The organism is Paenibacillus sp. P22 (assembly GCF_000469945.2).
Classification (GTDB): Bacteria; Bacillota; Bacilli; order Paenibacillales; family Paenibacillaceae; genus Paenibacillus_O; species Paenibacillus_O humicus.
This window is the reverse complement of the sequence record NZ_CBRA020000012.1, coordinates 1-40650: the sequence shown is the minus strand read 5'-3', so window position 1 is coordinate 40650 and position 40650 is coordinate 1. Positions and strand designations below refer to the sequence as shown.

General features: G+C 59.1%; 38 protein-coding genes, 1 pseudogene and 1 riboswitch. Of the genes and pseudogenes, 23 read left to right on the top strand and 16 right to left on the bottom strand.

Annotated features, from left to right (window positions below):
- The 10 genes and pseudogenes from BN871_RS28180 to BN871_RS03885 form a co-directional block, all read left to right on the top strand.
- Window positions 1-194, top strand: a pseudogene (locus tag BN871_RS28180) (helicase DnaB); the annotation flags it as partial.
- A 63-nt stretch (window positions 195-257) separates the two neighbouring features.
- Window positions 258-1238 carry a primosomal protein DnaI gene (dnaI, locus tag BN871_RS03930; protein WP_021878071.1) on the top strand — a complete coding sequence of 327 codons (981 nt, stop codon included), beginning with the start codon at window positions 258-260 and terminating at the stop codon, window positions 1236-1238.
- Window positions 1239-1539: 301 nt separating this feature from the next.
- Window positions 1540-3606, top strand: coding sequence for an Ig-like domain-containing protein (locus tag BN871_RS03925; protein ID WP_048744699.1), 2067 nt, complete (start codon window positions 1540-1542; stop codon window positions 3604-3606).
- Window positions 3607-3765: 159 nt separating this feature from the next.
- Window positions 3766-4095 carry a helix-turn-helix transcriptional regulator gene (locus tag BN871_RS03920; RefSeq protein WP_048744697.1) on the top strand — a complete coding sequence of 110 codons (330 nt, stop codon included), beginning with the start codon at window positions 3766-3768 and terminating at the stop codon, window positions 4093-4095.
- Window positions 4092-4514: an SRPBCC domain-containing protein gene (locus BN871_RS03915; protein WP_021878068.1), complete on the top strand. Its 423-nt coding sequence runs from the start codon at window positions 4092-4094 to the stop codon at window positions 4512-4514. The genes BN871_RS03920 and BN871_RS03915 overlap by 4 nt, the downstream gene beginning before the upstream one ends.
- A 228-nt stretch (window positions 4515-4742) precedes the next feature.
- A complete protein-coding gene (locus BN871_RS03910; RefSeq protein WP_048744695.1) occupies window positions 4743-6998 on the top strand; it encodes an excinuclease ABC subunit UvrA in 2256 nt (751 codons plus the stop codon).
- A 410-nt stretch (window positions 6999-7408) separates the two neighbouring features.
- The gene (locus tag BN871_RS03900) at window positions 7409-8524 is read left to right on the top strand and encodes a sulfate ABC transporter substrate-binding protein (protein ID WP_048744693.1); all 1116 of its coding nucleotides are present in this window, start codon (window positions 7409-7411) and stop codon (window positions 8522-8524) included.
- A gap of 32 nt (window positions 8525-8556) precedes the next feature.
- Window positions 8557-9390, top strand: coding sequence for a sulfate ABC transporter permease subunit CysT (cysT, locus tag BN871_RS03895; protein WP_021878064.1), 834 nt, complete (start codon window positions 8557-8559; stop codon window positions 9388-9390).
- Between the two features lie 12 nt (window positions 9391-9402).
- On the top strand, window positions 9403-10287 hold the full coding sequence (gene cysW / locus BN871_RS03890; protein WP_021878063.1) for a sulfate ABC transporter permease subunit CysW: 885 nt from the start codon (window positions 9403-9405) through the stop codon (window positions 10285-10287).
- A 3-nt stretch (window positions 10288-10290) separates the two neighbouring features.
- Window positions 10291-10479: a YezD family protein gene (locus BN871_RS03885; RefSeq protein WP_021878062.1), complete on the top strand. Its 189-nt coding sequence runs from the start codon at window positions 10291-10293 to the stop codon at window positions 10477-10479.
- Window positions 10480-10838: 359 nt separating this feature from the next.
- Here the strand turns inward: BN871_RS03885 and BN871_RS27410 are convergent, their stop codons facing one another.
- Window positions 10839-10991: a hypothetical protein gene (locus BN871_RS27410; protein WP_021878061.1), complete on the bottom strand. Its 153-nt coding sequence runs from the start codon at window positions 10989-10991 to the stop codon at window positions 10839-10841.
- A 256-nt stretch (window positions 10992-11247) separates the two neighbouring features.
- On the opposite strand from BN871_RS27410, the gene uvrC reads away from it, so the two are divergent.
- The gene (gene uvrC, locus BN871_RS03880) at window positions 11248-13218 is read left to right on the top strand and encodes an excinuclease ABC subunit UvrC (protein WP_048744690.1); all 1971 of its coding nucleotides are present in this window, start codon (window positions 11248-11250) and stop codon (window positions 13216-13218) included.
- Window positions 13219-13465: 247 nt separating this feature from the next.
- Window positions 13466-13984, top strand: a complete 519-nt coding sequence (locus BN871_RS03875; protein ID WP_048744689.1) for a VanZ family protein — start codon at window positions 13466-13468, stop codon at window positions 13982-13984.
- Between the two features lie 67 nt (window positions 13985-14051).
- On the opposite strand, the gene BN871_RS03870 is transcribed toward BN871_RS03875, so the two are convergent.
- Window positions 14052-15695 carry a CPBP family intramembrane glutamic endopeptidase gene (locus tag BN871_RS03870; RefSeq protein ID WP_021878058.1) on the bottom strand — a complete coding sequence of 548 codons (1644 nt, stop codon included), beginning with the start codon at window positions 15693-15695 and terminating at the stop codon, window positions 14052-14054.
- 237 nt (window positions 15696-15932) lie between these two features.
- Window positions 15933-16100, top strand: a riboswitch (cyclic di-AMP (ydaO/yuaA leader).
- Window positions 16101-16218: 118 nt separating this feature from the next.
- Between BN871_RS03870 and BN871_RS03865 the strand changes: the two genes are divergently transcribed.
- Window positions 16219-17571, top strand: a complete 1353-nt coding sequence (locus BN871_RS03865; protein ID WP_048744688.1) for a TrkH family potassium uptake protein — start codon at window positions 16219-16221, stop codon at window positions 17569-17571.
- A 21-nt stretch (window positions 17572-17592) separates the two neighbouring features.
- A complete protein-coding gene (locus BN871_RS03860) occupies window positions 17593-18270 on the top strand; it encodes a TrkA family potassium uptake protein (protein ID WP_021878056.1) in 678 nt (225 codons plus the stop codon).
- A gap of 92 nt (window positions 18271-18362) precedes the next feature.
- Here the strand turns inward: BN871_RS03860 and BN871_RS03855 are convergent, their stop codons facing one another.
- The gene (locus BN871_RS03855) at window positions 18363-19337 is read right to left on the bottom strand and encodes a LysR family transcriptional regulator (RefSeq protein ID WP_048744687.1); all 975 of its coding nucleotides are present in this window, start codon (window positions 19335-19337) and stop codon (window positions 18363-18365) included.
- Between the two features lie 334 nt (window positions 19338-19671).
- On the opposite strand from BN871_RS03855, the gene BN871_RS03850 reads away from it, so the two are divergent.
- Genes BN871_RS03850 through sdhB form a run of 3 tightly spaced genes read left to right on the top strand, consistent with a single transcriptional unit; the run spans window position 19672 to window position 22903 of the window.
- Window positions 19672-20337, top strand: coding sequence for a succinate dehydrogenase cytochrome b558 subunit (locus BN871_RS03850; RefSeq protein WP_048744686.1), 666 nt, complete (start codon window positions 19672-19674; stop codon window positions 20335-20337).
- 28 nt (window positions 20338-20365) lie between these two features.
- The gene (gene sdhA, locus BN871_RS03845) at window positions 20366-22114 is read left to right on the top strand and encodes a succinate dehydrogenase flavoprotein subunit (protein WP_048744685.1); all 1749 of its coding nucleotides are present in this window, start codon (window positions 20366-20368) and stop codon (window positions 22112-22114) included.
- 18 nt (window positions 22115-22132) lie between these two features.
- The gene (sdhB, locus tag BN871_RS03840; RefSeq protein ID WP_021878053.1) at window positions 22133-22903 is read left to right on the top strand and encodes a succinate dehydrogenase iron-sulfur subunit; all 771 of its coding nucleotides are present in this window, start codon (window positions 22133-22135) and stop codon (window positions 22901-22903) included.
- A gap of 217 nt (window positions 22904-23120) precedes the next feature.
- Here sdhB and BN871_RS03835 read toward each other — a convergent pair whose 3' ends face one another.
- The 3 genes from BN871_RS03835 to BN871_RS03825 form a co-directional block, all read right to left on the bottom strand.
- Window positions 23121-23615 (bottom strand): glutathione peroxidase, encoded by a 495-nt coding sequence (locus tag BN871_RS03835; RefSeq protein ID WP_048744683.1) that lies wholly within the window; start codon window positions 23613-23615, stop codon window positions 23121-23123.
- A gap of 172 nt (window positions 23616-23787) precedes the next feature.
- Window positions 23788-24699 carry a hypothetical protein gene (locus BN871_RS03830; RefSeq protein WP_048744681.1) on the bottom strand — a complete coding sequence of 304 codons (912 nt, stop codon included), beginning with the start codon at window positions 24697-24699 and terminating at the stop codon, window positions 23788-23790.
- A 150-nt stretch (window positions 24700-24849) separates the two neighbouring features.
- Entirely contained in the window at window positions 24850-25158 is a 309-nt protein-coding gene (locus BN871_RS03825) for a helix-turn-helix domain-containing protein (protein WP_048744678.1), read from the bottom strand.
- Between the two features lie 172 nt (window positions 25159-25330).
- Between BN871_RS03825 and BN871_RS03820 the strand changes: the two genes are divergently transcribed.
- Both BN871_RS03820 and BN871_RS03815 read left to right on the top strand, forming a co-directional pair.
- Window positions 25331-25729 (top strand): DoxX family protein, encoded by a 399-nt coding sequence (locus tag BN871_RS03820; protein WP_048744676.1) that lies wholly within the window; start codon window positions 25331-25333, stop codon window positions 25727-25729.
- 221 nt (window positions 25730-25950) lie between these two features.
- On the top strand, window positions 25951-26772 hold the full coding sequence (locus BN871_RS03815; protein ID WP_021878049.1) for a DUF695 domain-containing protein: 822 nt from the start codon (window positions 25951-25953) through the stop codon (window positions 26770-26772).
- 33 nt (window positions 26773-26805) lie between these two features.
- Here BN871_RS03815 and BN871_RS03810 read toward each other — a convergent pair whose 3' ends face one another.
- The 4 genes from BN871_RS03810 to BN871_RS03795 all read right to left on the bottom strand — a co-directional run bounded on the left by BN871_RS03810 (window position 26806) and on the right by BN871_RS03795 (window position 30726).
- Window positions 26806-27702: an EamA family transporter gene (locus BN871_RS03810; RefSeq protein ID WP_232312796.1), complete on the bottom strand. Its 897-nt coding sequence runs from the start codon at window positions 27700-27702 to the stop codon at window positions 26806-26808.
- Window positions 27703-27975: 273 nt separating this feature from the next.
- Window positions 27976-28554 (bottom strand): hypothetical protein, encoded by a 579-nt coding sequence (locus tag BN871_RS03805; RefSeq protein ID WP_021878047.1) that lies wholly within the window; start codon window positions 28552-28554, stop codon window positions 27976-27978.
- A gap of 408 nt (window positions 28555-28962) precedes the next feature.
- The gene (locus tag BN871_RS03800) at window positions 28963-29772 is read right to left on the bottom strand and encodes a histidinol-phosphatase (protein WP_021878046.1); all 810 of its coding nucleotides are present in this window, start codon (window positions 29770-29772) and stop codon (window positions 28963-28965) included.
- Between the two features lie 51 nt (window positions 29773-29823).
- On the bottom strand, window positions 29824-30726 hold the full coding sequence (locus BN871_RS03795) for a LysR family transcriptional regulator (RefSeq protein ID WP_048744672.1): 903 nt from the start codon (window positions 30724-30726) through the stop codon (window positions 29824-29826).
- Between the two features lie 200 nt (window positions 30727-30926).
- On the opposite strand from BN871_RS03795, the gene BN871_RS03790 reads away from it, so the two are divergent.
- Window positions 30927-32246 (top strand): MFS transporter, encoded by a 1320-nt coding sequence (locus BN871_RS03790; protein ID WP_048744670.1) that lies wholly within the window; start codon window positions 30927-30929, stop codon window positions 32244-32246.
- 130 nt (window positions 32247-32376) lie between these two features.
- Here BN871_RS03790 and corA read toward each other — a convergent pair whose 3' ends face one another.
- Together corA and BN871_RS28815 are read right to left on the bottom strand one after the other, a co-directional pair.
- Window positions 32377-33312, bottom strand: a complete 936-nt coding sequence (corA, locus tag BN871_RS03785; protein WP_048744668.1) for a magnesium/cobalt transporter CorA — start codon at window positions 33310-33312, stop codon at window positions 32377-32379.
- A gap of 608 nt (window positions 33313-33920) precedes the next feature.
- Complete coding sequence (locus BN871_RS28815; RefSeq protein ID WP_048744666.1) at window positions 33921-34376, bottom strand: S-layer homology domain-containing protein; 456 nt, start codon at window positions 34374-34376, stop codon at window positions 33921-33923.
- Between the two features lie 67 nt (window positions 34377-34443).
- Here BN871_RS28815 and BN871_RS28810 point away from each other — a divergent pair, with 67 nt between their 5' ends.
- The 3 genes from BN871_RS28810 to BN871_RS03765 all read left to right on the top strand — a co-directional run bounded on the left by BN871_RS28810 (window position 34444) and on the right by BN871_RS03765 (window position 37209).
- Complete coding sequence (locus BN871_RS28810) at window positions 34444-34860, top strand: hypothetical protein (RefSeq protein WP_048744664.1); 417 nt, start codon at window positions 34444-34446, stop codon at window positions 34858-34860.
- 162 nt (window positions 34861-35022) lie between these two features.
- Window positions 35023-35523 carry a DinB family protein gene (locus tag BN871_RS03770; RefSeq protein ID WP_021879872.1) on the top strand — a complete coding sequence of 167 codons (501 nt, stop codon included), beginning with the start codon at window positions 35023-35025 and terminating at the stop codon, window positions 35521-35523.
- A 348-nt stretch (window positions 35524-35871) separates the two neighbouring features.
- Window positions 35872-37209: an MFS transporter gene (locus BN871_RS03765; RefSeq protein WP_048744661.1), complete on the top strand. Its 1338-nt coding sequence runs from the start codon at window positions 35872-35874 to the stop codon at window positions 37207-37209.
- A gap of 112 nt (window positions 37210-37321) precedes the next feature.
- Here BN871_RS03765 and BN871_RS03760 read toward each other — a convergent pair whose 3' ends face one another.
- The 4 genes from BN871_RS03760 to BN871_RS03745 all read right to left on the bottom strand — a co-directional run.
- Window positions 37322-38197, bottom strand: a complete 876-nt coding sequence (locus BN871_RS03760) for a hypothetical protein (protein WP_021882043.1) — start codon at window positions 38195-38197, stop codon at window positions 37322-37324.
- Window positions 38198-38500: 303 nt separating this feature from the next.
- Window positions 38501-39112 (bottom strand): DUF975 family protein, encoded by a 612-nt coding sequence (locus BN871_RS03755; protein WP_048744658.1) that lies wholly within the window; start codon window positions 39110-39112, stop codon window positions 38501-38503.
- 129 nt (window positions 39113-39241) lie between these two features.
- Complete coding sequence (locus BN871_RS03750) at window positions 39242-40075, bottom strand: hypothetical protein (protein ID WP_048744656.1); 834 nt, start codon at window positions 40073-40075, stop codon at window positions 39242-39244.
- Window positions 40076-40159: 84 nt separating this feature from the next.
- The coding region (locus tag BN871_RS03745; RefSeq protein WP_048744654.1) for a TRM11 family methyltransferase at window positions 40160-40650 on the bottom strand (491 nt) is incomplete at its 5' end.

Sequence of the window (40650 nt, the reverse complement as noted above, 5' to 3'; positions counted from 1 at the left end):
CACCGGGCAGGGGGCAGGCTGCTTCCCAGCCGCGGAGCGCCCCGGCTGCCGGCGGCAGAGGCGGCTACCGCCGGACGGGAGCGTCGCGCAAGCCGGTGCTGCCGGTCGTGGGGGATGACGCCGCCGCTCCGGAGGTATCGCCGGAGGAGCTGGAAGAGATTTTGCAGCTTGCGCGCAAGCTGGACGGCAAGTAGAATTTGAGCCCATCGGGCTTTTTGGATAAACGGCCAGCATGAGAAAGAAAGGAGGAGGCAGCTATGGAATCCCTGAAGGATTTGCTCAAGACGATGCCGGGAGGAGCCCAGATTCGGGCCCGGGCCCAAAAGCAGCTGCAGGAGCTGCTGGACGATCCGGGCGTCCGCAAGCTGCGGGAGCAGCATCCCGATATTGACGAAGGCGTGGTGCGGCGCAATTCCAATCTGGTCTATCAATACGTCAAGGAGCATCGCAACTGCTCGGCCTGCCCGGGACTGGACGAATGCCCCAACGACTTCCAGGGCCATTATACGCTGCTGTCCGCGGACGGCTCCAGCGGCGAAACCCGCCTGATCGACCGGAAGACAGCCTGCCGCAAGTTCATCGCCCGCCGCAACGAGGAGCTGATCCGCAGCCGCATCCGCAGCTTCTACGTCAGCGACAAGGTGCTGGCCAAAGCGTATTCCTTCGAAGACATCGCGAGGAAGGACTCGGCCCGCCTGCCGGCGGTCAAGCAGATTCTTCAATATATCGACCGGACCAAAGAGCAGGGCCTGCAGACGGACGGACTGTACTTGACCGGCCAGTTCGGAACGGGCAAGACGTTCCTGATGGGCTATATGATGGGAGAGCTGGCGAAGCTCGGCTACTCGGGCGTCATTGTCTACATGCCGGATTTCGTCGAGGATCTCAAGGCGATGTTCGGCGAGCCGGGCCGTCTCAAGGAGACGATCGATCTGATGAAGGAAGCCGATATTCTGATCTTCGACGACATCGGCGCCGAGAACCTGAGCCCGTGGGTTCGGGATCATGTCATGGGCTCGATTCTGAACTACCGGATGGAGCGCAAGCCGACCTTCTATACCTCGAACCACGCTCTCGACGATTTGGAGCAGCATTTCAGCTTCACGAGCAAGGACGGGGAGGAATACCACAAGGGCCGCCGGATCATGGACAGGATCCGCCCGTTCGTGGAGGTCATCATGGTCAAGGGAAGCAACAAGCGCGGATCCCGGGGAGCTAATCCGGGAGCGGAAACCTGAACATCTCAAGCCATAACGTCCCGATCGAGACTTCCGTCTCGCATCGGGGCTTTTTTTTTCGTTTTCTTCCCCTGCTTGACCGATTCTAACCAGCTTGCCCATGACGCTTTGCCGGAACAAGCCCGCGGCGAATTACCGGAAGTTTGCTCGAAACGTGACTTGTTTTGGATGAGACCGCCTTCGACAGAAACATTTCCTCCATAGTGCCGTTAAAGAGGGTACATTCGCTGGCCCCGCATCCGCGATGCGGTTTTTTCTTCTTCCGCGGTTCCGGCAGAAAACCCTTAGGAGGACTGCAAAGATGAGGAAAATCGCTCTGGCATTGCTCGCGCTATCGTTGCTGCTTGGATTAGCCGTCCCAGCCGCGGGAGCGGCGACGCTCACGACGGAGGAGAAGTTCCAAGTGCTGAAGCGGCAAGGTATTATGACCGGTTTCGAGGACGGATCGTCTCGCCTGAACGAACCCATGTCCCGCGAACAGTTTGCTTCCGTGCTCTATAAGCTTCTCGAATTGCCTCATTCCAGTTCCACAGTCGGCTTCGCGGATGTTCTGAAGACACGCTGGTCGTTCACAGCGGTCCAAGCGGTGCGAAGCGCAGGCATCATGGTCGGCAAAGGAAATAATCGATTCGAGCCGACCGCCGCGGTGAAGGTCGAAGAGCTGGCTGTCGTGCTGCTGAAGGTCAACAGCATCCCTGCCGATCCGAAGTCCGGATTCGTTGGCAAAGCATCGGCCTGGGCGAAGGATGCGGTCGGAACCTCTCTTAACAAAGGCTGGATCGCCCCGAGGAACGACTACACGGTCAACGCTACGCGAGGTGTGCTCGTGGAGGCTGTCTACGCGGTCTATGCGGGCTGGGCCAGTGCGCTCGACGTGAAGTCGGTCGAAGGACTGAGCGTCCAGTCGGTGCGGGTGAATCTGAAGGCGAAGGCCGACTCGGCGGATATCGGACAATTCTCCCTGAGGGACGATCTCGGCAACGTCGTGCCGATCCTTCTCGCGACGGTCGGAGGAGACGGGATGTCGGTATTGCTTACAACAGGCTACCAAATCGAAAACCGCAAGCATACCTTAACCATCGAGAGCAAGGCGTGGGCGTACACTTCGGCGAGATCGGACATGGTGAAGCCGACGATAACTGCGTTCGACCGGTCAACAGCCCGCAGCTATGTCCTGACGTTCTCAGAGCAAGTTGACACCAAGACGGCAACGAGTCCCGCGAACTACTTGTTCTCCGGCGGATTGAAGATAACGACGCTGCAGCTCTCTTCGGACAAGAGGCAGGTCACGTTCTCCACGTCGGATCAGTCGGACAACACTCGGTACTGGCTGACCGTCAAGAACGTCAAGGATCTCGCCGGCAACGTCATGGACACGCGATCGGATTTGTCTATCGTAGGCAACGACGACACGACAAAGCCGGCGATCATCGATTCGGAATTTAAGGTGAATGCGGATGCTTCTTTGACCGTCAAATTCAGCGAGAAGGTGAATCGGGACATTGCCGTGCAGACCGGACGGTACAGCATCGACGGCTTGGCGATCGTATCAGCGAGTCTGGACAACGAGGGGCGCACCGTCACGCTTCGGACATCGGCCCAACAAGACAAGACCGTGTACAGCCTTGCCGTATCCGGCATTCCCGACCTGGCTGGCAACATGATGGATAAGAAATCCGGCCTTCTGTTCGGGGGCATCTCCAATCCGATCCTGCCGGTGAAGCTTCAGAGCATAGCCGCGGTTAACGAGAACACCCTGGAGATCGCGTTCGACAGAGATATCAAGGACGCAGACGTCGGTTCCTTAGCAGCAACGATTCTCAAGGATAACGGTGCCAACGTCTCGATGTCCGGCTGGAGCAAATATGTCGTCCGCAAGCCGGGAACGAAAAGGATCGTTGCGGTCCAATTCCGCACGGGAACCGATTCGAATCCGAGCTTGTTCGATCCTGGCCACGTATACACGGCGAGGGTAACAGGCGTGTCGTCGCTCATCTCGCGGGACGGCGCGAACGAATCCGCGTTCGCGGGAACCATAGCCGCCAACGAGGCTCCTTATGCGAAACAGGTGATTGTCTTGAACCGAACGACGATTAAGGTCGTATTCAGCGAACCGGTGAAAAACGTGAACGAGCCGTATTTCGTGATGAAGGAACAGGGAGGAGATGCTGTCGGCATCTCCCATGACGAATTGAACAACACGGGCGCGGTTGTCACCGAGGTGACGCTGAAGCTGTCCAAGGATATGACGCCGGGCCAGGTCTATGTTCTCACGTTCAAACCGGGCATAACCGATGCGGCAGGCTTCAACGGATGGAAGACGAAAAACGGCAATGAGGACATCAGCCTTCTGTTCACAGGTGTTTAATTTTCCAGCACTCATTGACGGCTGCCGAAAGAATGGACCGTTCTCACCGGAGAAGTACAACCTCTTTTATTGACGAGACACCTAATGGTGTCTTATAATTGAAATGTCACCAATTGGTGTCCGGTTATCGGTTCAATTGAATACGTAGGAGAGGGTGTTGTGAGCGAGAACAGCCCGCTGCGGGATGTATATGACGCGATTGCGGACCCGACCAGGCGTAGGCTGATCCGTCTGCTGGCAGAGGCGGATGAGATGCCGCTTCATGAATTGACGGCTCAGTTCGAGATGGGCCGCACAGCCGTATCCAAGCATTTGAGCATTCTCAAGGAAGCTGGACTCGTGCGCGACCGCAAGGTCGGCAGGGAAACGCGGTTCAGGCTGCATGCCGCTCCGCTAAGAGAAATTCAAGATTGGGTCGCTTTCTACAGCAAGTTCTGGAGCGCGAATATGTCGCGCCTGAGTCGACTATTAGAGGAGGAAGAAGAATGAGTTTAACCTTATCCTTGGATTTCCAGTATACGGCGTCGATCGAGAAGCTTTGGTCCGCCATAACCGATTCCGGCAAGCTTGCCAAGTGGGTCGTCGATATTCACAACGGCCAGCCGATGGAAAATGATTTCAAGCCCGTCGTAGGACACCGTTTCCAGTTCCGCACCCAGCCGTCCGAATGGTGGGATGGAATCATCGATGGCGAAGTGCTTGTCGTGGAAGAGCCCGACAAGCTGTCCTATACCTGGGCAAGCGGCGCAGAGAAGCACACGGTTACGTGGACGCTGCAGGATTTGGGGGACGGAAAGGTCAACCTGCATCTCGAACAAGTCGGATTCACAAATGCCCAAGGACTCGAAGGCGCTAAATACGGCTGGAGCAAATGGTGCGGAGAGCTTGAGAAGGTGTTGGCGCTATAGGCAATTTCATTCCGTATGGCGGGAGCTTACCCGTCCTGAATGCTGTACGATGGGGTTCGACAGGGGAACCTGCTCAACCCGAAACAGACCTAAACCGTGCATGCAACCTGCAGCCGGTTTAGGTCTGTTCGGATCATCGGACAAGCTCTTGCCGTTTCTTTTTTGTACGCATGAATTCATCCGGAAATGCCGGAAGGAAAGAATAGAAAAATCGGGAGGCGTCAAGCCATGAGCGAATCGAATCAGGAGTACATCGTCATCTCGGGTGCGAGGGAAAACAATCTCAAGGGCGTATCCTTGCGCATTCCCAAGCGGAAGATTACGATCTTCACCGGAGTATCCGGATCCGGCAAGTCCTCGATCGTTTTCGATACCATCGCCGCAGAATCCCAGCGTCTGCTGAATGAAAACTTCAGCATGTTCGTCCGCAGCTTCCTGCCGCGTTTTCCGCAGCCGGACGCAGACGCGATCGAGAACCTCAGCATGGCCGTCATCGTGGATCAGAAGCGGCTGGGCGGCGGCTCCCATTCCACGATGGGCACGATCACCGATATCTCTCCCATTCTCCGCCTTCTATTCTCCCGCGTGGGACAGCCCTATGTTGGAAAAGCGAACATGTTCTCCTTCAATGACCCGCAAGGCATGTGTCCCGAGTGCAACGGGCTCGGCCGCAGCCTGTGCGTCGACCTGAGCAAGGCGGTGGACATGTCGAAGTCGCTGAATGAAGGGGCCGTCATGCTTCCCGGCTATGCGGTGAACAGCTGGGATTGGAATATGATCGTCCAGTCGCGGCCCTTCGATACCGACAAGAAGCTGAGCGAATATAACGATGAGGACCTGGAGCAGTTGTTGTACGGCAAAGCCAGGAAAGTGAAGATGGATTTTGCGGGCAAGGCGACGAACATTACGGTGGAAGGCGTCATCGAGAAGTTCACGAACAAATACATCAAGCAGGATGTGAAGACGAAGTCGGAGCGCACCCAGCAGACTGTCGCGCCTTACATCACCGAGGGCGCCTGTTCCAGCTGCCACGGCGCGAGGCTCAGCCGGGCCGCGCTCAACTGCCGAATCAATGGATACAACATCGCGGAGCTGTCTTCCATCGAGGTCGGCCGTCTCATCGCCGTCATTCGGGAGATCGACGATCCGGCCGCCGCGCCGGTAATCAAGTCGCTGTCGGATCGGCTGCAGCATCTGGTCGATATCGGGCTCGACTATTTGACGCTGGACCGGGAGACGGATACGCTGTCCGGCGGCGAGTCGCAGCGCGTCAAGATGGTGAAGCATCTGAGCGGCAGCCTGGTGGATGTCACCTACATCTTCGATGAGCCCAGCGTCGGCTTGCATCCCCGTGATGTGCACCGGCTGAACGGGCTGCTTCAGAAGCTTCGCGACAAGGGCAATACCGTGCTGGTCGTCGAGCATGATCCCGATGTCATCAAGGTGGCGGATCATATTGTCGACGTCGGGCCTTATGCCGGCAGCCGCGGCGGCTCCATCGTGTATGAAGGAAGCTTCCAACAGCTGCTGGAGTCCGGCACGCTGACAGGCACCCATATGAAGCGCCCGCTCCAGCTGAAGAGCGATTGCAGGCAGCCGACCGGCAAGCTTCACATCAAGGAAGCCACGCTGCACAACCTGCGGAGCTTGAGCGTGGATATTCCAGCCGGGGTGCTGACCGTCGTTGCGGGTGTCGCCGGCTCGGGCAAGAGCACGCTGATCAACGAAGTGTTCCTCGGCCAGCATCCGGATGCGATCGTCATCGACCAATCGGCGATAGGGGTGTCGACGCGCTCGAATCCCGCGACCTACACAGGCATCATGGACGATGTGCGCAAGGCGTTCGCTTCCGCGAACAAGGTGGGCCCGAGCTTGTTCAGCTTCAACTCCAAGGGGGCCTGCGAGAACTGCCAAGGGCTGGGAGTCGTGTACACCGACCTCGGCTACCTCGACAGCGTGAAGCTGCCCTGCGAAGTCTGCGGAGGCAGAAGGTTCAAGGAAGAGGTGCTCACGTACAAGCTGAACGGCAAGTCGATCGCAGAAGTTCTGGAGATGACGGTGGAGCAGGCATTGGATTTCTTTAAGCTAAAAGAAGTTGCGCGCAAGCTCCAGGCGATGAGCGATGTAGGGCTGAACTATGTTACGCTCGGCCAGCCGCTCAGCACGCTCTCGGGCGGAGAATGCCAGCGCATCAAGCTCGCAAGCGAGCTGCACAAGCAGGGCAGCATCTACGTGATGGACGAGCCGACGACCGGCCTTCATATGTCCGATATCGGTCATCTGCTGGAGATCATGAACCGTCTCGTGGATGCCGGCAACACCGTCATCGTCATCGAGCACAACCTCGAGGTGATCAGCCAAGCGGATTGGATCATCGATATGGGACCGGACGGAGGCAGCAAAGGCGGCCGGATCGTGTTCGAGGGCACGCCGGCGCAGATCGTCCGGGCGGAGCAGTCGATCACGGGAAAATACTTGAGGTAAGCAGCAGAACAGAGCATGTGAAAACGGGTTGAGCCCGCAACCGGCGGAGAGCTGGACTGGCGGGAACGACATGAATGGCGGCAAAGGCAAGGGCAGCTGAGGGGCTAATCTCAGCTGCCCTTTTCCATTCAAGCGGCGCCATGGGGATGAATATGAACCTGCCCGCATCCGGTAGAGATGCCTTCGAGGCGTCTAGACTTTCCGGAACGCGGATCAACATGAGCACCGCATGGGAACGGTATCAGCGGCAGTTATGGACGCTATAAGGGTTATTGAAAAATCCGTTGACACCAATGGGAATAGGCTGGTATTATTTGATCCATAAACCAACTAAACAACTAGGAATTATCTCACTTGTTACCGGACCACCGGAACAGGCGGACTTATCTTCCATGAAGGGGTGCTCGTCCATGACAAAGAAAAAGCTTCGCACGCTGCCTCTCCTGTTGCTCTCGGCTTCTCTCGCCTTCACCCTTACCGCCTGCGGCTCCGGCAACAACAGCAAGAATGGAAATGCAGCGTCCGGCAATGCCGGAGGCGCGGCCAACGCCGCAGCCAATGACGGCGGCGCCAAGGCAGAGCCTAAAGGGCCTGTCGAGCTGCTCAACGTATCCTACGATCCTACCCGCGAGCTGTATGTGGCGTATAATGCGGCATTCGCGAAATACTGGAAAGACAAGACAGGCCAGGAAGTAACGGTGAAGCAGTCGCATGGCGGCTCCGGCAAGCAGTCGCTCTCCGTCATCGGCGGCCTCAAGGCCGATGTCGTCACTTTGGCGCTCGGCTACGATATCGACGCCATCGCCGAAAAAGGGCTGATCAACAAGGATTGGAGCTCGAAGTACGAGGACAACAGCGCTCCATACACGTCCACGATCGTCTTCCTCGTCCGCAAGGGCAATCCGAAGGGCATCAAGGACTGGAACGATCTCGTGAAGCCGGGCGTGGAGGTCATTACGCCGAATCCGAAAACATCCGGCGGCGCCCGCTGGAACTATTTGGCGGCATGGGGCTACGCCTCCAAGCAGGACGGCGGCGACGAAGCCAAAACGAAGGATTTCATGAAGCAGCTGTTCAAGAACGTTCCGGTGCTCGACTCCGGCGCGCGCGGCGCGACGACGACGTTCACGGAGCGCGGCATCGGCGATGTCCTGCTTGCGTGGGAGAACGAGGCTTTCCTTTCCCAGAAGGAGCTCGGGGACAAATTCGAGATCGTCTATCCTTCGATCAGCGTGCTGGCGGAGCCTCCGGTAGCCGTCGTCGACAAGGTCGTGGACCAGAAGGGCACCCGCGAGGTCGCCGAGGAATATCTGAAGTATCTGTACAGCGACGAAGGCCAGAAGATCGCCGCCGACAATTTCTACCGTCCGATCAACAAGAGTATCGCGGAGCAGTACAAGGACAAATTCAAGGAGCTTGACCTGCTCCAGATCGACAAGGACTTCGGCGGCTGGGCCGAAGCGCAGAAGAAGCATTTCGCCGACGGCGGAACGTTTGACGAAATTTACACGCCGGGATCCAAGTAAAAGGTTCTGGACGATACAGGAGCTGACTTCACATGAAAGGTTCCCGCACTCGGAGCATTTTACCCGGATTCGGATTGTCGATGGGCATCACCGTGTTCTACCTTTGCATCATCGTGCTGATTCCGCTGTCTTGCGTCCTGCTCAAGACGGCGGAGCTCAGCTGGGGAGAGTTCTGGTCGACGGTGACCGCTCCCCGCGTCATGGCTTCCTACCGCATCAGCCTGCTGACTTCGCTGGCGGCGGCGGTCATCAACGTCGTGTTCGGCTTCATCGTCGCATGGGTGCTGGTACGCTATTCGTTTCCGGGCCGCAAGTTCCTGGACAGCCTCGTCGACCTGCCGTTCGCGCTTCCGACCGCAGTCGCCGGCATCGCCCTGACGGCCATCTACGCGCCTAACGGCTGGGTCGGAAAATGGCTGGAGCCGCTTGGCATCAAGGTGGCCTTCACGCCGCTCGGCATTACGATCGCCTTGATCTTCATTGGTTTGCCCTTCATCGTCCGGACTGTCCAGCCCGTATTGGAGGATCTGGACGCAGAGGTCGAGGAGGCGGCCGTCATGCTTGGAGCCGGAAGATGGCGCACGATTCTGCGCATCGTGCTGCCGGAGCTGACGCCGGCGCTCCTGACCGGCTTCGCGCTTGCGTTCGCCCGGGGCATCGGCGAATACGGCTCCGTCGTCTTCATCTCCGGCAACATGCCGATGCGCACGGAGATTACTCCGCTGCTGATCATGACGAAGCTGGAGTCGTTCGAGCTGGAGCAGGCGACGGCGATCGCTCTTGTGCTGCTCGTCATCTCGTTCGCCATGCTGCTTCTCATCAATTACATCCAGTGGCGGGCCGGCAGGCGCGCGCTGTCGCGATAGGAGGATTGCCCTGTGGCCGGTACCGTAACTTCCCGATTGTCCACCAAGGCCGTTGTCCGGGCGAAGCCCGTAAGCGAGCCGAGTGCCGTCAAATGGCTGCTCATCGGCATCGCCTTCGTCTTTCTTGCGCTGATCGTCCTGCTGCCTTTGCTCACCGTCTTCATTGAAGGAATGAAGCGGGGCTGGGATGTTTATATCAGCGCCTTGACTGATCCCGACGCCGTGTCTGCCCTCAAGCTGACGCTGCTCGTAGCCGTTATCGCGGTACCCTTGAACGCCGTCTTCGGCGTGGCTGCCGCCTGGCTCGTAACCAAGTTCAGCTTCCGCGGCAAAAACCTGCTCGTGACGCTGATCGACCTGCCGTTCTCGGTGTCGCCCGTCATCGCGGGCTTCATTTTCCTGCTGCTCTTCGGCGCCCAGGGTTATCTCGGCCCATGGCTGGATGAGCATAATCTGCAAATCGTATTTGCGACTCCAGGCATCGTGCTCGCGACGATGTTCGTGACCTTTCCTTTTGTAGCCCGAGAGCTGATTCCCCTTATGCAGGCCCAGGGCACGCAGGAGGAGGAAGCAGCCGCCACGCTTGGGGCGAAGGGATTACGAATCTTCTGGAACGTTACGCTTCCCAACATCAAATGGGGCCTTCTGTACGGCATCGTGCTCTGCAACGCGAGGGCCATGGGAGAGTTCGGCGCCGTATCGGTCGTATCGGGACATATCCGCGGAGAAACGAACACCCTGCCTCTGCATGTGGAAATACTGTACAACGAGTATCAGTTCTCGGCATCCTTTGCCGTGGCTTCGCTGCTGATGATGCTGGCGCTTGTTACGCTTGGCGCGAAAAGTCTCGTGGAATGGAAAACCGCGCAGCGGAATAAAGAAACACTGGAGGGATAACGGATGGCGAAACCTGTGGAATTGGATGAAGCCTGGCTGGAGCGCATCGCCGACCAGGTCAACGGGCTGGAGTACGGAGCGGTGGTCATTACAGTTCATGACGGACGCATCGTGCAGATCGACCGTACGGAGCGCAAGCGGTTCGATGCCGCCGCCCTTCGGCAGCAGGGTGCCGCCGCGGCACAGGGATGAATTCAATGCAAGCCGAGCAGGGATAAAAGGACGGGATAGGGGTTGCCCCTATCCCGTCCTTTTTGGTTCTGCCGGCCGGCCTTGCGCCTGGAGTCATGCGCGGCAAATCAAGTGCCCGATCTGGATTCAGTTGGCGTCATCCCATTCCAGACCCTTCATACCGGCGCCTGCGGCCATGGCGAGCTGGGGCACAGAGCTGTTGAGGCTCGGCATCATGATTGCAGCTCCTGGAGCGAGCGCGATGAGATGGTACTGCTGAGTCGGTCTCGACGACCAAAGAGTAAATAGGCCGATAAAAATGAATACCCTCCTGGCCGGAGCCGGAGGGTTGAATTGAAATGTGTGGGTGGAACGGATGCCTAGGAAATGATGTATTTGACAACCACCATGATAATATAGGCAACGGTCATAAAGCCAAGCATGCCGCCGAATCCGACCATAAGATCCATCAGGTCGTCACGCGGTTCCTCGTTCAGATGCTCGCGCGGATCTCTTACATTGACGCTTTCCATTGTTCGCCCTCCTCGCTTCAAGACTCAGGTATCGCCGTCCCGGCCCGGAGGCCGTTATGTATCCGGACAAGACGTTATCGCATCAGCTTGTAATAGTATACCCAACCTGGCGGAGTTATGTAAAGGTGAAATTTGGCTTTTGGAACCGCTGCCGAAAGCGGGATCCGGCCGCGGCTGACGGGTGTCGGCTCCCTGTGCTACAATAGAGAATACGGCAAAAGGCCAGCGGGGCCGAGCCGCGAAAGGTGGATTGTCCATGGATCCCATCAAGGGGAAGCTAGCGCTCCTTCCCGACCAGCCGGGCTGTTATCTGATGAAGAACGGCGAAGGCACCATCATCTATGTCGGCAAGGCCAAAGTGCTGAAAAATCGTGTCCGTTCCTATTTCAACGGAACCCATAACGGCAAGACGCAGCGTCTCGTCTCGGAAATCCGGGATTTTGAATATATCGTCACGGCAAGCAACATGGAAGCGCTCATTCTGGAGTGCAACCTGATCAAGCAGTATCACCCCCGCTACAACGTGCTTTTGAAGGATGACAAGTCCTTTCCTTATATCAAGATTACGAATGAGAAGCATCCGAAGCTGGAGGTTACCCGGCGGATCGTGAAGGACAAGGGCAAATATTTCGGTCCGTATCCGAACGCCTATGCGGCGCAGCAGACCAAGAAACTGCTGGACCGCCTGTATCCGCTTCGCAAATGCAACACGCTGCCCGACAAAGTGTGCCTGTACTACCATCTCGGCCAGTGCCTCGCACCTTGCGAATTCCCGGTGGAGCAGGCGACGTACGACTCCATGGTGCAGGAGATCGCCCGCTTCCTGAACGGCGGCCAGGACGAGGTCAAGGCGGAGCTGCAGCGCAAAATGCTGGAGGCTGCGGAATCGATGGAGTTCGAGCGCGCCAAGGAATACCGCGATCAGATCACGGCGATCGATGCCGTCATGGAAAAGCAGAAGATCACGCTCGCCGACGCGCTCGACCGCGACGTGTTCGGCTATGCCACCGACAAGGGGTGGATGTGCGTGCAGATTCTGTATATGCGCAGCGGCAAGCTGATCGAGCGCCATACGACGACCTTCCCTTATTACGGCGAGGCATATGACGACTTCATGACGTTCGTCACCCAGTACTACAGCGACAACCCGGCTCTGCCGAAGGAAATTCTCCTGCCGGTGCCGCCGGGCGAGCTTCATGCCGGTGCGCCGGAAGAAACGGCAGACTCCGGGCCGTCCGCCGGCCGCGAAAATCAAGCCGCCGCAGCGGCGGCATCTGCGTCTGAAGTGGAGATGGAAGAATCTGAAGCGGCGGCATCATCTGCGAAGATTGCAGAGGTCGCAGCGGACGACGGCGGCGAGGCTGCCGCGGGATCCCATGCGGAGGAGATCCGCACTTCTCTTCAGAGCTGGCTCAAGATCAAGGTCCACATGCCGCAGCGGGGGCGCAAGCGCGAAGTCGTCGGCATGGCGGAGGGCAACGCCAAGGTGACGCTCGACGAGAAATTCAAGCTGATCGAGCGCGATGAGGAACGCAGCGTCAAAGCCGCTTCGGGCTTGGCAGCTTCCATCGGCTTGACGACGATCCGGCGCATCGAGGCGTTCGACAACTCCAATATCCAGGGAACGAATCCGGTATCGGCCATGGTCGTCTTCATCGACGGCAAGCCGGACAAGAAGGAGTATCGCAAGTACAAGGTCAGGACCGTCCAAGGGCCCGATGATTACGAGACGATGCGCGAGGTCATCCGCCGGCGGTACGAGAGGGTGCTCAAGGAAGGGCTGGAGCTTCCCGATCTTATCGTGGTGGACGGCGGCAAGGGGCAGATCAGCGCGGCGGTCGACATCCTCGAGAACGAGCTCGGCCTTCAGGTGCCGGTATGCGGACTCGTGAAGGATGCCAAGCACAAGACGGCGCAGCTTATGGTCGGCGATCCGCCGGAGCCGGTCATGCTGCCGCGCGACAGCCAGGAATTCTATCTGCTGCAGCGCATCCAGGACGAGGTCCACCGCTTCGCGATCACGTTTCACCGAGAGCAGCGGGGCAAGTCGATGGTTCAATCGACGCTGGATTCCATTCCCGGCATCGGGGAGAAGCGGCGCAAGCAGCTGCTGAAGCATTTCGGCTCCCTCAAGAAGATCCGCGAAGCGACCGCCGAGGAGTTCAAGCCGCTCGGCATCGGCTCCGCTCTGGCGGAGCGGATCGTGGCGGCTCTCAAGGAAGAGTAGCGTTCCCATGCCGCGAGACCGGCAAGACACGGAATGAAGCCTGCTTGGCAGCAGCGCCGCGATCGGCGGAGGCTGGCCGAGCAGGCTTTTTTGACGGCTTCTTCTTGACTGCCCCGCCTGACATGCCGGCAGAGTCCCGAACGGAGGTCCCGGAAAAGGCCGGACAAAGGTCCAGTTCATCCGCTGGATGACGTCATGCTATCATGGTGAAGCTGGCAAAAGGCTTCGGCGAGCATGGAGGGAATTCATGAACAAAAACTGCGTTCCGATTCTGTTATGGAGCATGGCGGCGGTGTACGTGCTGCTGATGGCGGAGCTGCTCTTCCTGAGGGAGGGGGACGGCTTGAGAAGCTTCAATCTGATCCCATTCCATACGATCCAGGAATACATGAACGCCGACGGCGGCATGCGCAGGAATGCGGTGGACGTCAACATATGGGGCAATATCCTGCTCTTTGTTCCCGCCGGGATCTATGCCATGCTGATCGGCAAGTCCGGATCGATATGGCCCAGGCTTGCAGCGGTCGCGCTGCTCAGCGCAGGCGTGGAGGCCGGTCAGTATATTCTGGCCGCAGGGGCGGCGGATATCGACGATGTGATCCTCAACTCGACAGGCGGCTTGATCGGAATCACGATCTATTCCGTCCTGAAGCTGGGATTGAGAAAGCAGGAGCGGGTCAAGCTCTTCCTGTCTCTCTTGTCGGCCGGAGTCGGCGTGCCGGTTCTGATCCTGTCCCTCGTTCTGTACGCCGTCAACCGGGTGTGAGCCCAAAGCAAAAAGCAGAGAATCCGGAGATTCTCTGCTTTTGTTCTGAAGCGCTGATGACTGGAGCTTAACCGGGCGCCAGCGGAATGCTGCTGCTCCGCCGCGAGCCGTACCATTTCATCGCCCAGGCCACGCCGGCAGGCGCGGCGATGTAGACGACGCCAGCAACGATATTGCCGGCTCCGCCGATCAGGAAGAGCGAGATCGACATCAGCACGGAGTCCATGATGGCATGGGCGAATACCGCCGTGAAAAATCCGAACCGGAGGAAGATGTATCCGAACAGAAGGCCGAGAATCGTCAGCTCGATCAGCCTCGTCGTAGACGGGTAGATCGGATAGGTCACATGCCCGAGCGCCCAGATGATCGTAGGGATGAGACAGGCGGCGAACGGGTTTTTCAGCCATTTCATCAGGAGGCCGATGCCGAACAGCCGGTATACGGCCTCCTCCTGGATGGCCGCGCACCACGCCAGCAGCGGCATCAGCAGCGGAGCGGCGAGGTTGTAGGGCGACTGGGTCACGTCGCTTGTCGACCAGGCTCCGGTAAATGCCGACAGGCCGACCAGGATAACGGTCTGCAGGCCGAGAAGGATGAAGCCGAGCACATAGGCGAGCTTCATGCTGCTCCATGCGGTCTCTCCGAAGCGGGACTCGCGGGAGGTCAGCCACAGCCGCCTGCCCTGCGCGCGCCATAACCCGTCCCCGGCGACGAGGGAGAAGTAGGCGGATAGGGCGAGCAGGAAGGTGAGGCCCATCGTGATGACGAGCTGGACCTGGACGACGGTCTCGGCGTTGGGCCGCGCTCCATACATGGCACGGAGGCCGTCGAGCATGTTCACGTTGTTGACGGCATAGAAGCCGAGGAACACGAGGCTGATCGCCCAGCCGCGGCGGCGGAAGGAGCTGTACTTCCTCATGAGGACGGAATAAATGACGGCGAGAATGAACAGGATTCCGCTCGGCAGCAGATTGCCCAGCAGCGACAGGCTGGAGGCGATCCGGTCCTGATCCGCCGTGTAGGCGAGGTAATCCTTGGGCACTTCATAACGCGGCGTGAATTCCGCCAGGACGGTCTTGCCGCCAGACTCCGCTGCGGCGGCGGATGGCGGAGCGGCCTCGATGGTGAGGCGGGCCTGGCCGATCTGTCCTCCCTGCACGGCATACACCGTCTTGTAGCCCGCCGATTCTCCAACCCTCTCCAGCTTGCCGTAGCCGAGCTCGGCGGCTTGCTTGGCGGCGAGACGGTCGAGCTGTTCCGCGCTCGGGGCAAGGACGTCCGAGGATTCGCCGGCAGAGGGCTTGAACACCTGCTTCCAGCCGATCACCCGGCCGCTGGACATGCCGACCTCGACGAACATCTGCCCTTCGGGCAGGGAGAGGGACACCTGCCACGTATCGGTCGGAACGATCTTGCCGGGACCCTCATCGAATTTTTTGGCGAGCTTTTCTTTGCTGAGGTAACCGGTGATGTCCCGGTCGGATTGGTGGACCGTATGGGCGGTGAGAGGCTCGGAGCCGGTCAGCTGCCGGGCGAAAGCCATCGCTGCCTGCTGAGCGTCGGCCTTGGGAACAGGCTTGCCGGAAGCTTCCTCTCCCGACAGCCCTCCCGCGAAGGAAGGGATGATTTGCAAAATCAGGAAGATGGCGGCTCCAATGATTCCCGTCCAAAAGTACTTTCGATAGCTTTTCTCCAACTCGGAGCTGTTCATGATTGTCCTCCTGACGATGCCTGACTGCAGGGCGAGCTTTTATAACCTTACCACAGCGGCTTTCAAATTATCCATGCCGAGGCAGGGAGAGATCGAGATTTCGCGCAAAAGAAAGAGCAAGGGCAGGATTGCGCCTTGCTGCGCTTGTCCCAGCACTCTTTTCCGCCCCATATCGCCCAGCAAGCTTGGATTGGGACATTGGTAACCCGTCCTCTATCCTATATAATCAAATCCGACCATATAGAACAGCCGAATTTCCAAAAGAATACGGGGGAACCATATAGCTGCCTGGAGCAGCTTGGGGTGAATTCCGTTCCGGCGCAGGCGGCAGCCTGTCGGGAGCGGATAGGGCAGCCGTCATGCCCGAATCCGACAGCTAACCTCGGAGGCTGCTTGACCGGACTCGCAGGGCGCACAGGCACTTGGGTTTCCAGTGCTTTTTTTTGTGCTTTCGAAGCGGCATGCGATGATGCCGGGACTTCGCGAACGGCAGGGATATGGAGGCAAAAGGAGAGTCGCCGGCATGCAATCATGGTCTTCCGTATTCAAGCAAGCTTTCAAATTGTCGCCTCCGCGCATTCTCGTCGCCGGATTCGCCGTCATGATCGCCATCGGCTCGCTGCTGCTGATGCAGCCGTTCGCCACGGCCGGCGGAGAGGGCACGAGATGGATCGACGCGCTGTTCACCGCCACCTCGGCGGCCTGCGTCACAGGCCTCGTCGTCGTGGATACCGGCACTCATTACTCGATTGCAGGCCAAATCATCATTCTGCTGCTGATTCAGGTCGGAGGGCTCGGCTTCATGACGATGGCGACGCTGTTCGCCCTCGTGCTGCGCAAGCGCATCTCGCTCAAGGACCGGCTGCTGCTGCAGGAAGCGATGAACCAGAGCTCCATGGAGGGAATCGTCCGGCTGATCCGCAAGGTTCTGCTGTATTCCCTCGTCATCGAAGCGGCGGGAGCGCTGCTGTACGCGGTCCGCTTCGCAGCGGACATGCCGATCGGCCGCGCCGTTTACTTCGGCATCTTCCACGGCGTATCCATGTTCAACAACGCCGGCTTCGACATCTTCGGCGACTACCGGAGCCTCACCGGCTATGTATCGGATCCGCTCGTCAATATCGTGACAATGGCGCTGATCGTTACCGGTGGCCTCGGCTTCATCGTGCTGTCCGATCTGATGGAGTGGAGGAACAACCGCAGGTTCTCCCTCCATTCCAAAGTGGTTCTGCTGGCCACGGGCAGCCTGATCGTCATCGGAGCTGTCGTCATCTTCATCTTCGAATATTCCAACGCCAAAACGATGGAGCCGCTCGGCTTCGGAGGCAAGGTGCTCTCGGCCTTCTTCCAATCCGTCACGACGCGTACGGCGGGAGCCAACACGCTCGACATCGGCGCGATGCGCCAGGCGAGCCTGTTCTTCATGATCATCCTCATGTTCATCGGGGCATCGCCGGGCTCGACGGGCGGCGGCATCAAGACGACGACGTTCATGACGCTCGTCGCCGCGATGGGCGCGATGATCCGCGGCAGGGAGGACATCGTCCTGTTCCGCTACCGTCTGGCCAAGGAGCGCATCATGAAGGCCCTGACGATCACGATGCTGTCGCTTGCGCTCGTGCTCGTCGTGACGATGGTGCTCTGCACCGTCGAGGACCGCGATTTCCTGCGGATTCTGTTCGAGACGGTATCGGCCTTCGGCACCGTCGGGCTCAGCACGGGAATTACGACCAGCCTCAAGGATGTCAGCAAGCTTCTGCTGAGCCTGACGATGTTCGCCGGCAGGCTTGGGCCGCTGACGATGGCCTACGCGCTGAGACCGAAGCAAGGCAAGGAATTATATAAAAATCCAGAAGGCAAGATTATTATCGGATAGGAAAGGAAATAAAGAGACACAATGGGAAAGGGTTCAAAAGGAGAGCAGTACTGCGTCATCGGACTGGGCCGATTCGGCTCCAGCCTGGCCAAGGAGCTCATGCAGCTCGGCTATGAGGTGCTCGGCATCGACCGCAGCGAGGAGCTGGTGGACGATATGAGCGCCCTGCTCACCCATACGCTATGCGCCGACGCGACGGACGAGGACGCGCTGCGCGCGATCGGCATCCGCAACTTCGACTGCTGCATCGTGGCCATCGGGGGAGACATCCAGTCGAGCATCATGGCGGCGATACTGGTCAAGGATTCCGGAGTCGGGAAGGTCGTCGTGAAGGCGGTATCGGAGCTGCACGGCCGGGTGCTGGACAAGCTTGGCGTCGACAGGGTCATCTATCCGGAGCGGGATATGGGAATCAGGGTCGCCCATCAGCTCGTGTCGCCCAATCTGCTCGACTATATCGAGCTGTCGTCCGAATACGCCGTCGCGGAGCTGGCTGTTCCGGGCTGCCTCAACGGCAAGGCGCTTTCCGAGATCGACAGCCGCCAGCGTTACGGCTGCAGCATCGTGGCGATCAACAAGCCCAAGGGCATCATCATCGCTCCCCAGGCGGATTCCATCCTGGAAGAGAAGGATGTCATGGTCGTCATCGGAACGAATGAAGGAATCGAGCAGTTTGAAAATGCGGTGAGCCGCGGCTGACACCAGCCGTGGAAGTACGGGGCGGGCCTGCCGGCGCAGCGGCGGCAGCTCCAGTCCAGGCATAGCGCATAGAAAGAAAGGCAGGAGGCGCGTCAGTCGACGCGGACTCCTGCCTGTTTGGTTTCAACGGCTTTCTGCTGCATGGCCTTCAAGCTTGCTGCCGGCGACGCCGAGCGGCGGAAGTAGTTCGCGGCCGCCTCGCGGATCCAGTCTCTGACGACAGGCTCCAGCCGGGCCGGGTCGCCATGGATGAGCGAGGTGGTCCGCTTGGTCTGCTCCAGCTCCAGCACAGGGACGACCATAAGGTCGTTGTCCGCCAGCATCTGCTGCCGGATATAGGAGTGCGGCAGCAGCGTCGCGGCTCCGCATGTATGGAGCAGCCGCAGGATGGCTTCGAACGAGTCGATTTCCATTTTGACATCGGGATGCAGCCTGTGGGTGTCGAACAGCTCGTCGGTCAGGTTCCGGTACCAGGTTCCTTTGGAGAAGAGGATCATCGGCAGCCCGCTGAGCGTCCGGATCGCCAGCTTTCCGTTCTCGGTGAGCAGATGGCAGCGGGGAAGCACCAGCTCCAGATGGTCGTCGAACAGCGGGACGCAGTGCAGCTGCGGGTCGTCGATGACGGATGCCACGAGGCCGAGATCGATTTTTTTGTCCCGGACGAACGATACGATCTCATGGGTCTTGCCGGTGACGGCCTTGATGTCGATCTCGGGATGGCTGGCGGTCAGCGCCTGGATGAGGTCCGGCAGCGTCGTCTGCAGCGTCGTCAGGCTGGCCCCGATCGTCAGGCTGGAGCGGTGAGTATGCTTGAACTCGCTCAAGGTGCTCATATATTTGCGGTGCAGCTGGCGGGCCTGGAGCGCGTAGTCGTAGGTCAGCTCGCCGATGCGCGTCAGCTCCAGCCTCCGTCCGACGCGGCGGAACAGCTGCGCTCCGAGTTCCTGCTCGAGCTTGGCGATCTTCCGCGACAGCGCCGGCTGGGAAAGGTTGAGCAGCGCCGAGGCTTTGTTCATGCTGGACTGCTCGACCACGGCGGCGAATACGTTGAGATCTTCGTTGAGCATTTCCTGCAGCCTCCGTTCCTTAGGAAGAGAATGGTCGAGCGAGACAGCCAATCTTATCCTGCCCATGCCGGCAGCTTCGCCGGGGGAGCTCGGGCTTATGGCGTCGTCTCTTATGCATATAGGTTATAACATTGTATAAGGAATAAACAATATCTTTATAAGGAAAAAAAGAGTACGATGGAGACTGTGGCTAAACTGTGACCGGAAAAAGCAGGGGAAAGCCGTCGGGATTTGTTGACGCTCCCATGCACGGGCTGTAAAATGGATAAGGTTTGCACAAAATTCGACGTATGATGACTGAAATCAAACGGCTGGAAAGGAGAACGCTTTATTTATGAATGGTAACTCGTACTTAACGCGCAAGATTCACTCGCTGCTCGGGGTGATTCCGCTCGGCCTGTTCCTCGTTGAGCATGCCATCACCAACTACTCGGCGTTCGAAGACGGGCCTGAGGGCTTCAACGACAGCGTCAGCTTCCTGAACGGACTGCCCCTTGTTCTCTTCCTGGAGATCTTCGGCATATTCCTGCCGCTTCTCTTCCATGGAGTATACGGCTTGTATGTCGCCTACCAATCGAACTGGAACAACTCCCGCTTCAAGTACGGACGCAACTGGGCGTTCACGGCGCAGCGCATCACCGGCGTGATCACGTTCATCTTCGTCATCTGGCATGTCTTCGAGACCCGCTTCCAGGTCGCCCTCGGCAACCTGACGCATGAGGAGCTCGGCGCCCGGATGCACGAGATCTTCACGAATCCGGTCTACATCGTGCTGTATGCGATCGGTGTCCTTTCCGCTGTCTTCCACTTCGCGAACGGCATGTGGTCGTTCCTCGTCAGCTGGGGCATTACGGTCGGCCCTCGCGCGCAGCGCGTCTCCGCCTATATCTGGATGGGCGTGTTCGTGATTGTATCGGCCCTGTTCCTGCTTTCCATCGTGGCCTTCACGGGCAGCGACTTCGCCGAATCGGCATCCGCCGTACGTACCTGGATCGGTTAATACGATAGACAAGGAGGACCTCAAAGTCATGGCTAAAAACAACATTATCGTCGTCGGCGGCGGACTCGCCGGCCTGATGGCTACAATCAAGGCGGCCGAGGCGGGCGTGCACGTCAACCTGTTCTCGCTCGTGCCGGTCAAGCGCTCCCACTCCGTGTGCGCGCAGGGCGGCATCAACGGCGCCGTCAATACAAAGGGCGAAGGGGACTCCCCATGGGAGCACTTCGACGATACCGTCTACGGAGGCGACTTCCTCGCCAACCAGCCGCCTGTCAAGGCGATGTGCGAAGCGGCCCCCGGCATCATCCACCTGATGGACCGGATGGGCGTCATGTTCAGCCGCACGCCGGAAGGCCTGCTGGACTTCCGCCGCTTCGGCGGCACGCAGTACCACCGCACGGCGTTCGCCGGCGCGACGACGGGCCAGCAGCTGCTGTACGCGCTGGACGAGCAAGTACGCCGCTGGGAGGCCGCCGGCCTCGTCAGCAAGCATGAGCATTTCGAGTTCATGGGAGCGGTCGTGGACGAGGACGGCGTCTGCCGCGGCATCACCGGCCAGGACCTGCGCACGATGGAGGTCCATTCCTTCCGCGCCGACGCGGTCATCCTGGCGACAGGCGGCCCCGGCATCATTTTCGGCAAGACGACCAACTCGGTCATCAATACGGGCACGGCAGCCAGCGCGGTGTACCAGCAAGGCGTCCACTACGCCAACGGCGAGATGATCCAGATCCACCCGACGGCCATTCCGGGCGACGACAAAAACCGTCTCATGTCCGAATCGGCGCGCGGCGAAGGCGGCCGCATCTGGACGTACAAGGACGGCAAGCCTTGGTACTTCCTCGAGGAGAAATACCCGGCTTACGGCAACCTCGTGCCGCGCGACATCGCGACCCGCGAGATCTTCTCCGTATGCGTCGACCAGAAGCTCGGCATCAACGGCGAGAATATGGTCTACCTCGATCTTTCCCATAAGGATCCCAAGGAGCTCGACGTCAAGCTCGGCGGCATCATCGAGATCTACGAGAAGTTCGTCGGCGACGATCCGCGCAAGCTGCCGATGAAGATCTTCCCGGCGGTCCACTATTCGATGGGCGGCATGTGGGTCGACTACAACCAGATGACCAACATCCCGGGCCTGTTCGCCTGCGGCGAATGCGAGTACCAGTACCATGGAGCGAACCGTCTCGGCGCGAACTCCCTGCTGTCCGCCATTTTCGGCGGGATGGTGACGGGACCTAAGGCTGTGGAATATATCAAAGGACTTAAAAAGTCCGCGGAAGACGTGTCTTCCAGCATCTTCGACCGCGAAGTGAAGCTGCGCACGGACAAGTACGAGTCCATCCTCAAGATGGACGGCACGGAGAACGCCTACGTGCTGGCCAAGGAGCTCGGCGAGTGGATGACGAACAACATGACCGTCGTCCGCTACAACGACCGTCTGGAGCAGACGATCCAGAAGATCAAGGAGCTCAAGCAGCGCTACACCAACATCAACATCAACGATACGGCCCGCTGGAACAACGCCGGCGTCGCCTTCACCCGCCAGCTGTGGAACATGCTGGAGCTGTCCGAGGCGATGACCAAGGGCGCGCTGCTCCGCGACGAGAGCCGCGGCGCGCACTACAAGCCGGAGTTCCCGGAACGGGACGACGAGAAGTTCCTGAAGACGACCATCGCGAAATTCACGCCGGAAGGCCCGGAAATTTCGTACGAGGAAGTCGACACTTCGCTCATTACGCCGCGCAAGCGCGACTACTCGAGCAACAAGCACTAAGGAGGAGGGAGAACGACAATGGCAACCGAAACAGCTACCAAGACCGGTAAAATGGTCAAGTTCATTATTACCCGTCAAGATTCGCCGGATGCGGCTCCTTATACCGAAGAGTTTGAGGTTCCGTACCGCCCGAACATGAACGTCATCAGCGCCCTGATGGAAATCCAGCGCAACCCGGTAAAAGCCGACGGCGCGTCCACGACTCCGGTATGCTGGGAGTCGAACTGCCTCGAGGAAGTATGCGGAGCCTGCTCCATGGTCATCAACGGCAAGCCGCGCCAGGCGTGCAGCGCCTTGGTCGACAAGCTGGAGCAGCCGGTACGCGTCGCTCCGATGAGCACGTTCCCGGTCGTGCGCGACCTCGTCATCAACCGCGAGCGCATGTTCAATGCCCTCAAGCGCGTCAAGGCATGGATTCCGATCGACGGCACCTACGATCTCGGTCCGGGACCACGGATGGCCGAGACGAAGCGCCAATGGGCTTACGAGCTGTCCAAGTGCATGACTTGCGGCGTCTGCCTCGAGGCTTGCCCGAACGTCAACGACCGTTCCAGCTTCATCGGACCGGCGGCGATTTCCCAGGTTCGCCTGTTCAACGCCCATCCTACGGGCGAGATGAACAAAGCCGAGCGTCTGGAAACGCTGATGGACGACGGCGGCATCGAAGGCTGCGGCAACTCGCAGAACTGCGTGCGGTCCTGTCCGAAGGGCATTCCGCTTACGACGTCGATCGCCGCGATCAACCGCGACACGACGGTGCAGCTGTTCAAAAACTTCCTGGGCGTGTAATCGCCCCGCAATACGAAAGACCCCGTACCGGTCGCCGGTACGGGGTCTTTTTGTTCTTTCCTGTCTGGTATAGAACTGGCCGGTTTGTTCTAAAGCTTTTTGTTGCCGGCCTGGTTGCGGAGCTTGCCGGTACCGGTTCTGTTCCCTAAGGGTTTTTCGTTCATGCGCGGAGCCGCGTATTTCCATCCGGCTCATGCAAGCTCCTTGGCTGAGGCGCTTATACGGGAGCCGGCGCACCGAGAAGCTTGGCGATATGGCTCTCGATCTTCTCCGGCTTGTCGGTCGGCGCGAAGCGCTTGACGATGCGGCCTTCCTGGTCGACCAGGAACTTGGTGAAATTCCACTTGATCGCCTTGGAGCCGAGGAAGCCTCTGGCGTTCTCGGTCAGATAACGGAAGAGAGGATGGGCGCCGCTCCCGTTGACGTCGACTTTGGCGAACAGCGGAAACGTGACGCCGAAATTGATTTTGCATGCTTCCTGGATCTGGTCGTTGTCGCCGGGTTCCTGGTTGGCGAACTGTCCGCATGGAAAGCCGAGAACGGCCAGCCCCTTGTCCCCGTATGTCTGATGAAGCTTCTCCAGCCCGTCGAACTGAGGCGCCAGGCCGCACTTGGTCGCCGTATTGACGATCAGCATCACTTGGCCTCTGTACCGCTCCAGCGTCTCCTTGGCGCCGCGCGCCGTCTCGACTTCAATATCATAAATAGACATCGGTATCGCCTCCATCCATCTTCTCACTCTAATTAGATTGTATGCAATTTAAATGAAGCTGTCAACCATGCATACCCGATCGGTTCAAAAGATGAAACAAGCGGCCCTTTCCTGTAGAGGAAGGGCCGCTTGGCTGATCCCGCAATCGGATTTGCAGGTGTTGGAGGAAGGGCTAAGGAGCGGAAGTATCCGACAAGGCAGCCCGGATGAACTGCAAGGAATTGTCCAGCCTGGTCGTATCGCTGCGGATGCCGGCTATGAAGCGGCCGCCCTCCAGGCCCATGCTTTTGACGAGAGGGCTGTCCGTGACATCGACGCCGTACACATGCTGCTCGTTCGGAGTATCCTGTGCAGCCGCGCTCAAGGCATGGGCGTCGTTGTATTCGGAGCCGAGCGCATCCTTATGGGTCTCCAGAGGGAGAAGGGCGTTCTGGGAAGCCAGCTTGTCGAAGCTGGCGCGATCCATCAAGTAGACGTCGTCCTTGTTCGTGATGAGATCGAGAACGCTCTTCTGGACCATGGCCATGTCCTGCCCGGACATGGGATCGGCCGGTACGTAGGTGAGATGGACGATCACTCGCTTCCAATCCGGGAACCGGCTCACAAGCTGCTGCTCGGCTGTCGTCACGTCGCTTCCGGCGGGCGAGCCGAATTCGCCGAAATAGGAGAGAGCCAGGGCGGCCGGAGGAAGCTTGGCCAGCTCGGCCTGCTCCTCCTTATGGTTCAGGTAAGCGTTGATGCCGTACACGACGGCGGCGATCAGCACGATCGCGCCCAGCAAGTGAAACTTATAATAGCTGAAGAAGTGGTCCACCTTTTGCGCGGATCCCGCCATTCCCTTGTATTTTCCGTACGCCTTCTTGTTGTACTCTTCCCGCGCCGCCGTTTCCTCGTGCTCCAGGATCGTCCGGTACGCCGCATTGATCGTCTCGAGGCTCGGAGATCCTGCCGCTTCGCCGTCCCCGCCGCGGCCTTGCTGGCTGCGGGCCCTGCGCAGCAGCAAGGAGTATTTTTTCTCGACTTCTTCCTTGGAAGCGTTGTCGGGCAGTCCCAAGTCCCTGTATGCCTGCTTGATCGTATCCATGCCTCACCCTCACTGTCCGCTATTGATGTCCATTCTAGTATAAGCTCCCGCAGGTACGGATTTCCACCATCGAGCGGAACTAGAGGGGATGGGGATGGAGCCCGAAACAGCAAAAAAGCCGCCCGTCGGGCGGCCAGATGGCTCGGAACGCTACATCCAATGCTCTCCCCAGTCCTGAATGGACTCGATGACAGGCTGCAGATGATGTCCTTTGTCGGTCAGCTCATATTCAATCCGTACAGGCATCTCCGGATAAACCTTGCGGTTCACGATTTGCGCCTGTTCGAGTTCCTTCATCCGATCGGTCAGCATCTTGTCGCTCATCTCCGGAATTTGTTCCTTGATTTCCTTAAACCGCTTGGGCCCGCCGAGCAGCACCCGGATGATAAGGCCCGTCCACTTTTTCCCAAGCAGCTCGATAGCGGCTTCGTACTTGGGACACATGGTGGAGTAGTCCATTCTTATCACTCCTTCTTGTGCACCCATTGTACCATATAAACTAAGGAAATGTAAGCGACTGTCCCTGAACTAATTAATTTAATATATTAACTTGACTAAAGTTAGTTAATGTTTTATGATAAGTCCAGTCAAGCAACAGACGAATACATTCTATGAAGAGGCGGGGTTCAATATGTTCGATACGGGCATTCTTATCTTAAGGGTTGTAGCGGGGCTGCTGTTCGCGGCGCATGGCACGCAGAAGCTGTTCGGCTGGTTCGGAGGCTACGGAATCAAGGGGACGGCAGGCTGGCTGGAGTCGCTCGGCGCCAAGCCCGGCGTGCTGATGGCGGTGCTGGCGGGGCTCTCGGAGCTGCTGGGAGGGCTGCTGCTGGCGCTTGGTCTATGGGTGTGGATCGCCGCGGCGCTGATCATTATCCCGATGCTTGTCGCGATCGCGAAGGTTCACGGAGCGAACGGCATCTGGGCGACGTCCAACGGCTACGAGTACAATCTCGTTCTCATCGCGATCGCGCTGGCTGTCGCATTCACCGGCGCAGGAGCCTATTCCATCGACGCCATCTTGAGCTGACCATCATCCGAATGGCCTCTTCTTGTCCGGCAGCCGGTTACGCTGGCGCTGGCAGGAAGAGGCTTTTTTGTCCTGAAATGCCGGATGAACCCCGCAACTTTTCCAGCTCCGCTGCGTCTTTGGACTAGAACGGACAAAAAAACGATTTGCCGGACCGAAGCGGTCCTGTATAATAGACAGACATTTGACGGGGGTGAACCGTCAGAAAGCGAGGTGCGGCGATGGCAGACGACTGGGGCTTTTTCGAACGCCAATCCGAGGACAAGGAATTGATGAGGATCCTTGTCAATTGCGCCTGGAAACAGGATGCGCACCCGCCGGGCTTGAACCAGCTGTTGTCGATCACAATCAACCTCTACTCCATCCGCAGCCGGCATAAGAACAAGGAAAGCATGATATCCGAGCTGGAGAGGATGGAGCATGAGCTGGAAGAGGCCGTGCAAGCGGGAGGGAATTCCGTCTATATCGGACGCATCAATACGCCGAGAAGGCTTGAATATTATTATTACATGGAGAGCGGAGCGTCGCTGGAGCCGCTGCAGAAGCTGTTGTCGTCAAGAAGCGGCAGCAGGCTGATGCATTACGTCAAGCCGGATTCCGACTGGGAGTTTTACCGGTATTTGCTGCCGGACACGCTCGAGGAGCTGTTCATCCACAATGCCCAAATGGTGTACGCGCTGCTGAACCGGGGGGATGATATCCGGAGGCCGCGCAATGTGTATCATTGGCTGCTCTTCCGCGATCATGACGGCCGCAAGCTGATGCGGATGAAGCTGGAAACGATGGGGTACCGGATCGAAGAAGGCAAGAGCGGGGAGCCGGAGCCCGAATACCCGTACCCTCTCGTCATCAGCCGCTTCGAGGACGTCAGGCTGGAGACCGTCAACGGACGGGTCGACGAGCTGTACCGGATGATCGGGGCGGGCGGCGGCAAATACGACGGCTGGGGATCGGTCATGAAGCTTACCGCTTCTTACCGGATCAAGGCTTGGTGGAAAAAGTGGCTCGGCTCGTTCTCGGCCGCTTGCCGTCCCAAAAGCTGAAGATGCGCAGGGCGGCATTAGTTGCCGTCTGCCTTATAGCTTGATCACGAAGAGGCCTGCCAGGAGGCAGGCAAAGGCGAGCCATTGCAGCCTTGTCAGGCGTTCCCGGTACAGCAGGATCGAGCCGGCCGCCACGACAAGGCTGTTTGTCGCGAAGATGGGAGCGGCTATGCCGGCTTTGCCGGTCTCGAGCGCCCAGGCATAGAGCTGGAGTCCCCCATAGGAGAACAATCCCGCAAGCAGGCCGAGACGGAGGCCGATGCTCCATTCATCGGCAGAGAATTGCGGAGCTGCGCTGCCGGTCTTCCGGCCGGAGCGCTCCTTGAGGGCGGCTGCCGCAAACCAGAGCAGCGAAAGGAAGTAGCCGGTCAAGAGAACGGAGGAGGAGGGCAGGCCGAGCTCGCTCGTCACCTTCAAGCCTCCGTTGCGGAAGCTGAACAGAACGACGGCCGCCCCCGTATACAGGAACCAGCGCCGGTCTCCGATCGAGAGCGGCTCCGAGCGGCGCAAGGCAATCAGCACTGCCGCTGCCAGCAGCAGGACGATTCCGGCCGCTTCCCAGCCTCCAAGCGGCTCTCCGTAGATCCATACCGACATCGCCACGACAAGGACGATGTTGAGGTTCGTAATCGGCGAGGTGAGACTGGCCGGGCCGTAGCGCAGCGCCTGCATGAAAACGACGTTGCCCCAGGCGGAGCCGGCTCCGACAACCGCTCCTGCGACCCAGGCTTTCCAGCCGAGCGCGTCCGTCCAGCTTCCGTCCGCCACGCATTGGAAGAGAAAGCCGGCCGTTCCTGTCGCGTACAATCCCAGTAGGAGGGAGGTGCTGCTCCCTCCGCGCATTTGGGATACTTTCATCCACCAGCCGGCGAGGCCGAATACGGCCGCGCTGCCGATCGAGATCAGAAGCCATATTGCAGGGGCTGTCATGAGGGTCGGTGCTCCTTTGCTGCCTGTATGGGAGTGGGAAACAGAATCTGTTACACAAATGAAATATTCCTGTCACGCCGCTATTACAATCAGGGGTTAAGATAGTGACATGACCCCCTTTTAATAAATATACTTGGGACCTTCCTTATGGGAGGTCCACTTTTTTTTGCCCTCTTGAAGGGAGGGGCGGCATGGACTGGCAATTACAGTCTACCATGCGGAGCCGGCTGAATCATACGGGCTTTGATGCCGACCGCATTGAGGCTGCTCCCGTCAGCCCCACCCGAGCGTATCCGACGCAAGCGAGAGCAGGAGCAGAGCGCACATGGCCGCGCCGGTCCACAGTTTGCGGCTGCGGATTATCGATGCGTTGCCGGCAGCGGGCAGAGAGCGCACATACAGGATGGCGCCGACAGTCACCAGTGCAAGCTCGGCGGCCATGCTTATCGACGGCCATTGCCACAATCCGAGACCGAGGAGCGGCAGGTCTCCAGCATTTCCGGGGAAAATCGGCATGTCTGCGCGGTGCATGGCGAGGTCAAGCACCCAGTGGCTCAAGACGACGGCGCCGATCGTCCAGCCGCCCCTGCGGCCCCATTTCAGGGAAGCGAGCCATCCGACAATCAGAGCAAGGAGCAAGGTGCCGACCAGCGAGTGCGTATAATCCGCATGAATAATGAAGCCGCCGTAACCATCGGCGCCTGGGACAGCCTCCAACGTTTCCTTGCCCGTCAGAAGGAAGGGAACGAAAAGCACGTCGAGCAGCTGCGTGCCCAGCATGAGCGTCCAAAGAGGAACCTGAGGAGTTTTGGCTTTAACGGCTGCGGCTAATCCGAAATGTCCGGCGAACATATTTCCTCACCCCTTTTCTTGAATAGAAGCACGTCTTATCCGGGCATCCGCCCAACCCATTCCGACCGTAAACAAGAGCATGAACACAATGAAGCTCATCGTGGAAATCCTCCTCTTTACTAAAACTAATACCTTTAGTTTTACTATAACTAATTATATTAGTTTTTGCAATCCTTTCCAGAAAAAGATTTGTCAAGGCTTGTCCAATAAAAAATAGAGCCCCTAAGGGCTCGAAAACAGACAGATCGGTAAGACAGATCAAAGCTGAACATAAAAGCTTGAATCCTTCCATGGCTCTTGGCATGTTCGATTCGTTGAAGGCTGCGGAATGCCTGGTCCGTTGAAGGCTGCGGGAATGCCTGATCCGTTGAACATTGTTGGGAACGCTTGCGGAGAAGCGTCAGCTGATCAAAGAGGCACCGCCACGGGCTGCTTCTGCCGATAGAAGAACCATTCCCGGAAACCGATCGATTTCAGCAGGGCGCGGACTTCCTCGAAGTCGTCTCCGACCCGCGAGGGCACATGGGAATCCGAGCCGAAGCTGCATGTGACGCCGAAGTAATGAGCTCTTTCCAGAATTTCGTTGGACGGGTACCAGCCGCCGACCGTTTTCGTTTTGCCGGAGGTGTTGATCTCGATCGACGCCCCGCTTCCGGCGATAGCCTGCAGAGCCAAGTCGATGCTCTCGGAAGCAGGGATGCCGGAGAAGGCGGGATAATATCCCTTCATCGCGTCGATATGGCCGAGCACCTGGAACATGCCGCTGACGGCCGATTGGCGGATCAGCTCATAATACTCGCGCTTCTGCTCGGCCTGCGCCGATTGCGACAATCCCTTCCAGCGGGTTTTGTTGAAGATGCTTTTGCCTGACGTGAAATGGACCGAGCCGATGATATAGTCGAACGGATAGGCTTCGTAAGCCTTGCGGTATGTATCGGCATGCTCCGGAAAGAAATCCGACTCCATGCCCAGCAGCACTTCGATCCTGCCTTCGTATTTGGCCTTCAGGGCCAGCACTTCCTCGACGTAGCCCGGCAGAGAGCTGCGGGCCATCGCAATGCCCGGCTCGGGATGGTCTTCTTCGCTGCCGAAGTAGGGGGAATGGTCGGAGATGCCGATCGCACCGATTCCGGCGTCGATCGCGGCGCGGATATAGTCCTCGATGCTTCCTTCGGCATGGCCGCAGCGGCTGTGATGGGTGTGCAGATCGAATTTCATGTGATCGTTTCCTCCTCAAGCTCGTATCGGATTCAAAGCAAATCTATTGGACTACTCGCTGCTGATGAACTGCGCTTCGGGCATGCCCTTGAGATCGCTCAGGAACTGCTGCATGGCGGAGTTCAAATATCTTCCCGACTTGTAGACGACGCCGATCGGATGGGTGACCTCCAGCTCCGTCACCCGGATCATCCGCAGCGTGCCCGCCCGGAGCTCGTTGGCGATGGACAGGTTGGAGACGATCGCGGCTCCCAGGTTGATCTCGACCATCCGCTTGACCTCCTCGCTGCTGGACAGCTCCATCACGATATTGGGAATGATGCCGTTCTTGGAGAAGATGCGGTCGACGAAGCGCCTGCCGAGCGTATCGGGAGACAGCATGATCAGCGGAATGTCCTTCAACTTGTCGATGGAGGCATGCTTGAGCTCGGCCAGCGGATGCGCGGGGGATACGACAAGCTCGAAAGTATCATAGTAAAGAGCCGACGTCTGCAGATTCGGATTCTTTTCGGACAGGTAAGTAATCCCCAGATCCACGCTGCCTTTCTCCACGCTGGCCATGACCTGGGAGGACGGCATCGAATGGATTGTCGTCTTGATCAGCGGGAACTGGTTCTGGAAGTAGGACAGCACCCGCGGCAGAATCTGGATGGCGATGGAGCTCGTCGTCCCGAGCACGATATGGCCTTGCGGGATATGGTTCAGGTCGGACAGCTTCTGCTTCAGCTCTTCGACGATGGACAGGATGCGCACGGCATGGTCAAGGAACACCTGTCCCCGGTCCGTCAAAGTCACAGGCTGGTTGCGGTCTACCAGCACCGTCTTGAATTCCTCCTCCAGGCTCTTGATCTGGGCCGATACGGCCGGCTGGGTCAGGTTGAGCTGCTCCCCGGCCTTGCGGAAGCTCATCGTCTTGGAGATGGTGAGCAGCGTTTCGAGCTGGCTGATATTCAGAGGTTTCCCTCCTTTTGATAAGAGTTTTTTATCATTTCTTCTTAGTATATAGAAGAGAGCAGGGCGGGTAAAGCTTCCGGAAATTTACAATAAGTTGACCTCCAGCGCTTGCTCCTTCAGCAGGAAAAGGTTTTCGGACGGCGAAGCTGTTGCATACGGCCGCCTGCCCGGAGCCGAATCGGAGGAGGATTGCATTCCTTATGGACAAAAAGGCTGTCAGGGGCTGGATCTTGTACGATTGGGCCAACTCCGCGTTTGCTACGACGATGATTGCGGCCGTCATGCCGGTATATTACGACAAGGTCGCGGGAAAAGGCCTTGAAGGCTCGCTGGCTTCCGTCTACTGGGCCAACACCCAGAGCATCGCCATGCTGTTCGTCGCGCTGCTGTCGCCGCTCGCGGGAGCTGCGGCCGACCTGCTCGGCTCAAAGCTGCGGTTCCTGATCGCGTTCACCCTGCTGGGAGCCGTTCCGAGCTCGCTGATGGCTTTTGCCGGAGAAGGAGACTGGTTCCTCGCCTCCTGCCTGCTCGTTCTCGGCATCATCGGCTTCACGACCGGCGGCACCTTCTATGACGCTCTTCTGCGCGACGGCATCCCGGAAAATGACCGGCACAAGGTAAGCGCTCAAGGTTATGCGATGGGATATGCGGGCGGAGGGCTGCTGCTCGCCGTCAATATCCTCATGATCCAGAAGCCCGAGTGGTTCGGCTTCGCCGATTCGACGGCCGCCACCAAAGCTTCGTTCGTGACGGTCGGCATCTGGTGGCTGCTGTTCTCGCTGCCCCTTTTCCTGAACTGGAAGGAGCCTCGTCCGGAGCGGATGTCGGGACCGGCGCTGAGGAGGGTAGGCCGGACGGCCTGGCAATCCATGCGGCGCCTGGGCGAAACGCTGCGCTCGCTGAAGAGGTACCCCGAGCTGCTCAAATACATGATCGCCTTCTGGTTTTTCAACGACGGCATCAGCACGGTCATCGTCATGGCGACGATCTACGGCTCCAGCATCGGCATCGAATCGAGCGATCTCATCCTGGCTCTGCTGATTACCCAGTTCACGGGCCTGCCGGCGACGCTGCTGTTCGGGCGGCTTGTATCCCGATTCGGCGCCAAGCGGATGCTGATGTACTCCCTGGCTGTGTATCTGGTCATCGTCGTGCTTGGCTATTTCATGACGAACCAGCTGCATTTCTACATCCTGGCGTTCATGGTCGGCCTTGTCCAGGGCGGCAGCCAGTCGGCCGCGCGCTCGCTGTATGCGGGACTTCTACCGGCAGGCAGATCCGGCGAATGGTTCGGATTCCTCGCCCTTTCCAGCAAGTTCACCTCCATGCTCGGCCCGCTCGTCTTTTCGATTGTCGGCACGCTGACAGGCTCGAGCCGGACGGCGATATTGTCGGTTGCGGCTTTCTTCCTGATCGGAATGGTCCTGCTGTCGCTGGTCGACTTCGTCAAGGGAGCGCTTCAAGCGGAACAAGCGGAGCTTCCAGGCGCGGCTGCAGGAGGCAGCGGCTTCGGAGCCTAGCTCCGTGCGGAAGCGGCCGTCCGGCGCTCCTTGCTCATCATTCCCGAAAACAGCAAACCCCTTGCACGGCTGCACTTAAGCAGCTCTCATGCAAGGGGTTTGCTTCGTCTTCGGGGACCGGCCGCTCTCATCACAGCCACTCTTTCTTGCGGAACAGGAACAGCATGCCGCCGCCCAGCATAAGCATGAAGCCCATGATGAGGTAGAAGCCGTAATAGAAATGCTCTCCCGGCAGATGGGCGAAGTTCATGCCGTAGATGCCGGTAATGAACGTCAGCGGCATGAAGATCGTCGTCAGCGCCGTGAACACGCGCATGATCTCGTTGGCGCGGCTGGACAGGCTGGACTGGTAAGCCTCGCGCAAGTTCGCCATGAGGTCGCGGTACGTATCAAACGTCTCGGTGATCTTGACCGCATTCTCGTAGATGTCGCTGAAGTACTTCTGCAGCTGGTCGTCGATCAGGCGCAGATCCTTTTTGTTCAGCGTGGCGATGACGTCGCGTTGAGGGCCGAGCACCTTCTTGAGCCAGAGAATTTCGCTGCGCAGGCCGATGATCTCGCCGAGATGCGATTTTTTCGTATGCATGAGAATGTCTTCCTCGAGGCTCTCGATGCGCGCCTCGATCCGGTCGCCGACGAGGAAGTAATTGTCCACGACAAGGTCGACGAGATGGTACAGGAAGCGGTCGGGACGGTTGACGTCCTGCTCCCACAGAATCGGCTTCAGGGAACGCAGCTCGTTGATCTTCTGCTTCGTGACGGTGATGATGTAATGCCTGCCGAGAAACATGTTGAGCGCCCGGAGGAAGATCTCCTCGTCATCGAACCTGATGCTGTTGATAACGATAAAATAATGGCCTTCGTACAGCTCGATCTTCGGGCGCTGCTCCTCCTCGCTCAGACAGTCCTCGACGGCCAGGTCGTGGAGGCCGAACAGCGGCTGGAGGACGGCAAGATCCTCGACGTCCGCGTCGATCCAGTAGAAGCCCTCAAGGGGCGGCGCAAGCGTTGCTTGCAAATCTTCGACGGGGGCGAACACCCCGTTGTTGACCATGCGGATTTTCATGGCTTATTCTCCTCTCGCGGAAGAACGAGCAGGAGCCGGATGCCGCAGCCGTTGGCGGCGGGCGGAGAAGAGCCTGCAGGGCAGGAAGATCAACGTCCACGCAAGGCGGGGTCCGACTTGTCGTCTTCTTGGTGTTGGGTTTGCTGTTCGTTGCTAGAGGCTGGCGTAGGCCCTTCGCCTTCCATGGCGTTTCACTCCTTGTTCCCCTCGGGGCAGTATGAAAGTCTTGTCTAGTATACTCTTTAGGACAGGATGGACTCAAGGAAATTCAGACGGGAAAAATCGGCTGCAGCCGCTCTCTCCGCCGGCTTGTTCGTGCAGTGTATGCGGAAGGGGGGAAGGGGGTTCCGGAGCGCTCGCCGGCAAGCAGGGAAACCTGGAAAGAAAGCAGCGGGAACCCCTTGAGCAGAAAGCCGATGCCCAAGGCAGATCGGGAAGGACGGAGGGCTGGCCGCCCCATGCCGAATGGAATGCCGATCGCCTGTGCCGCAAAAGGATGTACGGAAACTGCACCGCATGGAAAATAGAAGCGCAGCCAAAAAACCGGAACCCCGCCAAGAGGCGGAAATTCCGGCTGCGTTCATGGAATTGGGACGGCGGAGATCGGCTTAGCTGCCGAGTAGCCGCAGCAGCAGGACGGCCGCTTGCGCGCGCGTGGCAGGCTGCGCCGGGGCGAGCATTCTGTCCGGAAGCCCGGACAGAATGCCCGCTTGCAGCAGGCCGGCGAGGGAGATCCGGGCATAAGGGGCGGTTTTGCCGCCGTCCTTGTATGCGCCCAGAAGGGAAGCGGTCTCTGCTGCGTCCGGTTCCTCGAACGTGCCGAGCAGCAGCAGAGCACGCATCGCCATGACGGCGAGCTCCTGTCGGGTCAGCGCCCTGGACGGCTCGAAGGCTCCGCCGCCGGTGCCCGAGATCAGGCCTGCTTCGGCGGCAGCGGCAACGGCCTGGCTGTACCAGGAGTCTGCGGGAACATCCTTGAACGGCGCCTTGCCCGCGGCGGATGCCGATGCTTCGGGAAGCTTCAGGGCGCGGTGCAGCAGGACTGCAAACTCGGCACGCGTCACGGCGCGGTTCGGCTCGAAGGCGCCGGCAAGGGAGCCGCGGACGATATCCAGCGCGGCGAGCCTGCTGATGTCGGCGGCAGCCCAAGGCGCATCCGCAAGATCGGTGAACGGGCGGCCGCTGCCGGCCGATCCGCCCGGTGGAGAAGCGGAAGGCGCGGGAGCCGATGACGGCGCAGGAACCGCCGATGGGGCAGGCGAAGCGCCCGGAGTCGGATTCGGCGTCCAAGCCGGTCCGGGAGCCGGCGTCGCAGTAGGCTCCGTACTCGGAGTCGGATCGGCGCTTGGCGAAGGTTCCGTAGGGAACGTAGAGTTCATCCCGCTGATCCGCGAGCGCTACGATCTGGTTGTGGTCAAAAAGCCGGAAAACTCTCCGTGGATCGGCAAGCTGATGGATATTCTTCAATCGGAAGCTTTCCGAAGGGAACTGGGCGCCATTACGGGCTGCGACAGCTCCGAGACGGGCAAGGTGTGGCTGGATTCCTGAACCGGAGTTCGGTCCGGCAGCCTTTGACGGTCCACACATCGCTATCGGCACATCACTGAAAAGCAGCAGAACTGCCGGCTCCCATGCGGGAAGAGCTTTTTGAGGAGAAGCTTCCCGATAGCTTCGGGATAAAGACGGTCTTGAAAGGAGCGCCATAAGTCCATGACTTATTCGGATCTGATCAAGTCTTACATCCATGATTTGCAGAAATACACGGCGGAGCAGCTCCGGTTCAAATTCTCGGAAGAGGTCTGGTCGCTCGGCCAGATGTACGATCATATGATCGCTGCGGCCCTTGATTATTTGGATCAAGTGGAGAAATGCGCTTCCGGAGGCGAGAAGGAGCAGGCAGTGAAGACGGAGGCGGGCGAGCGGCTGTTTGCGCTCGGTAGCTTCCCGCCGGTGAAAATCAAGCTGCCTGACGGGCCGGCCAACTCGCCTTGCAACTCGGACAGCAAGGAGGAGCTGGCACGCAGGCTGGAGCATGTACTGGAACGGATGCAGGAATGGGAGAAAAAGCTGAATCGGATCCATCCGGACAGCAAAGTCAGACATGGCGGATTCGGCTGGCTGAACGCCCGGGAGTGGTTCGAGCTGTCCGGCATGCACTTCCGTCATCATCGGGCCCAGCAGAGGGAGCTGGAACAAAGGCTTGGGCTGTAGGCCGAGCATAATGCAGAAAGAAACGGAGCAGATACGGAGCAGAAAGATACAGATAAAGTAAATCTATCGAGGCAGCTGCAAAGCGGCCGTTCAGGGATCGCTATCCCGGACGGCCGTTTTTTTCTTATGGACTGGTGCGCTAGACCGTTATGCTTATCGGGTCCAACGGATCATGATCGTCGGCAAGCGTAATGCGAGTTCGAATACGTGGACGCAGAGGCTTTCGCCGGAAATCGTTGACATTACATGGAGGGTACAGATATGATGACTTTATAAAGTTATTTATTTCAAAAGTAGAGGATTTTTTAAATCGATCATCCTCCATCAACGAGAAAGAGAGGCAGGAAGATGACCCATCCCAAACTATTCCGGCTGCTGTGGGCCGGACAAAGCCTCTCCAATCTTGCTGATGCGCTGTATCTGCTGTCGGTCATTACAATGGTCTACAAGCTGACCGGCTCGGCGCTGTTCTCCGCATTCGTGGCGCTCTGCCGGGTTGCCGGCCAGCTCACTTGCGGAATCATGGCACCGCTCATCATGGACCGGTTCCGGCTTACGTCGCTGATCAAGCTGTCCCAGCTGATGCAGGTCGCCTTGTTCGCCGTACTCGCTCTGGTGGCGGCGAATATGAGCGTCAGCGGAATTCCGATTGCTCTCCTCCTCATTGCCCTGCTGTCGTTCACGGATGGCATTACGACGCCTGTCCGCAATTCGCTCATCCCCATGTATGCAGGCAAAAACGAGCTGATGAAAGCCAACGGGCTGATGTCCACAACCGACCAGACCGTCATGCTGCTCGGATGGGCAGTGGGCGGCATCCTTGTCACCTGGCTGGGAGGCGGCACCGTCATGGGCTTGACCCTTGCCATGTATGCCGGGGCGCTTGTGCTGACCTTGCAGCTCAAGGAGCCGGCCGCTTCTTCAACGGCTTCGCTTGGCCAAAAGAAACCTGACCCGGCAGGGGAAGCCGGCTTGGAGGCGGCTGCCGGCCTGCCGGAGCTCGGCGACAGCGGAGTCCGGAGCGGCGGCCAAAAGATCGGTGCCTGGGCGTCGGTCAAGGAAGGCTGGCAAAACATTTGGCGCAACAAGACCCTGCGGCTGCTCATTGTGATGGATACCATCGAAGGCACGGTCGGGGCGGCCTGGATCGGCGCGCTCATGCTCGTCTATGCGACCGAGCAGCTGGGCAGGGGAACCGAATGGTATGGAATCATCAACGGAGGTTATTTTGCCGGCTGCATCATCGGCGGCCTGCTCATCGTTGCCTTCACCAAACGCCTGATGCGGCGGCCGGCTCTGTCCATCATGGCCGGAGCGGGTCTGATGGGCCTGATGACGCTTGGCTATGCCGCGACGGAAACGCCATGGGTCGCGCTGCTGCTGGTCATCCTCATGGGGCCGCCTCAGCAGCTCCGCGAGGTGACGCGCAGAACCGTCTTCCAGAGCGCCTGCCCTCCCGAGCAGCTCCCCAAAGTGATGAGCGCCGAAAATACGCTGGTATACTCCCTGCTCGGCCTGTCGGTCGTTCTTCTGTCCTGGATGGCGGACCGATGGGGCATCTCGGCTGTCTATGCCATGACGGGTTCCTTCTACCTGCTGACGGCCTGCCTGGCCGGACTCAACCGAAGCAGGTTCCAGGGGCAGGCTGTTGTTCGGGACGAGGCTTCCGACACCGGGCAAACATAGGGAATCTACCCGTAAAACCTTAAGGCCATCGAGCAAGAATTGCGGGGCATTTCCGGTACGGCTCTGATCTTCATAAGGGCAGGAACACACGCATTCCAGTGCTCCTCGGCGATCAGGCCTGAACCTGGATGCCTTGGGCCGCAAGCTGTTTCTTCACGTCGGCAGCGACGGATGCGCCTCTAAGCTCCAGATCGACGATAGCCTGCTTGTGGGCGAGCAGCTGCTTGGCATAACCGTTCATCATCGCCAGCGAGTTCTCCACGGCCGCGGCATCGTTCTTGCGTGCGGCGGCTCCAAAATCCTTGAGAGCGGCCGCTGCGGCGGATTCGGGAACTTTGGCAGCGGATTGGCGGGATCGGATCGAGAGAGAGAACTCGTCCATTCCTCCCAATGCCTTGCGTGCTGCGTTCATCTTGCGGGTTCGCTCTGCACGGAGAGCTTTCAGCCGATCCTCCTGGATCCGGATCTGCTGCCGGGCCAGCTGAACGGCGGCCTTCATCGTATCTGCCTGCATGCGGACGAGCTTGGCCAATTCCTTGCTGCCGTACTTGGAAGCTGCGCTAGCTTGATGGTTCATGGCCGTATAAGCCGCGTACAAAGGCTCGTAGGCGGACCTCGCCTTCTGCACGGCGGCCTCCTGCTTGGCGATGAGATCGGTGTCAATCGAAGGAATCGACTTGCGGATGGCGGCAGTATCCCGGCTGTTGCGAAGATGGAGCTCGGCGGCACGAAGGCTTCGTTCCTCCAACTGGGCGGTGAGCGAGACGTAAGCGCCATAATGGGCGTTCAATCTGGCTGCCGCAGGAGCTGCTGCGGCGGCGGCCGTCCGCTCGAAGGCGCTCTTGGCTGCGGGGCTGACGGCGAGAGAAGCGGCAGCGGCCGGGGACGGGGCCGCAAGCAGCATGAGTGCAACAACGAGGGCAGCCGCTACCGAGCCTGCGCGCCGCCAGTCCGAAGCGCGTAAAGACGGAAAAATGGTCGTCGACAATCCAATCTCCTCCTAATTCCGCACGAATGATAGAACGCGAAAAAGCACCGCAGCAAGCAGCTCTCTAGGAGAGCCGCAGGCTGCGGTGCTTCCGCATGTTCCTACACATGTCGTACGATCGTATGTTCTAAATTTAAGGCTGAGAAACGGAAATGTCAAGACAAATTTCATGAAATTGTGCGCATGCTTCTTCAATGTTCTTGCGGGCAGGTGGGACGAGGATTGTCAGGTTTGCTTGCCGTTCACGCCGGTTCAATCCTCATGCCGGGGATGGCGGCTCAAGACGACGATGGCAAGGACAGATCAAAAAGTGGCGGGTACAAGAGGCTCCTCGATCAGATGCCTGTAAAAAACCGCAGCGGACGCCGAGACGTAAGGCATCAGCCACAGCAGGCCGAGCCCGAACGGAATCACGGCCAGGATGGCCCAGCCGAGGAAGCTGAGCTGGAGCACGAAAAGCCGCCATTTATGGCCGGTCATCAGCTGCTTGCTGCGGTCCAGAGCCTCGAGCACTCCCGTCTCCGGATTGTCGGCCAGAATATAATAGGCCTGGGAGTAGCGGTATGCCGCGATAATACCGGGTATGACCAGAAGCAGCGTCCACAGAAACACGAACAACGCCATCAGGAGATAGAGCCCGAGCGCTTTGCCGTAGTAGCGGAAGCCGTCAAAGATCATTCCGACGGCGATTTCCCGCCTGCGCGCGAGCGCAAGGTAAAAGAGGGCCGAGCCGAGCGCGAGCGGACCGGCGACAAGCAGCTCGAGCAGCCCTCCGAACCTGCCGAACTCCTGCAGGATGAAGCTGACCACCACCGGAATGGCGCTGACCGCGATCGCCCGGGCCCATCTGCCGGACAGGGCGGAGCGGGCCTCCGCGCGAATCTCCGCCCGGGACGGCTGAATGTGGGAAGACATGGAATTCCCCCTTCGTGTAAGGTGAATGTCTTCCCCAGCTTATTCAACGCCGCCCGAGCTTAGAAGGCCATCTCACAGCCTGCCGTATGCCCGCAGCGTAAGCAGGCGCTGGAGCGTGACGATGCCGCGTCACTCCATCTCCGCCGCCGGACTCAAGGCAGGGAAGGACATCGGCCAGCCGCCGTCCTCCTCCTGCTCTCTCTCCATCGCATCCAGATGCTCCTCCACGGCAACATCCTCGATGAATTTCCTCGCGTAAGCGTTCGGCTCCGGCGCCCAGTCCAGCACTTTGTGGACGTAGCCTTCCGCATGGAAGTCCAAGCCGATGACGCCCGGCTTCCGCAGCCAGGCATCCAGCCGGCGCAGCAGCGGCTCGGCGCGTTCCCGGTCGGGAGCCGCGTTCAGGAAGGCGATCCAGTGGACGGCTTCGTGGTAGCCTTGCGGCTCGCGATCCGGATCCCTCTCCAGCATCCTCCACGCCGACCGTTCGGCTGCCTGGAACCAGTCTTGTCCGGCAAGCTCTGTCCAGCCGCTGCGGTAGAGGATCCCGAGCAGCGTGCCGGTCGGGTTGATAGAGGGGGCAGAGGTGTCCAGCCCTTCCCACCAGGGGGAGAGCGGCCAGCCGGCCGCGTCGCCGCGAATGATCGGCCAGCCTCCCTGGGGCAGTGAAGCGGCCTTCAGCCATCGGACGATGCCGTCCTCCAGCTGCTTGTCCCTCAGACCGGTCTCGGCGATTACATCCAAGGCGACCTCCAGCGGCACGGGCTGGCTATGCGGGCAGCGAATGTCAGGCTCAAGCGCATGGCCGAAGCCTCCATCTGGGTTTTGATAGGCTTTCAGCGCCTGCAGGACGGCTTCGGCGGAGCCTTCCTCCCAGTGGAAGCGGAAGCGGAGGCGGTCGATCAGACGGGCGTTCAGGAGCAGAAAGGAACGGGCTTTTTCGAGCGCAAAATGAGACGGCATACAGGAGTCCTCCTCGCAAATTGAGTTCGGCCCCAGTATACCGCCTTCATCCTGACAGTATGGATGTCATGAATTTCTCGGCGATCAATCGCAAAGATGCAAAAAACGGACGAAGCTGCCTTTGGTCAGGCGGCAGGTCTCGCGGATGGAGAAGCCGGCTTCCCGGATGAGCGGCTCGATCGGCTCGGTCGTCAGGATGACGGCCCGTCCCGCCAGCCGGCGCAGGGAGGCAAGCATCTCCAGCTGCTCCTCCGGCGGCGACACGGAGCAGAGATTATAGGGCATGTCGAGCAGGGCGGCGTCATAACGCCCTTCCAGGCTGCGCATGTCCGCAATCCGCACCAGCTCTTCGGGATAGCCGAAATGCCGCAGATTCTCGCGTGCCCCGACCGCTGCGAGCGGATTGAGGTCAGCGCCCCGGATGTCGATGTCCATCGAGAGAGCTTCCAGCAGCACGGTGCCGATGCCGCAGCAGGGATCGAGCGCGCGTATGCCGGGAATTTCCGGCACCGCGATGTTGACGGCGGCCCGCGCCGCCCGGGCGGGCAGCGCCGTGGAATACTGCCGCGGCTTGG

Coding starts and splice junctions, on each gene's coding strand:
- BN871_RS03850 (WP_048744686.1), top strand. CDS start 19,672: ATGAATGGTAACTCGTACTTAACGCGCAAGATTCACTCGCTGCTCGGG.
- BN871_RS03875 (WP_048744689.1), top strand. CDS start 13,466: ATGAACAAAAACTGCGTTCCGATTCTGTTATGGAGCATGGCGGCGGTG.
- BN871_RS03765 (WP_048744661.1), top strand. CDS start 35,872: ATGACCCATCCCAAACTATTCCGGCTGCTGTGGGCCGGACAAAGCCTC.
- BN871_RS03825 (WP_048744678.1), bottom strand. CDS start 25,158: ATGGACTACTCCACCATGTGTCCCAAGTACGAAGCCGCTATCGAGCTG.
- BN871_RS03830 (WP_048744681.1), bottom strand. CDS start 24,699: ATGGATACGATCAAGCAGGCATACAGGGACTTGGGACTGCCCGACAAC.
- BN871_RS03790 (WP_048744670.1), top strand. CDS start 30,927: ATGGACAAAAAGGCTGTCAGGGGCTGGATCTTGTACGATTGGGCCAAC.
- BN871_RS03870 (WP_021878058.1), bottom strand. CDS start 15,695: ATGAACAGCTCCGAGTTGGAGAAAAGCTATCGAAAGTACTTTTGGACG.
- BN871_RS03860 (WP_021878056.1), top strand. CDS start 17,593: ATGGGAAAGGGTTCAAAAGGAGAGCAGTACTGCGTCATCGGACTGGGC.
- BN871_RS03820 (WP_048744676.1), top strand. CDS start 25,331: ATGTTCGATACGGGCATTCTTATCTTAAGGGTTGTAGCGGGGCTGCTG.
- sdhA (WP_048744685.1), top strand. CDS start 20,366: ATGGCTAAAAACAACATTATCGTCGTCGGCGGCGGACTCGCCGGCCTG.
- BN871_RS03800 (WP_021878046.1), bottom strand. CDS start 29,772: ATGAAATTCGATCTGCACACCCATCACAGCCGCTGCGGCCATGCCGAA.
- BN871_RS03805 (WP_021878047.1), bottom strand. CDS start 28,554: ATGTTCGCCGGACATTTCGGATTAGCCGCAGCCGTTAAAGCCAAAACT.
- BN871_RS28810 (WP_048744664.1), top strand. CDS start 34,444: ATGTCGGCGGCAGCCCAAGGCGCATCCGCAAGATCGGTGAACGGGCGG.
- BN871_RS03925 (WP_048744699.1), top strand. CDS start 1,540: ATGAGGAAAATCGCTCTGGCATTGCTCGCGCTATCGTTGCTGCTTGGA.
- BN871_RS27410 (WP_021878061.1), bottom strand. CDS start 10,991: ATGGAAAGCGTCAATGTAAGAGATCCGCGCGAGCATCTGAACGAGGAA.
- uvrC (WP_048744690.1), top strand. CDS start 11,248: ATGGATCCCATCAAGGGGAAGCTAGCGCTCCTTCCCGACCAGCCGGGC.
- BN871_RS03885 (WP_021878062.1), top strand. CDS start 10,291: ATGGCGAAACCTGTGGAATTGGATGAAGCCTGGCTGGAGCGCATCGCC.
- BN871_RS03810 (WP_232312796.1), bottom strand. CDS start 27,702: ATGACAGCCCCTGCAATATGGCTTCTGATCTCGATCGGCAGCGCGGCC.
- dnaI (WP_021878071.1), top strand. CDS start 258: ATGGAATCCCTGAAGGATTTGCTCAAGACGATGCCGGGAGGAGCCCAG.
- cysT (WP_021878064.1), top strand. CDS start 8,557: ATGAAAGGTTCCCGCACTCGGAGCATTTTACCCGGATTCGGATTGTCG.
- BN871_RS03750 (WP_048744656.1), bottom strand. CDS start 40,075: ATGCCGTCTCATTTTGCGCTCGAAAAAGCCCGTTCCTTTCTGCTCCTG.
- sdhB (WP_021878053.1), top strand. CDS start 22,133: ATGGCAACCGAAACAGCTACCAAGACCGGTAAAATGGTCAAGTTCATT.
- BN871_RS03855 (WP_048744687.1), bottom strand. CDS start 19,337: ATGCTCAACGAAGATCTCAACGTATTCGCCGCCGTGGTCGAGCAGTCC.
- BN871_RS03900 (WP_048744693.1), top strand. CDS start 7,409: ATGACAAAGAAAAAGCTTCGCACGCTGCCTCTCCTGTTGCTCTCGGCT.
- BN871_RS03770 (WP_021879872.1), top strand. CDS start 35,023: ATGACTTATTCGGATCTGATCAAGTCTTACATCCATGATTTGCAGAAA.
- corA (WP_048744668.1), bottom strand. CDS start 33,312: ATGAAAATCCGCATGGTCAACAACGGGGTGTTCGCCCCCGTCGAAGAT.
- BN871_RS03915 (WP_021878068.1), top strand. CDS start 4,092: ATGAGTTTAACCTTATCCTTGGATTTCCAGTATACGGCGTCGATCGAG.
- BN871_RS03910 (WP_048744695.1), top strand. CDS start 4,743: ATGAGCGAATCGAATCAGGAGTACATCGTCATCTCGGGTGCGAGGGAA.
- BN871_RS03815 (WP_021878049.1), top strand. CDS start 25,951: ATGGCAGACGACTGGGGCTTTTTCGAACGCCAATCCGAGGACAAGGAA.
- BN871_RS03835 (WP_048744683.1), bottom strand. CDS start 23,615: ATGTCTATTTATGATATTGAAGTCGAGACGGCGCGCGGCGCCAAGGAG.
- BN871_RS03755 (WP_048744658.1), bottom strand. CDS start 39,112: ATGTCTTCCCACATTCAGCCGTCCCGGGCGGAGATTCGCGCGGAGGCC.
- BN871_RS03865 (WP_048744688.1), top strand. CDS start 16,219: ATGCAATCATGGTCTTCCGTATTCAAGCAAGCTTTCAAATTGTCGCCT.